Origin of the sequence: Veillonella sp. HPA0037 (assembly GCF_000411535.1) — a bacterium.
GTDB lineage: Bacteria > Bacillota > Negativicutes > Veillonellales > Veillonellaceae > Veillonella > Veillonella atypica.
In genome coordinates this window covers 1,060,007-1,117,677 of the sequence record NZ_KE150483.1, presented here as the reverse complement: position 1 = coordinate 1,117,677, position 57,671 = coordinate 1,060,007, and the positions used below count along the sequence as shown (strand labels likewise).

53 protein-coding genes and 1 tRNA gene (2 of these 54 running past the window's edge) are annotated in these 57,671 nt (G+C 39.6%); 44 read left to right on the top strand and 10 right to left on the bottom strand.

Translation table 11 applies throughout. The features are described from left to right. From HMPREF1477_RS05215 to HMPREF1477_RS05205, 3 genes are all read left to right on the top strand, one after another. Positions 1 to 323, top strand: partial view of a P-II family nitrogen regulator gene (locus HMPREF1477_RS05215; protein ID WP_005375366.1) — the 3' portion only. 40 nt of this gene lie to the left of the window's left edge; 323 of the gene's 363 nt are visible here — the last part of the coding sequence; its start codon lies off the left edge, out of view; it ends in the stop codon at positions 321 to 323. Positions 324 to 435: 112 nt separating this feature from the next. Then, positions 436 to 2,058 (top strand): hypothetical protein, encoded by a 1,623-nt coding sequence (locus HMPREF1477_RS05210; RefSeq protein WP_016476069.1) that lies wholly within the window; start codon positions 436 to 438, stop codon positions 2,056 to 2,058. Between the two features lie 110 nt (positions 2,059 to 2,168). Continuing rightward, positions 2,169 to 2,522: a hypothetical protein gene (locus HMPREF1477_RS05205; protein WP_016476068.1), complete on the top strand. Its 354-nt coding sequence runs from the start codon at positions 2,169 to 2,171 to the stop codon at positions 2,520 to 2,522. A gap of 96 nt (positions 2,523 to 2,618) precedes the next feature. Here HMPREF1477_RS05205 and HMPREF1477_RS05200 read toward each other — a convergent pair whose 3' ends face one another. Together HMPREF1477_RS05200 and HMPREF1477_RS05195 are read right to left on the bottom strand one after the other, a co-directional pair. After that, positions 2,619 to 3,332: a copper amine oxidase N-terminal domain-containing protein gene (locus HMPREF1477_RS05200; protein WP_016476067.1), complete on the bottom strand. Its 714-nt coding sequence runs from the start codon at positions 3,330 to 3,332 to the stop codon at positions 2,619 to 2,621. 288 nt (positions 3,333 to 3,620) lie between these two features. Then, the gene (locus HMPREF1477_RS05195) at positions 3,621 to 4,550 is read right to left on the bottom strand and encodes an IS481 family transposase (RefSeq protein ID WP_016475598.1); all 930 of its coding nucleotides are present in this window, start codon (positions 4,548 to 4,550) and stop codon (positions 3,621 to 3,623) included. Positions 4,551 to 4,664: 114 nt separating this feature from the next. Here HMPREF1477_RS05195 and HMPREF1477_RS05190 point away from each other — a divergent pair, with 114 nt between their 5' ends. From HMPREF1477_RS05190 to HMPREF1477_RS09640, 21 genes are all read left to right on the top strand, one after another. Further along, positions 4,665 to 5,066 carry a hypothetical protein gene (locus HMPREF1477_RS05190; RefSeq protein WP_038148081.1) on the top strand — a complete coding sequence of 134 codons (402 nt, stop codon included), beginning with the start codon at positions 4,665 to 4,667 and terminating at the stop codon, positions 5,064 to 5,066. Between the two features lie 138 nt (positions 5,067 to 5,204). After that, a complete protein-coding gene (queF, locus tag HMPREF1477_RS05185) occupies positions 5,205 to 5,702 on the top strand; it encodes a preQ(1) synthase (protein ID WP_005375471.1) in 498 nt (165 codons plus the stop codon). 1 nt (position 5,703) lies between these two features. Continuing rightward, the gene (locus HMPREF1477_RS05180) at positions 5,704 to 6,507 is read left to right on the top strand and encodes a hypothetical protein (protein WP_016476065.1); all 804 of its coding nucleotides are present in this window, start codon (positions 5,704 to 5,706) and stop codon (positions 6,505 to 6,507) included. Between the two features lie 228 nt (positions 6,508 to 6,735). After that, a complete protein-coding gene (gene epsC / locus HMPREF1477_RS05175; protein ID WP_005381969.1) occupies positions 6,736 to 7,347 on the top strand; it encodes a serine O-acetyltransferase EpsC in 612 nt (203 codons plus the stop codon). A gap of 248 nt (positions 7,348 to 7,595) precedes the next feature. Then, positions 7,596 to 8,030 carry a DNA starvation/stationary phase protection protein gene (locus HMPREF1477_RS05170; RefSeq protein WP_016476064.1) on the top strand — a complete coding sequence of 145 codons (435 nt, stop codon included), beginning with the start codon at positions 7,596 to 7,598 and terminating at the stop codon, positions 8,028 to 8,030. 50 nt (positions 8,031 to 8,080) lie between these two features. Beyond that, positions 8,081 to 8,171 (top strand) — tRNA-Ser (locus HMPREF1477_RS05165). Positions 8,172 to 8,356: 185 nt separating this feature from the next. Then, positions 8,357 to 8,821 carry an IS200/IS605 family transposase gene (gene tnpA / locus HMPREF1477_RS05160; protein ID WP_005375295.1) on the top strand — a complete coding sequence of 155 codons (465 nt, stop codon included), beginning with the start codon at positions 8,357 to 8,359 and terminating at the stop codon, positions 8,819 to 8,821. 238 nt (positions 8,822 to 9,059) lie between these two features. Further along, positions 9,060 to 9,794 carry a hypothetical protein gene (locus HMPREF1477_RS05155; RefSeq protein ID WP_009661818.1) on the top strand — a complete coding sequence of 245 codons (735 nt, stop codon included), beginning with the start codon at positions 9,060 to 9,062 and terminating at the stop codon, positions 9,792 to 9,794. Between the two features lie 18 nt (positions 9,795 to 9,812). Continuing rightward, positions 9,813 to 11,072 carry an Nramp family divalent metal transporter gene (locus HMPREF1477_RS05150; RefSeq protein WP_005380011.1) on the top strand — a complete coding sequence of 420 codons (1,260 nt, stop codon included), beginning with the start codon at positions 9,813 to 9,815 and terminating at the stop codon, positions 11,070 to 11,072. Between the two features lie 187 nt (positions 11,073 to 11,259). Next, on the top strand, positions 11,260 to 11,871 hold the full coding sequence (locus tag HMPREF1477_RS05145) for a hypothetical protein (protein WP_016476063.1): 612 nt from the start codon (positions 11,260 to 11,262) through the stop codon (positions 11,869 to 11,871). Next, complete coding sequence (locus tag HMPREF1477_RS05140; protein ID WP_016476062.1) at positions 11,849 to 12,574, top strand: YaaA family protein; 726 nt, start codon at positions 11,849 to 11,851, stop codon at positions 12,572 to 12,574. Before HMPREF1477_RS05145 ends, HMPREF1477_RS05140 begins: the two co-directional genes overlap by 23 nt. Beyond that, entirely contained in the window at positions 12,561 to 13,697 is a 1,137-nt protein-coding gene (gene hydE / locus HMPREF1477_RS05135; protein ID WP_016476061.1) for a [FeFe] hydrogenase H-cluster radical SAM maturase HydE, read from the top strand. The genes HMPREF1477_RS05140 and hydE overlap by 14 nt, the downstream gene beginning before the upstream one ends. Before the next feature lie 121 nt (positions 13,698 to 13,818). Next, positions 13,819 to 14,484 carry a hypothetical protein gene (locus tag HMPREF1477_RS05130; protein WP_016476060.1) on the top strand — a complete coding sequence of 222 codons (666 nt, stop codon included), beginning with the start codon at positions 13,819 to 13,821 and terminating at the stop codon, positions 14,482 to 14,484. 123 nt (positions 14,485 to 14,607) lie between these two features. After that, the gene (fusA, locus tag HMPREF1477_RS05125) at positions 14,608 to 16,674 is read left to right on the top strand and encodes an elongation factor G (protein WP_016476059.1); all 2,067 of its coding nucleotides are present in this window, start codon (positions 14,608 to 14,610) and stop codon (positions 16,672 to 16,674) included. 291 nt (positions 16,675 to 16,965) lie between these two features. Beyond that, the gene (locus HMPREF1477_RS05120; protein ID WP_016476058.1) at positions 16,966 to 17,442 is read left to right on the top strand and encodes a YhcH/YjgK/YiaL family protein; all 477 of its coding nucleotides are present in this window, start codon (positions 16,966 to 16,968) and stop codon (positions 17,440 to 17,442) included. Position 17,443: 1 nt separating this feature from the next. Then, on the top strand, positions 17,444 to 18,349 hold the full coding sequence (locus HMPREF1477_RS05115) for a DMT family transporter (protein WP_016476057.1): 906 nt from the start codon (positions 17,444 to 17,446) through the stop codon (positions 18,347 to 18,349). 45 nt (positions 18,350 to 18,394) lie between these two features. Further along, positions 18,395 to 19,336, top strand: a complete 942-nt coding sequence (locus HMPREF1477_RS05110) for a DMT family transporter (protein ID WP_016476056.1) — start codon at positions 18,395 to 18,397, stop codon at positions 19,334 to 19,336. A gap of 206 nt (positions 19,337 to 19,542) precedes the next feature. Further along, entirely contained in the window at positions 19,543 to 20,838 is a 1,296-nt protein-coding gene (locus HMPREF1477_RS05105; RefSeq protein WP_005381992.1) for an amidohydrolase, read from the top strand. Between the two features lie 128 nt (positions 20,839 to 20,966). Then, positions 20,967 to 22,211 (top strand): M20 family metallo-hydrolase, encoded by a 1,245-nt coding sequence (locus HMPREF1477_RS05100; protein WP_005381993.1) that lies wholly within the window; start codon positions 20,967 to 20,969, stop codon positions 22,209 to 22,211. 96 nt (positions 22,212 to 22,307) lie between these two features. Next, positions 22,308 to 23,561, top strand: coding sequence for a C4-dicarboxylate transporter DcuC (gene dcuC / locus HMPREF1477_RS05095; protein WP_016476055.1), 1,254 nt, complete (start codon positions 22,308 to 22,310; stop codon positions 23,559 to 23,561). Between the two features lie 145 nt (positions 23,562 to 23,706). After that, positions 23,707 to 25,148, top strand: a protein-coding gene (locus tag HMPREF1477_RS09640) for an IS3 family transposase (protein ID WP_148529038.1) whose coding sequence is annotated in 2 segments (ribosomal slippage) — positions 23,707 to 24,295 and positions 24,295 to 25,148 — 1,443 coding nt in all. Because the reading frame shifts where the segments join, the coding sequence is not laid out codon by codon here. Positions 25,149 to 25,295: 147 nt separating this feature from the next. Here HMPREF1477_RS09640 and HMPREF1477_RS05080 read toward each other — a convergent pair. Further along, a complete protein-coding gene (locus HMPREF1477_RS05080) occupies positions 25,296 to 26,474 on the bottom strand; it encodes an MFS transporter (protein WP_016476052.1) in 1,179 nt (392 codons plus the stop codon). A gap of 12 nt (positions 26,475 to 26,486) precedes the next feature. Further along, on the bottom strand, positions 26,487 to 28,715 hold the full coding sequence (locus HMPREF1477_RS05075; RefSeq protein WP_016476051.1) for an SEL1-like repeat protein: 2,229 nt from the start codon (positions 28,713 to 28,715) through the stop codon (positions 26,487 to 26,489). Positions 28,716 to 29,341: 626 nt separating this feature from the next. Here HMPREF1477_RS05075 and HMPREF1477_RS05065 point away from each other — a divergent pair. The 14 genes from HMPREF1477_RS05065 (at position 29,342) to HMPREF1477_RS05000 (ending at position 45,390) form a co-directional block, all read left to right on the top strand. After that, positions 29,342 to 30,271, top strand: coding sequence for a DUF805 domain-containing protein (locus HMPREF1477_RS05065; RefSeq protein ID WP_016476049.1), 930 nt, complete (start codon positions 29,342 to 29,344; stop codon positions 30,269 to 30,271). A gap of 399 nt (positions 30,272 to 30,670) precedes the next feature. Further along, positions 30,671 to 32,140: an anthranilate synthase component I gene (locus HMPREF1477_RS05060; RefSeq protein ID WP_016476048.1), complete on the top strand. Its 1,470-nt coding sequence runs from the start codon at positions 30,671 to 30,673 to the stop codon at positions 32,138 to 32,140. Next, on the top strand, positions 32,140 to 32,706 hold the full coding sequence (locus HMPREF1477_RS05055) for an aminodeoxychorismate/anthranilate synthase component II (RefSeq protein WP_016476047.1): 567 nt from the start codon (positions 32,140 to 32,142) through the stop codon (positions 32,704 to 32,706). The genes HMPREF1477_RS05060 and HMPREF1477_RS05055 overlap by 1 nt, the downstream gene beginning before the upstream one ends. Before the next feature lie 441 nt (positions 32,707 to 33,147). After that, entirely contained in the window at positions 33,148 to 34,158 is a 1,011-nt protein-coding gene (trpD, locus tag HMPREF1477_RS05050) for an anthranilate phosphoribosyltransferase (RefSeq protein WP_016476046.1), read from the top strand. Between the two features lie 3 nt (positions 34,159 to 34,161). Next, positions 34,162 to 35,592, top strand: a complete 1,431-nt coding sequence (gene trpCF / locus HMPREF1477_RS05045) for a bifunctional indole-3-glycerol-phosphate synthase TrpC/phosphoribosylanthranilate isomerase TrpF (RefSeq protein ID WP_016476045.1) — start codon at positions 34,162 to 34,164, stop codon at positions 35,590 to 35,592. 5 nt (positions 35,593 to 35,597) lie between these two features. Continuing rightward, positions 35,598 to 36,791 (top strand): tryptophan synthase subunit beta, encoded by a 1,194-nt coding sequence (gene trpB / locus HMPREF1477_RS05040; protein ID WP_016476044.1) that lies wholly within the window; start codon positions 35,598 to 35,600, stop codon positions 36,789 to 36,791. After that, complete coding sequence (trpA, locus tag HMPREF1477_RS05035; RefSeq protein ID WP_005382019.1) at positions 36,784 to 37,575, top strand: tryptophan synthase subunit alpha; 792 nt, start codon at positions 36,784 to 36,786, stop codon at positions 37,573 to 37,575. The genes trpB and trpA overlap by 8 nt, the downstream gene beginning before the upstream one ends. A gap of 36 nt (positions 37,576 to 37,611) precedes the next feature. Further along, positions 37,612 to 38,595, top strand: coding sequence for a DUF805 domain-containing protein (locus tag HMPREF1477_RS05030; RefSeq protein WP_016476043.1), 984 nt, complete (start codon positions 37,612 to 37,614; stop codon positions 38,593 to 38,595). Positions 38,596 to 38,604: 9 nt separating this feature from the next. Then, positions 38,605 to 39,180, top strand: coding sequence for a DUF805 domain-containing protein (locus tag HMPREF1477_RS05025; protein WP_005381610.1), 576 nt, complete (start codon positions 38,605 to 38,607; stop codon positions 39,178 to 39,180). 181 nt (positions 39,181 to 39,361) lie between these two features. Beyond that, on the top strand, positions 39,362 to 39,988 hold the full coding sequence (locus HMPREF1477_RS05020; protein WP_016476042.1) for a DUF805 domain-containing protein: 627 nt from the start codon (positions 39,362 to 39,364) through the stop codon (positions 39,986 to 39,988). Between the two features lie 320 nt (positions 39,989 to 40,308). Beyond that, a complete protein-coding gene (locus HMPREF1477_RS05015) occupies positions 40,309 to 41,442 on the top strand; it encodes a PLP-dependent aspartate aminotransferase family protein (RefSeq protein ID WP_016476041.1) in 1,134 nt (377 codons plus the stop codon). A gap of 12 nt (positions 41,443 to 41,454) precedes the next feature. After that, the gene (locus HMPREF1477_RS05010) at positions 41,455 to 42,639 is read left to right on the top strand and encodes a MalY/PatB family protein (protein WP_016476040.1); all 1,185 of its coding nucleotides are present in this window, start codon (positions 41,455 to 41,457) and stop codon (positions 42,637 to 42,639) included. Between the two features lie 11 nt (positions 42,640 to 42,650). Next, on the top strand, positions 42,651 to 43,610 hold the full coding sequence (gene metA / locus HMPREF1477_RS05005; RefSeq protein ID WP_005381637.1) for a homoserine O-succinyltransferase: 960 nt from the start codon (positions 42,651 to 42,653) through the stop codon (positions 43,608 to 43,610). Positions 43,611 to 44,118: 508 nt separating this feature from the next. Then, a complete protein-coding gene (locus HMPREF1477_RS05000) occupies positions 44,119 to 45,390 on the top strand; it encodes an O-acetylhomoserine aminocarboxypropyltransferase/cysteine synthase family protein (RefSeq protein ID WP_038148077.1) in 1,272 nt (423 codons plus the stop codon). A 309-nt stretch (positions 45,391 to 45,699) separates the two neighbouring features. On the opposite strand, the gene HMPREF1477_RS04995 is transcribed toward HMPREF1477_RS05000, so the two are convergent. Beyond that, positions 45,700 to 46,293, bottom strand: a complete 594-nt coding sequence (locus HMPREF1477_RS04995; protein WP_016476038.1) for a PepSY domain-containing protein — start codon at positions 46,291 to 46,293, stop codon at positions 45,700 to 45,702. Between the two features lie 317 nt (positions 46,294 to 46,610). Between HMPREF1477_RS04995 and HMPREF1477_RS04990 the strand changes: the two genes are divergently transcribed. Further along, positions 46,611 to 47,168 carry a biotin transporter BioY gene (locus HMPREF1477_RS04990; RefSeq protein WP_005375383.1) on the top strand — a complete coding sequence of 186 codons (558 nt, stop codon included), beginning with the start codon at positions 46,611 to 46,613 and terminating at the stop codon, positions 47,166 to 47,168. 55 nt (positions 47,169 to 47,223) lie between these two features. Here HMPREF1477_RS04990 and HMPREF1477_RS04985 read toward each other — a convergent pair whose 3' ends face one another. The 4 genes from HMPREF1477_RS04985 to HMPREF1477_RS04970 form a co-directional block, all read right to left on the bottom strand. Further along, positions 47,224 to 47,997 carry a TIGR03943 family protein gene (locus HMPREF1477_RS04985; RefSeq protein WP_016476037.1) on the bottom strand — a complete coding sequence of 258 codons (774 nt, stop codon included), beginning with the start codon at positions 47,995 to 47,997 and terminating at the stop codon, positions 47,224 to 47,226. A 12-nt stretch (positions 47,998 to 48,009) separates the two neighbouring features. Beyond that, positions 48,010 to 49,536, bottom strand: coding sequence for a permease (locus HMPREF1477_RS04980; protein ID WP_016476036.1), 1,527 nt, complete (start codon positions 49,534 to 49,536; stop codon positions 48,010 to 48,012). Next, positions 49,533 to 50,498 carry a GTP-binding protein gene (locus HMPREF1477_RS04975; RefSeq protein ID WP_016476035.1) on the bottom strand — a complete coding sequence of 322 codons (966 nt, stop codon included), beginning with the start codon at positions 50,496 to 50,498 and terminating at the stop codon, positions 49,533 to 49,535. The genes HMPREF1477_RS04980 and HMPREF1477_RS04975 overlap by 4 nt, the downstream gene beginning before the upstream one ends. 265 nt (positions 50,499 to 50,763) lie before the next feature. Next, entirely contained in the window at positions 50,764 to 52,212 is a 1,449-nt protein-coding gene (locus HMPREF1477_RS04970) for an aminoacyl-histidine dipeptidase (RefSeq protein WP_016476034.1), read from the bottom strand. Between the two features lie 231 nt (positions 52,213 to 52,443). Here HMPREF1477_RS04970 and HMPREF1477_RS04965 point away from each other — a divergent pair, with 231 nt between their 5' ends. Genes HMPREF1477_RS04965 through HMPREF1477_RS04955 form a run of 3 tightly spaced genes read left to right on the top strand, consistent with a single transcriptional unit; the run spans position 52,444 to position 55,670 of the window. After that, positions 52,444 to 53,895, top strand: coding sequence for a nicotinate phosphoribosyltransferase (locus HMPREF1477_RS04965; RefSeq protein WP_016476033.1), 1,452 nt, complete (start codon positions 52,444 to 52,446; stop codon positions 53,893 to 53,895). 8 nt (positions 53,896 to 53,903) lie between these two features. Further along, complete coding sequence (gene nadE / locus HMPREF1477_RS04960) at positions 53,904 to 54,674, top strand: NAD(+) synthase (RefSeq protein WP_016476032.1); 771 nt, start codon at positions 53,904 to 53,906, stop codon at positions 54,672 to 54,674. An 18-nt stretch (positions 54,675 to 54,692) separates the two neighbouring features. Next, a complete protein-coding gene (locus HMPREF1477_RS04955) occupies positions 54,693 to 55,670 on the top strand; it encodes an asparaginase (RefSeq protein ID WP_005382081.1) in 978 nt (325 codons plus the stop codon). An 84-nt stretch (positions 55,671 to 55,754) separates the two neighbouring features. Here the strand turns inward: HMPREF1477_RS04955 and HMPREF1477_RS04950 are convergent, their stop codons facing one another. Then, positions 55,755 to 56,531, bottom strand: coding sequence for an adenosylcobinamide amidohydrolase (locus tag HMPREF1477_RS04950; RefSeq protein WP_016476031.1), 777 nt, complete (start codon positions 56,529 to 56,531; stop codon positions 55,755 to 55,757). A 172-nt stretch (positions 56,532 to 56,703) separates the two neighbouring features. On the opposite strand from HMPREF1477_RS04950, the gene HMPREF1477_RS04945 reads away from it, so the two are divergent. Together HMPREF1477_RS04945 and HMPREF1477_RS04940 are read left to right on the top strand one after the other, a co-directional pair. Further along, on the top strand, positions 56,704 to 57,615 hold the full coding sequence (locus HMPREF1477_RS04945; RefSeq protein WP_016476030.1) for a mechanosensitive ion channel family protein: 912 nt from the start codon (positions 56,704 to 56,706) through the stop codon (positions 57,613 to 57,615). Positions 57,616 to 57,660: 45 nt separating this feature from the next. Next, positions 57,661 to 57,671 carry the start of a D-alanyl-D-alanine carboxypeptidase family protein gene (locus HMPREF1477_RS04940; RefSeq protein ID WP_016476029.1) on the top strand. 844 nt of this gene lie beyond the right edge of the window, so only the first 11 of its 855 coding nucleotides appear in the window; its start codon is at positions 57,661 to 57,663; its stop codon lies beyond the right edge, outside the window.

Here is a 57,671-nt window from a genome sequence, read left to right as displayed (position 1 = left end):
AGCAATTAGAAGATTTAAAAGAAGCCTTGAATCGCATTGGCATTCAAGGGATGACGGTCTCCCAAGTATTTGGCTGTGGATTGCAAAAAGGGCATACAGAAGTTTATCGTGGGCAAGAGTATGCGGTCAATCTTGTACCAATGGTGAAGGTTGAAACCGTTGTATGTGACGTGCCTGTTGATCTTGTAATGGATACGGCGCGCGATACTTTGCAAACTGGCGAGGTAGGAGACGGTAAGATTTTCGTGTACGATGTAGAAGATTCTATGCGGATTAGAACCGGTACGCGCGGTACGAAGGCCGTTACTGATGATGAAGCTTAATTAATCATATATGTAATACGCGAGCTGCTACATACCTTGGTGTGTAGCAGCTCTTTGTGTTTATACATTTGTGGGTGATTGGTTTTGTAAAATTTAATGCTATAATAATTGTATGACTAGACGATTACGCTCGTATTGGAGCAAATATATACAACTATATAAGCGAGGTATACTAGGCATTATTGCATTTATTGGAATTACGGTAGTCATTATCTCCATCTTAGCTACTATTGCGAGTAGAGGCATGGGTGTTATTTTTAATGAGGTAATAGCACGTCAGACCATGATGCGAGGGACTATTACCGTCGCTAGCCTGAGCGCCACCCCATGGGGGACCATATCCTTTGAGGATTTGCAATGGGCTGATGACGATGGACATCAGTTGATGACCGTACCTTCCGGTAAGATACGCGTTAATATGTGGGATGTGATTACTCGTAATTTTAAGGCATCTGCCATACGAGGCATAGAATTAAATGATGCGGTCATTGTAGTAGATTTAGATGACGATAATCGGGTCGATTTTGTGCCGGCTTCTCCTGATATTAATAAACCCTTATCTGAAGTAGAACAGCGACCTAAAGCACCTAAAAAAACGACCCTAGAACGTCAAGAAGAGCTAGGGAAAAAGGTGCGTAACTTTAATTGGAATGGTCAACATATCGATGCGATTGTGAAGCTTTCAGACTGCCAATTGGAAATATTCCAAAAGAATCGACATTATGTGATGAAGAATGTGAATGCTCGATTTGATATTGATACGAATCGTGCCATTCGCATGAATCTAACAACTGGTAAATTCGGAGGCACCGCCATTGGGGATGGCCTCACATTGGAAGGCCGTATCGATCTAAAAGATGTGCTTAAGCATCGTATGCCTACGCTGAATATGAATCTAAATATTTATGGTGTAGATCCGGCATCCTTAGGATTTGGTGATAGTATTCACGATAAGATGACCTTGCTGACAGCAGTGACGGGGGATATTAATCGGCCCTTTGCATCGGGACGTGTTACCATGCCAATCCTTAGAATCCCTGCACTAACCTTTGAAAATGTGGTAGGCGATGTGACCTATCAAGATGGCATATTGGATTTTAAAGAGGTATATGCGAATGTATTTGGCGGTAAGTTAAAGGCTAAAGGTGTATATAATCTAGATACGCGGGCCTATGAATTAGTGGGGGTCGCCACAGATCTAGATAGTAGCATGGCCTTAAAAACACCGGATTTTGCTGTTCCTGTATCGGCGAACCTTAACTTCTCAAGTAAGGGACAGCCTAAAGATATGGTGGTGTGGGGCGATTTTACATCTGGTGCAGGTCGTTACATACTCATTCCTATACAATCTATTACGGGACGCTTTCACAATCAAGGACGTCATTTATCGTTCTTTGATGTGAAAGTACATACATCGGTAACAACGATTTCAACGGATGCATTGCATATCGATAATGGCGAATTAACATTGGGGCCATTGAATATTACATCCAATGGGGGGAGTAATTTTGCCATTTATGATGAAAGTATCTTTGGCGAGCTTGGGCGTACAATGGATGGTATAAAAAATGATATGGCACAGGCAAGTCAAAATATGAAACGCGCTCAAGATAATAGTCAATCGATGAAGCACGAAGGTATAAAGCCACCAAGTGATGCAAAAGGCGTTTTAGATGATGCCAAAGAAGCAATCAAAGGATTTTCCGATAGCTTGAAATCGATTAAGATTCGATGAAATTTGAAAATTTTCATGTTCAGCTTATCTCTTAAGTATAAAATGCGAAATGTTATCAAAACATTTGATAACATAGTGGATTATATATGTGTTTTATTAGGAGGTTTCTTATGAGAAAAGCTAAAAAATTATCTATAACACTTATGGCGTCTGTTATGGCTTTAGGCGTTGTAGCATTTACAGCACAACCAGCTAACGCATCTTATGGCTATAAATATACTGATTCCATTCGCCCACCAGTTTTGACACCTACACCATCTACTGGTAGAGCCCCTGTGGAACCTGTAACAACTACAGTTACACCAGCTCCTACTGCAAAAACGACAACAACTGTAGAGCCTACTAAAACAGCTGGTTCTGTAACAACAGCTAACACTACAAATAATACAGATAAAACAGTACAAGATATTCTTAGCTCTTTGCTTTCCTTGTTGCAAAACTTGTTTAACACCCTCTTTAAATAATAGGGGATAACAAAACGGCGGTCCTTGTTAGAACTGCCGTTCTTGCATATACCAAAGCCCTTCGGTTGCATCCGAAGGGCTTTACTATTTGTATTATTATTTTGTGTTGTTGTCAGTTGTTTGTGTATGTTTAACCTTGATAAGAGGTTCGTCCTTTGTAGTGGATTTCGTGTTGGACTCCACTTTGGAACTAGTCTCTACCTTGGCAGACGTATTGTCTGATGGCGGCAAGAATGTACTGATTTCGTTTTTGTGAGGTACATTCGTATTGGTTGTGGATGCTAGCTGAGCCCGTTGTGGAGCGATGAAAATTTCGTTCTTCGTGATTTTTACGTCATTTAATAGTAATTTGAATGCACTAGGGCTCACGAACAATTGACCATCTATCATGCGCGGTGTAGGCAGCATAGATTCGGATGTATCAAGGTTGATGATTTGCAACTTGCCCTTTCTTACGATTTGCGCTTGATCTGGTTGGATGGCTAGTGTAGCAATACTCATATCTACCAATGCTGTTTTTGTTGGTGCGTCCCACGCCACCTTATAGCCTAACGCTTCCGATACTTGGCGCAGTGCTACGAGCGGTTGACCGTCTACATAGGCTACATTTTGATGGTCTTTTACCGGTTCTAATACCTTGCCATCTACATTGATGTGATGTTGTGTCGTTACAGATGCAGGTTTCTCTAAATTTTGTGCTGGCGCAGGTGTTTCCATGCCGATTGCTGCATGTGCTGGTTGCGCCATGCCTACTGTGAAAGCTAACGCACCTAGAGCGATGCTAGATAAAATAAGCTGTTTTAGTTTCATAAGGGACCTCCATAAGGTGTTATATCGTTCTGAATAAACTAATGTTATCAGATGTATATGAATATTTTATTATAAACTTTAATTTCATGCAATTTAAATTAAGCTAGAATAAGTTAATAGTTTGTTTTGTAGGAGTCATAGACATATACTTTGCTAAAAAAATCAACTATGTTATCCTAATGATGTATATAAAATTACTAGTGCATATAGGGTGAAGATTAGAGTCAAGAGAGAAGTAGGAATGTCTGCTAACAATATCTAGAGTAATCAAACATTTGTGACAAATACTTATGCCTTTTGATTCATAAAGTACTCTGTTATAACTTGGTTTGGTGATTTAAAGTTTAAGACTTTTTGTGCAATGTTATTATATCTATTAGCATATCGACTATGTGCTTTTAGAAAACTCTCCATACTATTAAACTTACGAGAATAAAATCTTTCACTATCAATTCGATGACTGCGCTCTACCTTTCCATTCTGCCACGGAGAAAATGGTCTTGTCGTTTTATGCTCTATTCCTAATCTTTTTAATACAATATCAAATAAACACTCTCGATCTTTTACTCCATAGTTTGTAAATTCACGACCATTATCTGTTTGTATTGTATGAATAGGAAATCCCATTTTGGCTTCTAAATTTAATAAGAAGCGACTTGTATTAGTAACACTTTTTTCATCTATAATTTTTAGAATTCTCTTTCTAGAAAACTCATCAATAGCTGTAAGTTGATAGTAAGATTTTCCTTGTGTTGAAAAGGCTAAACTCTCGCGAGGTACGTATTTTATATCAATCTGAACCTTTTCTCCTGGATATGTTATTATATCCGGTTTCCACTTGCTTTTAGGAACAGATTTAACAACCTTTTTCTCTTTAATATGACACCTGATTTGTCGGCACATAGAGCCATATGAGCGTTTATAACCACGCTTTTTTGCCTCAACATATACTTGAGACAGCCCTTCATGTTTAAACTTAGAATGCATACGCTTGATAAGTGCTAGTTCTTCCTCAGTGTGTTGATTAGGATGAGAATGTGGTTTACGACTATACAATCGAAGTGAATCAATAGTCCCGTCGAAACGCTTCACCCAACGTTGTACTTGTTGTCTACTAGTATGATAGCGACGTGCAGCTTCAGCATTATTTCCATACTTTATAGCATATTCACATACTCGTTTACGAAATCTTAATTCTTCAGTTATAATAGAATGCATGAGAAGGAACTCCTTTTGTTGTAATGTTTGGATTAAGCAACTTCATTATAACAGAGTTCCTTCTCATTTTTTATTCACTTGTCACAAATGTATTATACTCTTACAGAAGTAGGAATGTCTGCTAACAATAAAAATTTTTTTAAAGCTATATATATGTTTGTTGTTCTTTTTTTATTGGATGTAGCTCTTGTATACTCACTACTTCAGTTAGGAGATGGACCGTATCGTAAGATAGATGCTATAGCCTGTTTTGGAGCTATTAATGCGATATTTATATATCTAAATATTGGGGAAATAAAAGTCATTCATAGATATATAAAGGAAGGCCGGTTTGTGGAAGGTATAAAAAAGGCTATACGTTTATTGAAATATAGTAAAACAAGTTATTTTGCCCGTATATCAAGTATAATTATAGGTATTTGTTTTATTGGTTGGGGCATACAAGTTGAAAGTGGTATATTGATAAAACTAATCGCGTTTACTATTGGTGGTATTAATCTTTGGAGATCAATATAATCATTATTTTAGAACATCTTAAACAATTAGTTACGTATATAGAAGCGTAAATATAATGAGGTTGAACCTCCTATGATATAATTAAGTATCGTATGAATTACTCCATATATTATATTATTTTATAGAAAGAGGTTCCTTATGGCATCCGGCAGATCTGAAAAAGAGTTACAAGGCGTAACGATGTTAGGTCACAAGACCGATTATCCTACTGATTATGCACCACAGGTGTTAGAGGCATTTGATAACAAACATCCTGATAATGATTATTTCGTTAAGTTTAACTGTCCTGAGTTTACAAGCTTGTGTCCTATGACAGGTCAACCAGACTTTGCGACCATCTATATTTCGTATGTACCAGATAAGAAAATGGTGGAGTCCAAGTCTTTAAAATTATATCTATTTAGTTTCCGCAACCATGGGGATTTTCACGAAGATTGTATCAACATCATCATGAAGGACCTCATTAAGTTGATGGAACCTAAGTACATCGAAGTATGGGGCAAGTTTACACCGCGCGGTGGTTTGTCCATCGATCCATATGCAAATTACGGCAAGCCTGGTACAGAGTGGGAAAAGACGGCGAAAGAGCGCCTTCATTTCCATGATATGCAGCCTGAACGCGTAGCGTACCGTTAAGATGAATTACGAATTTATAGCTGTCATCTCGGCAATCATATTTTGCTTTGTATTTGGCCTATTATTGTCTTTGCATCCAGCAGCGCTCGTCGTTGGTAGTCATAGTTCATTACATACATACAGCCGATGGACACGATGGAGTGCTTATATAGCGTTGATACTATTAGTATTGCGCATCGACATTACTGTAACAGACAGTATGGTGCCGTCTAGCTGGCTGTTTAGTGAATGGTTTCAGCTCGTTACCATTGTTATATTTGCTCTCGTCCTACTACAAACCTTGGCATTCGTAGATTTTACACATGGGGAACGAAATGTACAGTTTCACTATTGGCAAATTGAGCAAAGTTATGGTTCAGAGTCGCGGATGGAACGATATATACACAAGCATCATAATCAAGTAGCAGGGGCGTTGGTAAATTATTGTTATGTTTTATGGATGACATGGCGTTCTATGTGGCCTGCCTTATTGATGTTATTCTGGTATAAACTTTGGGCCGTTGAAGTGAATGGCTTGCTTTCACCAATTATATCTAGAAAAGAGCATATGCCAGATGTGGTTTCTTATTTGATATTAGATCCACATATTTTAACGTATACCTTGGCTGGCTTTTTATGGGGCCATATTGTATTGCATGAACGAAAGAACATCATCTTATATGGCAATAGTAGGGCTTTTCAGTTTGTGCTCTCTAGGCTTATAGTTATCGTGGGCAGTCTTTTGTGGATAGGAATTGCCGTCGCCATTATGACGGTACCTATTACGTGGGATTCGGTGATTAGCACGCTTGGAAACATACGATAAACTCAGTTATTTCCTATAAACTGCGGGCTTTAAAGACCCTCAAAATTCTTGACAGATATATTCCTAGGTGTTAGAGTAGGAATATATTTATAGAGTGTACAAATGATTATACCCAGTGTATAGTTTGGTGATCGTTAAAACCGTGACTTACGCCCTTGGGAGTATCCAAGGGCGTTATATTTTTGATAGACACACTGTTCGTGTAATGAACGTAGATATGGAGTACTTATGATGCAAGGTTTGCGCGAGTTATGGGGCAAAATTCAATATAATATTAAACGCGTCATGGATTCTGACCCAGCGGCCACTAATGTGTGGATGGTTATATGGACGTATCCTCATATTACGGCTTTGTTCTGGCATTTCTTTGCGCATCGCCTTTATAAGGCGGGATGGCCTACATTGGCACGCCGTATAGCACTTCATTCTCGTCATGTAACAGGCATTGAGATTCATCCGGGTGCTACCATAGGTCGAGGCTTATTTATTGACCATGGTATGGGTGTTGTTATCGGTGAAACCGCCGTCGTCGGAGATAATGTGACATTGTTCCACCAAGTAACATTGGGCGGTATGTCCTCTAAGAAAACAAAACGCCATCCCACCATTGAAGATGATGTTCTCATTGGTACAGGTACAAAAATTTTAGGGGATATTACGATTGGAGCGCGCACTAAAATCGGTTGTAATCTAGTTATAAAACACGATATTCCGAAAGATATGGTTATCTTTGAAACAGATCCGGAAAATATGTATGTTCGGAAACCTAGACGAAAGAATAAAAATGGTGCATCGAATGATAGCCCATATCCTGAAAACTACATAGAATACTATATATAAATAGACTGGCTTAGACCTCTTGCTTGTTAGATGCATATCTGATGGTAAGAGGTTTTTTGTTTCATAAAAAAATCATTGAAAAAAATCGATAAAGTTATTGACAAGGAAAATCATTATTGTTAATATAATTATGTAATCAATATTGATTACAAATTACATAAATAAATAACAGGTTTAGAAGCCGACAAGATTTGTCCTATATTAGGATAAATTATAATTGAGAATTAAATGAAAAAGGAGTAATTATTATGAAAAACGTACAACAAGTAAATCAATATTTAGCAGATCTTTCCGTATGGAATGTAAAATTACACAATCTTCATTTCAATGTAACTGGTCCACAATTCAAATCTATCCATGAATACTTGGAATCCATTTATGATGAAGCCTTTGAATATTTTGATGCAGTAGCTGAACATGTAAAAATGCAAGGTGAATTCCCATTGGTAAACTCTGTTGAATATGCTAAATTGGCAAAAATCGGTGAATTAGGTCAAGAAGATATTCCTCAACATAAAGTTATCGAAATTTTACTTCATGACTTCAAATATATGAAGGATCAAGCGGCTGCTATTCGTGAAGCAGCTGGTGAAGAAGATAATTTCTTGCTTTCCAACATGATGGAAGACCACATTGAGTATTATGTAAAACAAATTTGGTTCATTGAATCTATGTTGAAATAATTCAATTGACAACGCCTTACTGGGTATGATATGATTACCCAGTAAAGCATGGAGGATTACTCAAGAGGCTGAAGAGGACGGTTTGCTAAATCGTTAGGGCGGGTTACCGTCGCTAGGGTTCGAATCCCTAATCCTCCGCCATGCTGAGACCTCACATCGTCTGATGTGAGGTCTTTTTTATTGTTGTACGCCGAATAGGCATGACTAAACCCCCAGTTAAACTGGGGGTCGGTAAAAAATTCTTAGAGAAAAGGAAAGAACCTCCTAGTGGTAAAATGAAGTTGGTCTGGCAACCACAACATTTCAACATAGGAGGTTCAATGTCAATGAATGACGTAAAAAGCTTATCACATAGTAAATGGAGATGTAAATATCATATTGTTTTTGCACCAAAGTATAGAAGGCAAATAATTTATGGACGGATAAAAGCTGATGTAGGTAAAATTTTAAGAGATTTATGTAATAGAAAAAATGTAGAGATTATAGAGGCAGAATGCTGTCCGGATCATATTCATATGTTAGTAACTATTCCACCACATTTAAGTGTATCAAGTTTTATGGGATATTTAAAAAGCAAAAGTAGCCTCATGATATTCGATAAACACGCAAATTTAAAATATAAGTATGGAAATAGACATTTCTGGTGTAGAGGATATTATGTGGATACAGTGGGAAGATACGAAGGAGCGATAAAAGAGTATATTCGCAATCAATTACAAGAAGATATAGCACAAGATACATTAAACTTTAAAGAATATACCGACCCGTTTACGGGTGAGCCGGTAAAATAGGCAAAATAAAAGCCCCCGAGTAGGGGGCAGCCAGTGGTAATAGAGTGGTTGTCAGATCATTCAAAGCCCTCTTTAGAGGGCCACCACTAGAGAAAGACCCTTATAGGGTCAGAGCAAACCACCCGTTCTACGGGTGGTTATGATTAACTATACAGTGTAAGGAAAGGGGATAGAGTTGACGTATTCATATCTAATTGCTTATAATAAATTGTATAAAATTTAATTTAAGGAGACATTTATGAATACACAATATACACGTCGATTAACAATGATTCGTCGCGCTCTTGGTGTGGGTGCTCTTTGTTTAGTGGCATCTTTTGGGGTGGCACATGCGGAAGACTTTGCAATTCCTAGTGCCCGTCCCGTGGTAGATGGTATGAGTACTGATGATGTTAAGGTAGTATCTGCTGCACATCCTGGTAGTGCTAACCTTATTACACCAAATGATTGGACCTATAAGGCGTTGAAGACACTGGTAAAACATGGGGCCATTACGGACACACATGGATTTACATTCGATGATAGCACTAGCTATACAAAGGATGAGTTGATGCCCTTGCTTGACGAAGTCGTAGAAAAACGGGAACAAATGAACGACAATGATCGTCAATTTGCGTTGCGTATTTACCAAGAAAACATGCGTGATGTCATGGATTATCGCATTGAACGAGATAAGAAACTCACCGAAGAACGCCGTCAAAAATTAGATGAAAAACGCGTTAAGAAATCTGGTAAAGATGTAAAGGTATCCGAAAAACAACAGGAATCTCTCGATGCGGCCACTGATGAAGTGGCTAAGCCAAAAGAACGGGCGTTAACAGATGAACAAATTAAGGAAAAAATGAAGAAATTCAAGATTGATGATTCTCGTGTAAAGACTAACGGTGATGTTCGTATTCGCTATACAGGTTCCAAGGATGGTAAATCTAAAGCAGATGCACGTGTGCAAACAGAAATGACGTTCACTCTATAATCCCTATAAGGGAATAACATGATTAATTTTCTTAAAAATAAGTTGTTTACCGTCCATCAGAATGGCAAACAACATGTTAGTGAAGTATTTAAATATATCGGACCGGGTATTATTGTAACCGTCGGATTTATCGACCCCGGTAACTGGGCGGCTAACTTAGCAGCTGGTGCTAGCTATGGTTATGAATTGCTATGGGTTGTAACATTATCTACACTTATGCTTATCTTATTGCAGCATAATGTGGCCCATCTAGGCATTGTACGGGGGCAATGTTTAGCAGAATGTGCTTATGAATTCTTACCGAAATGGTTATCTCGTACGGTGCTCAGTACAGCGGGGATTGCAGCCGTAGCCACGGCGCTGGCGGAATTTATTGGCGCTGCCATTGCATTGAAGATGCTGTTCGGCATCCCTCTCGTTATCGGTAGCGTATTAACGGCTATCGTATGCACAATTATGCTCATTACAAACTCCTATAGTAAATTAGAACGTATCATAGCTGGGTTTGTATCTCTTATCGCATTGGCCTACCTTGTGGAGGTCAATATGGTCGATGTTAATTGGGCTGCAGCGGGTATTGGCTGGGTCAATCCGAGCATACCTAACGAATCGATGCTCGTTATCCTGAGCATTTTAGGGGCCGTCGTTATGCCTCATAATTTGTTTTTGCACTCCGAGGTTATCCAAAGTCGTCAGTTCAATCGACAAGATAAGGAGATTATGCATCGCCAGTTGCGCTATGAATTCGTAGATACATTATTATCTATGGGCATTGGTTGGATGATTAATTCCGCAATGATTTTGTTGGCAGCGGCCGTATTTTTTAGTCATGGCATTGCTGTTACCGAATTAGAACAGGCAGAGGAATTATTGAGACCTTTAATTGGACCTGCTGCAGGTACCATCTTTGCTTTGGCCTTGCTATTTGCCGGCCTTGCATCATCGGCGACAGCCGGTATGGCTGGGGCGAGTATATTTGCGGGCATGTTTGGCGAGTCTTATGATATGAAGGATTTTCATAGTCGCTTGGGATTGGGGTTAACATATATTCCTGCACTATTATTGATCTTGTTTATTACGGACTCCTTTCAAGCATTGCTCGTTTCGCAAATGTTCTTGAGTTTACAGTTGCCGATTACCATATTCTTGCAATTATATATGACGAGTAGCCGTCGTGTGATGGGCGCTTATACGAACCGCCGATTTACGGGGATTATTCTTTGGGGCATTGGTATTATCGTAACATTGATGAATATTTACTTATTAGTTATAGGCTAATATATACCGCTTGTTTTTGTGAAAGCTTTCACAGAAATAGGCGGTATTTTATTTTGTCTAGAACTAGAACCAAATAGATTTATGAAATGTAGTTGTAGTAACGTATAAGCCTGTGAAATATGGTACAATAAAGAATAAAATTTAATTTGCTGGTATAGCAGTTTATATATGTTTTTGGGAGGATTTCATGACAACAGAAAAAGATATGAATGAATTAAATGCACCTTTACAATCAGATTATAAAGAGGTCGTTCACGACATTGCAGAAGAATTATTAGCGCGCCTTAACATCGAAGAGGATGGCGCTATTATCGATATGTTCCAAACAGGATCCTTAGATCCTTGGCAATTATTTGTGTTCTTCTCCGCATTAGAACATGCACTCATGGAGTTTAGAACGGATAAACGCAAGAAAACTGTTATCGTTCATGCCCAACCAGAGGCCCTCGTTGGTACAGGCCCTGTTGTAACACCTGTATCCACTATGCTTGAGCATATTTTAATGTCTCGCGTAAATGATATGAGTGAAGGCCGTTTGGAAACCGGTTTGCTTACGGTGTCTGGTGAAAGCATCGATTACGAAGGGGTTAATCTTAAGGGACGCCATGTAGTTATCATTTGCGATATCCACGATAATGAATCTCCTTATTTGGCAGAATGCATTAAATTGTGTAAAGAAATGAAAGCTAGTCACGTTGTGGCCGTGCCTCTCATGTTGTGGAATCCAGATCTTATCGACAATTTGACAGAGGAAAGTATCAAGGCGGAATTATCCCATGAAAATCGTCCTCTCTCCTAGTAAGACAAAAACAATTTCCGATGCAACAGTTGCGGTCCGTGACGGTCAATTTCAGCCTCAGATTACGCAAAAGATTGTAAAACATGTACAATCTCTCGATGTAGCAGCACTTGGCAAGGCCCTAAAACTAAAGGAAGATAAGGCGCAAGCTCTCTTTGATTTTTATCAAGAGTTTGAGGCCCATCCTGTAGGTCTTGCTTGTGAAAGCTATGATGGCATTGCCTTTAAATATTTAGATTGGGCAGGACTATCTGATGAGGCAAAGGCTTTTGGTGAAACTCATCTCGCTATTATGTCTGCATTATACGGCATTGTAGAGCCTACGATGGGCGTTAGAGACTATCGATTAGATATGGTCGATAAGGTAGGGATAAATTTATATGAAACCTGGCGTGAAGCGGTGGATGCATACTTTCACAAGGAGGATTGGATCCTAAGTTTAGCGTCTAAAGAATATGCAAAAATGGTGAACCATCCAAAGGTGGTAACCGTTGAATTTTGGGAATTACGAGGCGACACATTTAAACAGATGAGTACGTCCTCCAAAATGAGTCGTGGTATGATGGCGCATGCATGTTTGATGAACCAAGTAAAGCATGTGAGAGATTTACCACGCGAAATTAATGGATTTGTCTGCGTTACAGATATTGAATCTATTACGATACCAAGCGAATCGATGACGATTCGTTATGAAAGGAAGTGATGATTTGCAAGTGCAAGATATTCTCACAAAAGACCTCGTCGGCGATGAATGGCTGACAGAGGATGAGCTAAGATTTCTTATGTCTGTAACTGATGAAGAACAGTTGCAGCTAATATATAAAAAAGCGTACGAAGTGAAGGCAAAATATGTACAACCTGTAGCGTATTATCGTGGCCTCATCGAATTCTCGAACCGATGCATTAAAAACTGTAATTACTGCGGTATTCGCCGCGAAAATGATAAGACGGAACGCTTTGATATGAATCGTGAAGATATCATCAAGATGGCGCAGTGGGCGTATGACCATGAATATGGTTCTATTACGCTTCAATCTGGAGAACGTTGTGATGATGTATTTGTCGATTATGTAGTCGATCTTATCCGCGACATCAAAGCCATCGGCGATGGTTCCCTTGGTATTACGATGTGCGTAGGGGAGCAAAGTGAAGAGGCGTACCGCCGCATGCGTGAGGCGGGTGCTAGCCGTTACCTATTGCGCATTGAAACGACGAATAAAGAGCTATATCACAAAATTCATCCTCGCGATGAACTACATTCCTTTGAAACTCGAGTTGAATGTCTACGCCGTTTGCGTCGTGTAGGATTTCAAGTGGGTACAGGCGTTATGATTGGTCTGCCTGGGCAAACAGAGGAAGACCTTGTGAACGATATCTTGTTCTACCGTGATATGGATATCGATATGATTGGCATGGGTCCCTATGTGGTGCATCATGATACGCCATTAGGCCAAGAGGCATTAGCAATGGGCATTGATGATGAGGCTGGTAAATTGCGCCGTATTCAACTAGGGCTCAAGATGATTGCCTTAACGCGTCTATTCTTGAAAGACGTAAATATTGCAGCTACTACAGCGTTACAAGCATTAGATCCACTAGGTCGTGAAAAGGGGCTCGCTGCAGGTGCCAATATTTTGATGCCTATCATTACAATCCCAGAACATCGTGCCAAATATTTGTTATATGATAATAAACCATGCGTGGATGATAATGCAGATAAATGTAAAGATTGCTTGACGCGTCGCGTTATGTCCATTGGTGATACTGTTGGATGGAAGAAAAATGGGGATTCCAAGCATTACGGTAAGCGAACTGGGTCGTTTTAAACACATTGATATAGATTATTGATTAAATTGTTTATAATTTTTATATTTATGTAGAAATATAAATAAAACCCAGATATAATAAGAACATAGTTTATTTTGTTTTATTATATGAGGTGATTTTATGGAAACAAAATGGTATTCTGACTTTTGGAATCTATTGACTCAACCATTCAAGGGTGGTATCGATCAAGTCGTACAGTATGGTACATTGAAAAAGGGCTTCTTAGGGACAGCGCTCTTATGGGCGATTCCTTACATTTTACTAGGTTTGTTTGGGGCCTTGTTGTTCCCATTGCTTCCTAGAAACGAATTTTCTGCTATGGGCATGCTCCTTGGGGCTGGCGTAGGCTTCTTCTTTATTCTAGCCTATATTGCTAGTATCATTTGGTCCTTTGTCATGGTGGCTGTTGGGTCCTATGTATTTAACTGGGTGGCTGTAAAAATGGGCGGTACTGACGATGTACAGTCTGTTATGAAGGTCCAATGGTATCTACAAGGTTATGAAGTATTATTATGTACTTGTGTGTATACAATTGTTTTTATTCTCATGGCTATCTTCGGTGGCCTATTTGGTAGCTCTACATTATCCAAGCTTATTTCTAATTTAGGCTCTTTAGTAATTTTTGTCTTATCCGTGTGGGTAGGCCTTGAATTGATGGCAAGACAAACTACGTTGACTAAGATGCAAGTATTCATTGCCGGTATCGTAACATTTGTTATCTTCGTCATTATTTCGCTTATTTTCATGGCTCTTTTTGGTGGCTGTGCAGCCTTGGTAGGCCGATAATTTCATTATTATAAAAAATCCTCTTTTTTCGATAAATATTTTTTCGGAAAAAGAGGATTTTTATAGTATTACGTCGAAATCATATATCAAGAACTCAAAGTTTCACATAAGGAGGCGATTCCGATGAAAGAATATAGTAGTGATCAGATTCGTAATGTAGCTGTGGTGTCCCACGATGGGGCGGGGAAAACGGCTTTAGTAGAATCCTTGTTATTAACCTCTGGTGCTGTTGATTTTGTTGGCCGTGGTCAAGATAATAAACATATTATGGACTTTGAGCCAGAAGAGATTAAACGGAATGTAACGATTCAATTGGGTATGGCCCCTTGTGAATGGCATGACCATAAGGTTAACTTTATTGATACACCGGGTTACAATGAATTCCATGGCGAAGTTCGTGCCGCATTGCGTGCTTGTGATGGCATGTTAATGGTATTATCTGCAACGACTGGCGTTGAAACAGATACGGTGCGCGCGTGGGATTATGCTGTTGAATTACAAATGCCACGTATGGCATTTATCAATAAAATGGACGTTGATGGTGCTGATTTCTTCGGTACTATTGAACGTATGCGTGAACTATTTGGCAAGGCAATTATGCCACTCCAAATTCCAATTGGCGAAGGTGCCAATTTTGAAGGCGTTATAGACGTAGCCAAAATGACTGCGTTTACTTACAAAGACGGCCAACCAACAGAGATTGCTGTACCGGCTCATCTTATCGAAAAGGCCCAAGAAATACGGGAAATGACCGTAGAGGCCGCGGCTGAAGGTAGCGATGAATTGTTGGAAAAATATTTAGAAGGCGAAGAACTTTCATTAGAAGAAATTCGTCAAGGTCTACGCGAAGGGATGATTACAGGCCGTGTGTGTCCAATCATGTGTGGCAGCGCCACATCCCGTATTGGCTTAGATCAAGTATTAGACAGAATGATTCGGTATATGCCAGATGCAGCAAAAAAAGTGATGACTGCTGAATCAGCAGACACTGGTGAACCAGTTGTGGTGCATGTGGATAAACCCCTAACCGCATTCGTGTTTAAAACCTTGCTTGACCCATTCGCAGGCAAACAAAGCTTTGTACGCATCTTCTCTGGTGAACTCAAAGAAGGTGATAAGCTGTTCAACGTTAATCAAGGAACTGAGGAAAAATGGAATAAGATGGTTACCCTTATCGGGAAGCAACAAATTCCAGTGACTGCCGCAAAAGCTGGCGATATCGTAGTGATACCGAAATTAGCTAATGCAAAAACAGGCGATACCTTAACAGCTCCTGATTTTAAGGTGAAGTACGATGCGATTCGTTTCCCTCAACCTTTATATACTATAGCTATGGAAGCTGTGAAAAAAGGTGAAGAGGAAAAATTAGCTAGTGCTGTGTTAAAAGTAGCCGAAGAAGATCCAACTTGTGTAGTTGTGAAAAATCCGGAAGCTCGCCAATTGCAAATTGACTGCATGGGCGAAGTGCACTTAGAACATATCCTTAACAAGATGGACCGTAAATACGGCGTACAAGCGAAACTTGTAACACCATATATTCCATACCGTGAAACAATTAAAGGATCTGCAGAAACAGAATCGAAATATAAAAAACAAAGTGGCGGTCATGGTCAGTATGGACATGTTAAAATTCAAGTTGATCCATTATATGATGGTCAAGAATTTGCCTTTGTAGACAAGATTTTTGGTGGTGCTGTACCAAGACAATATATACCAGCAGTGGAAAAGGGTGCCAGAGAAACCCTAGAAAAAGGCTTAATTGCGGGATATCCTATGATTGGCGTGCAAGTGACACTCTTGGATGGATCTTACCATAGTGTAGACTCCTCAGAGTTAGCATTTAAAGTAGCTACGTCACAGGCTATCAAGGATGTAATTCCAAAGGCGAAACCAGTCCTATTAGAACCAATCTATGAAGTTAACGTGTTTGCACCAGATGCTTTCATGGGTGACATCATGGGCGATTTAAATAGTCGTCGAGGTCGTGTATTAGGCATGGAACAAAGTGAAAGAACTGGTATATCTGTTGTTAAAGCGCAAGTACCGTTGGCAGAAATGTCAGATTATGTTACTGTATTGCGTTCCATGACGCAAGGTCAAGGCGTATTTAATCGTCAGTTCTACAGTTATGAAGAGGTTCCTCACAAACAAGCAGATGAAATAATCGCTGCTTTTAAGGAACAAGAGTAATATAAAATTGGCCATGTAGTTAATTCTAATATGAATTAACATGTAAGTAACAACTGCATATACAATTTCATAGACAACTTCATATGTATAACAGTCTTGACGTAAGTCATAAAACTGAATAGTATTTTACAAACCCTCCATATATGTAGCGTATGGAGGGTTTATATTTATGTAATCCTATGTGGAAGCTAAGCTTTTTATGTGCTACGATAAGAGTATAAAGATCATATTGATATTGTATTTGAATATAGTATGTCTATACAGTATGGTTCTTACAGAAAGGATATAGTTATGTTTTTCTCCAGTATACATGCAGATTATACAAAAATGGGCTACCCAGCAGCCATTGTTCGAGCCCTTGATTTCTTAAAAAACACTGATTTACAAGAATTGCCAGGAGGTCGTCATGCTATCGAAGGCGATATGATGTATGCCAATGTAGATGATGTAGAAACAAAATTATTTGAAACTACAAAACCAGAATCTCATAAAAATTATATAGATATACAGTTTATGGTGAAGGGTCAAGAGAATATGGGCTTTTTTGTGGACCATGGCCGAGTAAAGCCTATCGAATCCTATCCTGAACGAGACTGCTATTTTTATCCTAATGAATCTGTCGATGAAGGTCACATCCACTGTCCAGAAGGGTATTATACGGTATTTTTCCCATCGGATATTCATCGTCCTCTTTTAGCGGTTGACGATAAGCCTATAAAAATTCGTAAGGTTGTTGTAAAGGTGCACGTGTCTCTATTAGGTGAGTAACATGATGAAACGATATGAAATTATCGGTATTATATTAACATTATTAGGCGCCACCTTGTGGGGCGTGTCAGGCACATCCGTTCAATTCGTAGGTAATTTCCGCAATATGAACCTAGAATGGCTCTTGACGATGCGTCTTATTACGGCCGGCCTTTTAACCGTTCTATATGGATGGATTCGTCAAGGCAATACGATTTTTAATGTATTCCGTAATTGGCGAGATACATTAGGACTCGTCATATTCGGCGTATTTGGTATGGCCCTGTGCCAATATACCTATTTCCGTTCCATCGTCATCGCCGGTGCGGGCATTGCGACGGTGCTGCAATATTTGGCGCCGTCTATGATTATCATTTATTTGCTGATGCGTTATGGCAAACGGCCTTCTACAGGAGAAATCATTTCAGTTATCCTTGCTTTAGTAGGTACTATTTGCTTGATGGGCAATAATGGTTTTTCTTTTGAAAGCTTCCGCAGTGATGTATTATTCTGGGGCTTATTATCTGCCGTGGGCGTAGCCGTATATAGTGTTTCCCCAGTACGATTATTAGCTACCTATGGGACAATTCCTATTGTAGGCTTTGGTATGCTCCTCAGTGGTCTTGTGGCAGCGGCGCTTTTCCAGCAACCTCATTCGTATGCGACGTGGGATGTATGGACTGTGGTAGGCTGTTTTAATGTAGTTTTTCTTGGCACCATCGTGTCCTTTAATGCGTACCTTGAAGGGGTTAAACGCATTGGTGCGGTTCCAGGATCGATTTTGTCATCGATTGAGCCGATTTCAGCAGCCTTCTTTGGATGGGCTTTGTTAGGTAATCAATTTAACTGGGTTGGTATCTTAGGGATGGCCATGATTATTGCTACAGTTATCATCATTGCCTTAGAAAAACGAGGTCAATCATCTTAATGATAAACTTTTTGTAATAGTAATCAATCCTTATGCGGAGGTTGTATGGAAGAAAAACAGTGGATAGGCATGGGCCTTGCCATTATGGGGGCACTATTTTGGGGGCTTTCAGGTACATCGGTGCAATTCCTCGAAAATGCAAAGCATTTAAATGTAGAGTGGCTGTTAGAAGTGCGCTTACTTTTAGCAGGTTTATTAACAATTCTACTCTCCTATATACAGGATGGGATACGAATTTTTGATATATTTAAAAATCCAAAAGACTTTGGTAAACTCCTCATATTCGGTTTATTGGGCATTGCGTTAGCACAGTACTCGTACTTTAAAGCTATCGCTATTTCAGGTGTAGGCGTGGCTACTGTATTACAATATGTAGCACCGACGTTGCTCATTATTTATTTATTCTTACGATATTTTAAAAAGCCATCCTTACCAGAATTATACTGTGTGGCCCTCGCTATGATTGGTACGGTGTGTATTATCATGCAAAAGGGGCTAAATCTATCTGCATTTAATGGGGATGCTTTGTTTTGGGGCCTCATTTCTGCGGCGAGTATTTGTGTTTACACATTGGAACCTATTGAACTCTTAAAAAAATACAGTACATCATCCATCGTTGGCTTTGGGATGTTTATATCTGGCATTTTGGCGTGTATCGTATTCCGTCAAGTGGCATCAGAAGCTATTTGGGATGGTATGACTTGGGTTGGTTTGTTTACGATTATTATCCTAGGGACTGTAGTATCCTTTAATGCCTATATTGAAGGTGTGCGTCGTATTGGTGCTATTCAAGGTTCAATCTTGTCTTCTTTAGAGCCGATTTCAGCCGCCTTGTTTGGCTGGGCTTTGTTAGGTAATGAATTTACATTAGTTGGTATATTCGGGATGTTCTGCATCATCGCAACCGTATTTATTATTGCCTGGGATCGCCAACGACAACTTAAACGAGACGTATTGGAAAAACTTAATAAAGAAGAAATTGCGTAGATTCAATGAATCTTAAACATAAATAGATTACTTTTAAAACCTATATAGCTATGATTATCATATTTTGTCATAGTAATATAGGTTTTTGTTATTTTATGTAAGGTGGTATTCGATTTATACTGTATACATAGTTCCGTTTGTTGACTATTCCTACATCTATTCATATAGTAGAAGTAGATAGATTTAGCTTTATTAAGGAGATAATTATGGACATTAAGGAATTTGTACAACAGCGTCGTGATGCGTTTATAGCTATGCGCCGCGATTTTCATATGTATCCAGAGCCAGCGTGGCTTGAGTACCGCTCTGCAGCCAAGGTTGCAGATAAACTCATTTCATTGGGCTATGATGTGGCATTGGGCTCAGAAGTGCTCGATTTAAACTCTCGTATGGGATTACCTAGTGATGAAGTGATGAAAGCCGCTATGGATCGTGCCATCGATGAAGGTGCTGATCCTGAACTAGTAGAAAAGATGGGCTATGGTAAAACAGCTATTGAGGCAACTATGAAGTTTAGTGATGTTGGTCCTGTAGTAGCGTTCCGTGCAGATATGGATTCCAATGATGTAATCGAATCTAAAGCATCTAACCATATTCCTGCTAAGAATGGTTTCCGTTCCCGCCATGAGAAGGCTATGCATGCGTGTGGTCATGATACACATATGACAATGGGGCTTGGTCTTGCTGAATATATTGCTACACATAAGGATGGCTTGAAGGGTACTATTAAACTGATCTTCCAACCAGCAGAGGAAGGCGTACGTGGTGCTAAAGCGATGGTAGAGGCTGGCGTAGTAGATGATGTAGACTTGATGTTCGGCATGCATATCGGATTTAATGAACAGTTATCTAATTGCTTTGCTTGTAGCGATCATGGCTTTTTAGCGACTACAAAACTTGATGCTGTATTCCATGGCTATTCAGCTCATGCAGGTGGCTCTCCGGAGAAAGCACAAAATGCAATGCTAGCAGGCTGTACAGCGGTTCTTAACTTACAAGCCATTGCTCGCCATAGCCAAGGGGCTTCCCGTATGAATGTAGGTGTTTTTGAAAGTGGTACAGGTCGTAATGTTACACCTGATATAGCTGTTCTTAAACTAGAGACTCGCGGTGCTACTACAGACATCAATGATTATATGATTGAACGCACTAAAACGATTATTAAAGGTGCTGCAGAAATGCATGATTGTACCTTTGAGATTACAAAACAAGGTGAAACACCGGCAGGTCGTATTAGTGATGATTTAGCACGTGAAGTACAATCTATCGTTGAACCACTAGGCATTTTCAAAAAAGTACCATTTGATTATAGTGGCGGTGGCAGTGAAGACTGTGCCTATTTCCTAAACCGTGTTATTGATCGTGGTGGACGAGCAACATATATGGTATTAGGCTCTGCTATTAAAGCACCTCATCATAATCCATTATTCGATATTGATGAAGAAGACATGCTAAATGGTATTATTGCATTAGGGACAATTGCTACTCACTATTTAAAATAGACTATATTGATTATGATGTATACATTACATTATAGATGTATAACTATATAGATGTATGCATCAAGAATATGTATAGTGGACCTATATATTATGTGTTGTAATATAGGTATTAGATTGTGAGGTGTTATATGATTCAACGAGAGCGATTAGCTAGTGATTTTGAGGCTATGGCACAGTTAACTGCACCTGGTGAAGGCATTAATCGGATTGCTTTCACCGATGCAGACTGGGCAGGCCGCCAATATATTATAAAACGCATGGTTGACGCAGGCTTAACTGTAGAAACAGACGGTTTTGGGAATGTCATTGGCTATAAGGTAGGTAAGAATCCTGATTTACCGGTTGTCATGGTTGGTTCTCATACGGACAGCGTGCCTAATGGGGGCAATTATGATGGTGTTGTGGGTGTATTATCTGCTATCGAAGCGGTTCGCAGTATGACTGATGATGGTTTTGAACATGACCATACCATTGCAGTAGTAGACTTTATGTGTGAAGAGTCTAGCCGCTTTGGAGCAGCCACATTGGGTAGTAAAGCTATGCGCGATGAATTGACATTGCAAGATTTACATCGCTTAGTAGATAAACAAGGCATTTCCTTGTATGATGCATTGAAAGAGCGTAATTTAAATCCAGATGCTATTGAGCATATGGAATATAAGAGACCTGTAAAGTCTTTCACAGAAATTCATATTGAACAAGGTAAAGTGTTAGAGCACGAAGCTAAACCTATCGGCATTGTAACCGGGATTGCCGCACCAGAACGGTTCTATGTAACCATTCGTGGTAATGCTGATCATAGTGGGGCCACACCGATGAACTTGCGTCATGATGCACTCTGTGGGGCTTCTAAAATCATTCTCGGTATTGAGGAGATTGCATCCATGCAAGAAGAGCCTCCAGTAGTGGGTACAGTCGGAGTAGTAGAGGTTGTGCCAGGAGCGATGAACGTTATTCCTGGGGCAGTAAAACTCGGTGTAGATATTCGTAGCATATCTAAAGTAGCTCGCGATTCTGTGGGCACTCTTATTAAAGAGTTTATTGATGTTACTGCAGAGAAACGAGGCTTATCCTATACGATTGAACCTATTGCACAAGATCATCCGGTGGCAATGCATCCAGCAATGATTCGCGAAATTGAAGAGGCTGTTAAGTCTGTAGGTGTAGACTATATGACTATGCCAAGCGGTGCTGGTCATGATGCCATGCATTGGGCTGATGTAGTTCCTACCGGAATGATTTTTATTCCATGCCGTGAAGGTATTAGCCATAATCCATCTGAATTTACGGACCTGGCTGACATCATAACGGGTGCTAAGGTACTAGATACAGTACTTAGAAAACTTAGTTTAGAAACAACAAAACTTGTGTAAGTTGATATCAATATGTGTAATGGTGTATTTCAGATATACGATTGAATAGAGCGGTTGTAACTATTCTGAACTGAAATTACACGGATTGGAGAGAATATGGTTATAGCTGGTATTGTTATTGTAGTGGCGACGTTCATTGCCATTATTAAACAGTTTGAAACGCGGCTTGTGTTATTATTATCGGGCTTATTAATGTGTTTTATTGGTGGACAGCTTGGTGCTGGTACGACGGCATTTGTGAAAGAGCTTACAAACCCAGGTCTTGTACCAACTATTTGTACAGTGCTTGGTTTTAGTTATGTTATGGAGTATACAAAATGTACAGAGCACATGGTATATTTCATCTCTGCAGGCCTTAAAAAAATGACTAAAATCATCATTCCTGGTGCCGTTATTATTACGTTCTTGATCAATATTGCGTTACCTACAGCGGCAGGCTGTGCAGCTGCAGTAGGTGCTCTATTAATTCCTGCACTTATTCGCTCCGGTGTGCATCCAGCGATGGCAGGTTCCGCTATTTTCTTAGGGACTTGGGGTAGTGCATTGAGTCCTGGTCTTATGTTTAACCCTCAAGTAGCACAACTCGCTGGTGAAGAGGTAATGACCGTTATCGCTAGCTTCTCTATGCAAGCCATTATTGGCATTGTCGTAGCAGCTATCTTGCTCAATATCGTAGCTATCGTTAAGAAAGAGCATATAGGATATGTATTGAAAGAGGCTAACGCGGAAGAAGGTAAAGAATTTAAAGTAAATTATTTATATGCTATCATCCCAATCATTCCGCTTGTATTACTCGTACTTGGTAGTAAACAAGTAGCAGTGATTCCTGAAATTTCTGTTCCTGTATCTATGCTCATTGGTACAGCTATTGGTATTATTGCCGTACGTCCTAATGTAACGGAAGCAGTTAAGAAATTCTTCCGCGGTACTGGCGATGGCATGTGTGATGTAGTCGGTCTTATGGCTGCTGCTGCATGCTTTACAGCTGGTATGCAATATATCGGCCTTACAAGTGCACTCATTGATGGCATGAAGAACTCTCAACAAATCGCTCAAATTGGTGCAGCCTTTGGTCCATTCTTATTAGCTGTTATCTCTGGTTCTGGTAATGCGGCAGCCCTTGCATTTAACGGAGCTGTAACACCGCATGCGGCAGACTTTGGCTATGGCATTATGCAACTCGGCTCCATGGCCCAATTGGGTGCTGGCATCGGTCGTAGTATGAGTCCGGTAGCAGGTGCAGGTATTATCATTGCTGGCCTTGCAGGTATTAACCCTATGGAAATGGCAAAACGCAATGCTGTACCATGTATTATTGCTACAGTAGTGATTATGCTATTGTTACTATAGTTCTATATGGGGTGGCTTAGTAAAAGCCTAATAATTACTATGATTAAAGTAGTTATATAAAAGAAAACCCGTCATGATTCTTAAGTCTGAACCGACCCCTTAATGTTAGACCAAAAATCTTAACGTTAAGGAGGTCGGTTTTTCTATGGCAAAATATAGCCTTATATTTAAATTAAAAGTCGTTACCGCATATCTAAATGGCGAGGGTGGATATGAGTATTTAACTAAGAAATATGGTGTAAAGACTACATCGCAGGTACGTCGTTGGATTAGTGCATTTAAAGAATTTGGTAAAGATGGTTTGTGTCGAAAGCGACATAATACAAGATATACTTCAGAATTTAAGCTAGCTGTGGTAGAGTCATACTTAACTAGTGAATTATCGTATCGGCAAATTGCATTACAATACGGGCTGAATAATCCTTCATTAATAGCTCGCTGGAAATCGGATTTTATGAAATATGGGGCCAATACTTTTGTCGAGCGACCGAAAGGACGAATACCTACCATGAGTCGAACAGATGAAAAAGCAAAGATTAGCACACATACTAAATCTCGTAACCAAAAGAAGAAAAAAGAATTAACACCAGAGCAAGCTCGTATTTTAGAACTGGAAAAACAATTACGCTATGCTCAAATAGAGAATGCCTATTTAAAAGAATTGAGGAGATTGCGCCTCGAGGATGCTCGGAAAATGAAAGAGCAGCAAGAATCATTAGCAGTCTCCGAAGAGAATTCAAACTAACTGAGATTCTTGCTGCCTTATGTTTTCCAAAAGCAACATATATGTACTGGCAACAGCGCTTTGACCGAGTAGATCCAGATCTACAAATACGAATAGCTATTGAAGATATTCGTAAAGACCATCCCAACTATGGATATAGAAGATTGTTACCCTCGTTACAATCACGAGGTATTGTTGTTAATAAGAAACGATTACAACGAATTATGCAAAAGTTCAATTTGCAAGTAATAGCATTTTCTCGTAAGAGCCGAAAATATAACTCGTATAAAGGTGTTAAAGGACGGATTGCACCTAATCGCATTAAGCGTAGATTCCATTATAATCAACCACATCAAAAAATTACTACAGATACAACTGAATTTAAGTATTATGAACTAGATGCAAATGGTGCTTTGAAAGTCAGAAAACTATACTTAGATCCATTTATGGATTTATATAATCTTGAAATTATCAGTTTTAGTATAAGTCCTACACCATCAGCTGAGTCTATACTTTCAGCACAGAAACAGGCGATTGAAAAGACTGCTGATGCTAAGTATAGGCGGACATTTCATTCTGACCGTGGTTGGGGTTACCAAATGAAAGCGTATCAACATAATTTAAAAGTGCATAATATATTCCAAAGTATGTCTAGAAACGGTAATTGTCTCGACAATTCACCAATGGAAAATTTCTTTGCCATCTTAAAACAAGAGCTGTATTATGGCAATACTTTTCATAGCTATGATGAGTTAAAAATGGCGATTGAAAACTATATTATGTATTACAATACTAAACGAATTAAGGAAAGATTGAACTGGCTAAGTCCAATTGACTATCGTTTAGCTACTACTGCAGCATAAAAAATTCCGAGCAACCAGTTTTGGTTACTCGGAATAAAAAGTCTAACTTTTTGGGGTCACTACATATCTGAGTTCTGAGAACAGCTCTTTTTATTTGTTTATATAGTTTCTTTAATGCATTTGCACTGTTTTCGTTGTATTGCGGCGTTACTTTAGTTTTAACGAAACCCACAGGGCGGCGCCAATAAAGGTAAGGCTACATGCCCAGAAAAGGGTTGTGAAGCCAAATTGAGCGGCTACAATGGAACCACCAAAGGAGCCTAGAAAGTAACCCATAGACAAACAAGACTGATTGTACGAGAATATTTGTCCCGTATATTCCTTAGGTGTTTTTGATGCTAAATAGGTATTGAGCGCAGGTAACATACCACCTAGCCCAAAACCTTGCAAGAAACGGATAAACCCAAGTACATACACAGAGTCCACATAGGCTTGCGGTATATTGAGTAGACCTACATAGATCATCGAGTAGATGAGCACCTTTCTAGGGCCTATACGGTCTACTAATTTCCCGAGTGGAGAGCTACTAAAGAATTGGGCGATACCCATGGCAGAGAACACAGCACCAGAAATAAAGGCTATATTTTCCGTATTGCTTGGTAGCATTCCTTTAATGTAAACCGTCATAATGGGGGAGATGGCGGTAACCGAAATGGCATACAGGAAGGAGGTTGCAGATAAAGCGACTAAACTAGAAAACTCAGGTAAGTGAGTTTTTAGATTTCTAAAGGTTTGCTTCTCAACAAGTGGCTTTGGAACATAGTTTTCATGTACCAGCATTGCCGTCAAGCCAAAAGAGATAAGCATAAGGGCCCCGATGATAAAGAAGTCATTTCGAATACCTACTACATCACTGAGATACCCTCCTACAAGCGGACCGGCTAGTGAGCCTGCAAGGCTAAAGGATCCTATAATCCCTAGAGCCCAACCTGTATGGTTTTGCGGTGTTTCTGACGCGATAAGTGTTACCGATGCGGGGTAAAAACCGCTTACTAACCCTTGCAATGTACGAACGAGGAACACACCTTCTGGTGTAGTCTGAAAGCCCAATAATATACTACATATAGCCATACCAAGACTAGAGCGTATGAGGGTAATCTTACGTCCCTTACGGTCTGCTAATCGGCCCCAGAAGGGAGCTGCTAAGCAGACAATGAGGAAGGTGATGCTCATGGAGGCACCGGACCATTGTGCTATCGATCCTGTATCGCTTAAGCCCATTTCATGGAAGTATAGAGGAAGAATAGGGCTTACCTGACTAACCCCGAGGGACATGAAGAATATGCAGAATGCGCAAATGTACACCGTTCGTTTCCACGTTTCCAAAGTATCCCTCCTTTAGTCTTTCTTTTTAACTTCTTCCCAATCGCTTAAGTCCGGCAGTTTATTGCTTGTTATAGATTCTTGAATCCAGTAGTTAATAGAGGTTAAGTTGCTAGAATCCCGTTCAAAGCCATATACGATCTCGTCTCCTATGTCGTCTTCTGTAGTGATATAGAGGCGAATGTGTAAGTTTTTACCTTTTCCGCGCTCGATGAAGTAGCTAATACCCGGATCGTCGAGGTTGGATGGGCGAACCGCAATGATATCGTACGTGCCATTGGCTACGCCTTCTAAGGCATCCTTAATCATTTGATTGGAAAGTTCATATTGATTGAGGTAGAAAATATCGTTGTCGCAAGTTAATACATATTCTCGAGGTGGCGTAGTATTTTTGTACTGTTTCTCCCAGCTTTCATCAATCACAGGCAATGTAGCATTATCATAGAATTCTTTAATTAAACCGAGACCTTCAGAAATAGACATCTCCTTATAGTCTCTTATTTCATATATCATAGGCTCCAAGGTTTCATCACATTCCGCAGGATCCTCGCTGTAGCCGTATAGATAGATAGTACAAGTGTTCTTATCTTCATTGTGGAACATAACGATACTGTACACATCGTAAATTACGTTTTCTATGGATTGGCGATTATCGTAGATGATAAAGCTGAGATATTTTTGTGTATCCCATTCGCGCTCGATAAACGGCCAGTCGTATTTATTCGTGCGCCAACCAGTAGTAGAATTCTCGAAGATTTCTAATACATCAACGGAGTTTTGAGGCCATGCAGGGGGCATAGGATTACATGTTGTAGAAGATTGCGTTATTCCTTCTTTGTACTGATAATGTCCATCAACGAGTTCAAAGGCCTCTAATCGCTCAGAGGCTTCGTCAGGAATTACCAACGGCTCACCAGTACCTAACCAATTATCGTTTCTTGTGTTGAGACGATTGATGCTTTCACGAGCATGCTCGTAAAACGTAACGGCTTGGTCTAAATCAGGTTCTTTTGTAATGGCACCAATTTCGTAGCAATAGCCGGCGGCCAGTTGCCATAGATGGTCCGCATAGTCATAACTACCGTATCTATCGAAACATTTGCTAGCCTGATTGACGCACTCTATGGCGGTTCTTATAGCAGGGGTATTACCTTTTTTGAAAGTAAATACATAAGCGAGATATGGCCAAATAGCGTCGAGAGTGTAAATAGCTGGTTGTTGTAATAAGTGGGCGATGCGAGACCAGTCTTGAGACTGACCATCGATATTCAATGTGCGAAGAATGATGGCTTGCATTGTAACATAAGCGTGGTCATTAAAGTCTAAATAATCTGGGCTTATAGCAGCACGCTCATAGTATTTGAGGGCCTTTTGAATATTCTGAGGGATTCGTTTGTTAGACTCACAAGGTTTTGCATAGTACTCGGCAGCTTCACGCAAACACATGCCATTATTCATGGCGGCACCGCGCTCAAAATATTCGAGCGCTCGTTCATGCTCCCCGCGAGACTTACAAATATCGCCAGCTAAATACATCATGAGTGGCAAACCTGCTGCAGCCCCTTCAAAAATGACTTGTTCTTCCATTACACTATTATTTTGCTCTACATAGGTAATGCGTAAGTTGCGGTATGCAATAACAAGGCCTGCTTCGGCGGATTTACGCAACCATTGCTGAGCAATGGCAGTTATTTTATTTGCGAATCTACGTTGATCTGCTTGGACAAACAAGCCTTTTAAGAAACGGATAAAGGTAGATGGTTCACCTTCATTAGCCACCTTTTGAGCCGATGGTAAGATGTGGTAATCCCCCCATTGGAATACATTGGCAATGGCGTAGGCGCAGTATGAACAACCCTTTTGGGCGCCCTCATAGACGCGCTGGAAGGCTTGGTCCTTTGTCATAGGCAACTCTTTTTCAATCGTTGGTGTAAGGGCACCTGAGGTACGCATAGCTTGTAAAATAGCGATGGCACTGCCTTTGCGAATAGCTGTATGTAAATAACTATACGCCTTTGTGTCATCCTCTGGAAAGCCTGCTTCAATCCAGGTGAACTGAGGGCCAGAATAGACGCGTGCCAAAATAGCGTACACATCGCCAATACCAGGAATCTTTTGGCCTTCCTCGTCAAGTTTCACAAGGGCGTCAAGCTCAGCCTTACCCTCCCAAGCGATATCTTTATTACATTGATGGAATATTTTATTGAAAGACTGCTGTATTTGATCAGTAAAATAAAAACTCATGCTCTCTCCTCCGCATAATAATCAGTAGAAGCTGATAACATATGTAATTTCAGTATACTATTAGTGTTTAGAGGAAAACAATATAAATTATCGATTGCTTGAGGAATAATATATTCAATTTTAATTATTTATATTAGAATAGATAGAAAACTGGGTGTGATATAACAATAAAAGGGATGAATATGAGAAATATAAATTTTGATATGATGATTGCAGCCTTAGTTATGTTGATTCTTAATTGTAGAGGGTATTATAAGTACGTTATGGGCAAGCAACTCTCTGAGCGTGAAGCAGATAGGAGAGAATGTATGCTATTTCCCAATTTATATAAATGGGTCTGTATATGTAGTTCGTTATTGATAGCTGTTGTGCTGTTCTATTATTATATTGAAGGTCTGACAGCAAATTCTTTTAGATTACTGTTAGTTACGGGTATTTCTTTTGGTATTAGTCAAATTTTACAGATTGCTCAAAGGAAAGAATCTAAGTACTACAAGAATAGCTTAGTTGTAATTGTATATTTGAGTCTTATCATTTTACTGTTTATCTATATGTTTTTTAATTGAATTTTATAGTTGTGATGTATAGATATAATTAATCCTGAAAGAGAAGAGAGCTTTATTTTAATGTGGTTACATAATGAAATTTCACTATTTAAACAAAATATAGAAATGTTGCGAGTGAATCAAAGGATAGGCAGACTAGCATATTTGTGGGGTGTACTTGGCTTAATGGTTAGTAAATTTTTAGCCTATCTTATATTTGGTTTATTGGTAGTGCTTATTCAAGGTAGTTCACTGCAAGATAGTCAGTATTTGTCTTATATTTATTTTGGATGTCTACAGATTATACATGTAATTGCATCTATTTTTATCCTCAAACGTAGACTAAATGACTGTGGTTCATCCTTGTGGTATATGATCTTAGTTCCCATAGCATGCCTAAGTTTGTGGGTGTATTGGGGGATGAGTTTCAGTTGGAAATCTATATCTGAAACCTTTATAAATACAAACTTTTATTGGGACGGATTCTTCTGGGAGTATTTTGTCTTGGCTTGTTTTGCGTTGCCTCTTAGTGTGACTGATTCTAATGAGTATGGCTTAGATGAAGGGCGGGATAGCTATAATAACTATATTATTGCCTACGATAGAAGCTCCACCGTTAGTGAAGATAAAGATATTGGTACATTCGACTATGTGTGTGGTTGTATATGGGATGTTTTATTTGTTAAGCCATTTGATATTAAAGGAAGAGCTTCCGTATCAGCTTTTTGGGTTGGTCTTGTAGGATCTCGTCTTTTCATGGATGTTATTATGTATATGGCTATATCCGTAGTGTCGTTAATTGTTCAACGTGGTATCCCTCTTTATATACCACGTTGGGGTTTTATGGTTATCCTAATATGGCCAGCTATAGCAATGATTACATTAAGTATACGTAGACTTCATGATTCCCTATTAAGTGGGTTATGGATTATTGGCCTTTTCGTTCCGTATATTAATATTTTTGTTAGTTATCATCTTTTGTTTAAAAAATCTTGGCATATTGAAAGTTAAGATTTTCCTTGACTTTCATTCTATAGAAACATTATAATCAGATTATAATTTTATACTCGCCTAAAAGAAACCGATGAGGTGGAGATAAAAATAGGAAATGCACTCACAGAGAGCGGGATTAGCTGAGAACCCGTAGTACGCAGCTTATTAAATGGACCACCGAGGGCGCATGGAAAAGAATGAATTTCATTCCTAGTATGGTGCGACGTCACACGAGCGTTAGTCGTGAGGGATATGTTAGTATCCTGCGAAAGGGGAATGCGCTGCATTCAAACAAGGTGGTACCGCGATTTATAGCATAATACAATCATATTGTAATAATAGAACTATAGACTCGTCCTTGACGTTATATTGTCATGGGCGAGTTTTTTTATTGGCAAATGCCAGATGGAGGTTCTCATGATTTTCCCTAGTCTTGACCGTGTGAAAGCTATCGCACCGGGCTACGATATCGTACCTGTATATATGGAAATTTTATCCGACGTACGCACACCGATTAGTGTGTTGAAAGCATTAAAACAAGTGAGCAGTCATACGTACTTGCTTGAAAGTGCGGATAATAGTAATCATTGGGGCCGTTACTCCTTCTTGGGCTATGACCCTAAGATTGAGCTCTTCTGCAAAAATCATACAATGACTATCAAAGACGGTACAACGCGTACCTTTGAATGCTCTGACCCAGCTGCAGAAATTCGCAATATTTTGAGCCAATACAAAAGCCCTCGCTTAGAAGAATTACCCACCTTTACAGGTGGCTTTGTAGGCTACTTCGCATGTGAATACATTCGCTACATCGAGCCAACATTGGATTTCCCAACGCCAGATGATGACTCTGCTATGGTAAACGATGTAGACCTTATGCTCTTCGATAAGGTAATCGCCTTTGACCATTATAAAAATAAAATCTACTTGATTGCTAATATTAGCACTAGCGATTTAGAACGTAACTACAACAAGGCTGAGCTTGAACTTAAAGCATTAGCTGATCTCGTAGTAAACGGCAAAGAGGCAGATGTTCCCAAAGGCATCCTTAAAACAGAGTTTACCTCTGAGTTTACAAAGGACGAGTTTGAGGCAATTGTTAAAAAGACACAGCATTACATCAAGGAAGGGGATATCTTCCAATGTGTTGTATCTAATCGCCGTGAAGCTGAGTTCGATGGTAGCTTGTTAAATGCGTACCGCGTATTGCGTACATTGAACCCATCTCCATATATGTTCTACTTATCTGGTGGCGATGTAGAGCTTACAGGTGCTTCTCCAGAAACATTGGTAAAATTGACGGATGGTAAAATGTACACCTTCCCAATTGCAGGTACTATGCGCCGCGGTAAAACCGAAGCAGAGGACCTCGCTATTGAAGAAAAACTCATTAACGACGAGAAAGAGTTGGCTGAACATAACATGCTCGTTGACCTTGGCCGTAACGATTTAGGTAAAATTGCTAAATTCGGTTCCGTACAAGTAGAGGCGTTACATATGTTGCAACGTTTCTCCCATGTAATTCACATTACATCTACTGTAAGCGGCGACATTCAAGACGGTAAAGATGCTCTCGATGCCATCGGTGCTACATTGCCAGCTGGCACATTGTCCGGAGCTCCTAAAATTCGTGCTATCGAGATTTTACATGAACTTGAAAAAAGCCCGCGCGGTGTATACGGCGGCGCTGTAGGTTACATCGATTTCTCTGGTAATATGGACGTATGTATTGGCATCCGCATGGCTATGAATAAAGGCGGTAAGGTCTATGTTCGCGCCGGCGCTGGTATTGTTCGCGATAGTGTTCCTGCTAGTGAATATAACGAAACCTTGATCAAAGGCCAATCCATGATTTCCGCAATTACAGATGCACAGGAGGTAGAATAATGGTACTCCTTATAGATAATTACGATAGCTTTTCCTTTAATTTATACCAATTAGTAGGCTCTATCGATCCAGATATTAAAGTCATCCGTAGCGATGAATTAACAGTTGAAGAAATCCGCGCGTTGAAACCAGACTATGTGATACTTTCACCAGGACCTGGTAGACCAGCTGATGCAGGTGTATACGAAGACCTATTGCGTGAATGCAAAGGCGAATTCCCAATCCTCGGCGTATGCCTTGGTCACCAAGCCATCGGCGAAGTATTCGGCGGCACCGTTTCCTATGCAAAACAAGTTATGCACGGCAAACAAAGCGTAGCTAAACAAGTATACCCATCCAAAATCCTTAAAGGCGTACCTGAACAATTTGAAGTAGCACGTTACCACTCCTTGGCGATCATTGACGAAACCATGCCAAGCGAACTCATCGTTACATCCGTTACAGACGACGGCGAAGTAATGAGCGTAGAACACAAAGACTACCCAATCTACGGCGTGCAATTCCATCCGGAATCCATTATGACACCAAATGGGGAACAAATGATTCGCAATTTCTTAAGTCGCTGATGTAGCGGACGATAGGGGCACCCAAGCCGACACGCTACTGCGCTTCGCGGAGCCCGAAGTCGTTTGGGCTCCCCTATCGTCCTATCATCATAGGACTTTAGAAATATACGAATCATTTGTTTCCTTAAACGCAAAAGGAAAAGAACGGCAGCGCCGTTCTTCTTCCGAGCGCCGCAGAAACATTTTTAAATATTTAATTGTTGTTCATTTTGATAGCGGTTCTAGCAGGTAGTAGGGCATATAGAGGACTAAATGTCGTAGTGTTATTGTGGATTCACAGGGTTCTAGTCCCGACTTTGGCCCTGCGAAGGCCGCAGGCCGAAGTCAGACCCGGCCGGTGGAGGGAATAGGTCCCTGTGAATCCACAAGCGATATGAATGAGAGTCTATGCCCTATTACCGTTGAACAAAAGCAAAATGAACAACAAGTAAGGAGTTATAAATGATCCAAGAAGCATTATATAAAGTAACCCATGGTCAAGATTTATCTTATGACCTTGCAAAGGATACAATGAACAAGATTATGAGTGGAGATGTAGCCGAAGTCCCTATGGCTGGTTTCTTATGTGCTCTAGCAGCAAAAGGCCCTACTGTAGATGAGGTTACGGCGTTCGCTGAGGTTATGCGCGAGAAAGCAGGTTCTGTACTTCATGAAGGTACTGTTGTGGAAATTGTAGGTACTGGCGGGGACGAAGCGAATACATTCAATATTTCTACTACATCTGGTTTCATTATTTCCGCTGCAGGTATTCCTGTAGCAAAACATGGTAACCGTAGTGTATCCAGTAAATGTGGTGCTGCTGATTTGATCGAAGCATTAGGCGCTAAATTAGAGCTTAATGGTGAACAAAACGAGGCAGTTCTCAATAAAGCCAATATGTGCTTCATGTTTGCTCCTGTATATCACCAAGCTATGAAATATGCAGGCCCTGTACGTAAAGCGTTGGGCGTTCGTACTGTGTTCAACATCCTTGGGCCGTTGGCGAACCCAGCAGGCGCTACGGTTGAGTTGATGGGCGTTTACGATAAATCCTTGGTAGAGCCATTGGCTCATGTATTGGCTAACCTCGGTGTGAAACGCGGTGCTGTGGTACACGGCTTCGATGGCCTTGATGAAATTACGGCTACCAACAAAACGTACGTATGCGAAATTAATAATGGTACTTTCACAAGCTACGAATTCGATCCTAAGGACTATGGCTTCGAATACACTGATAAAACTGAGCTTGAAGGTGGCGACGCAACAGTAAATGCTGAGATTACTCGCCGCGTTCTCAGTGGTGAGCAAGGCGGGAAACGCACCGCAGTTCTTCTTAACGCAGGAATGGCCATTTATCTTGCAAAAGAGGGTATTACTTTAGCAGAGGGCATTGAAGAGGCAAAACATATGATCGATTCTGGCGAGGCTCTTGCTACAATGGAACAATTTGTGAAAGCAACACAAGAGGTATAACCATTGATTTTAGATACAATTGTAGAGGCTACCAAAATTCGGGTAGCCCAAGAAAAACAGGTGGAATCACCTGAGGCTGTAAAAGCAGCGGCGTTGGCGTTACCATCTGATACAGGATTTCCTTTTGAAGCAGCCCTTCGTCAGCAAGACTTTAACTTCATTTGCGAAGTAAAGAAGGCATCTCCATCAAAAGGCATCATAGCAGAGCACTTTCCCTATTTAGACATTGCCAAAGAATATGAAGTGGCTGGTGCTGCGGCTATCTCCGTTTTGACGGAGCCAGACTTCTTTAAAGGTGATAAAAAATATTTGCAAGAAATTGCAAGCACTGTCAAAATCCCTGTACTTCGTAAGGACTTCATCATCGATGAGTACCAAATCTACCAAGCAAAGGTATGGGGCGCTAGTGCAATCCTATTAATCTGTGCATGTTTAGATGTGCCAACATTGACCAAGTTCCGTGAGTTAGCTGACTCTCTTGGTTTGTCCTCCTTGGTTGAGGCTCACGATGAAAACGAAGTACAAATGGCTATCGATTGCGGTGCTCGCATTATTGGCGTTAATAACCGCAATTTGAAAGACTTCACCGTAGATGTACAAAACAGTGTGCGCTTGCGTAATCTCGTTCAAGACGATGTGATCTTTGTATCTGAAAGCGGTCTAGAAACGCCAGAGGATATCCAAGTGTTGCGGGATAACAATATCGGTGTCGCCTTGATGGGTGAAACCTTTATGCGTTCTCCTAACAAGGTGGAAAAATTGGCATATCTGTATGGCCCAACCTATTACACACCAAAGGTTAAGATGTGTGGCATCTCCAAGGTTGAAACAATCCCTGCTGTAGTAGAAGCAAAACCAGACTATATGGGATTGGTATTTGCACCGAGCAAACGACAAGTCACAGTGGAGCAAGCTGAAATATTGGTTGAAGAACTACATAAGCAATGTATAAATCACTATGACACAAAGGTAGTTAAAACAGTAGGCGTTTTTGTTAATGAAACATTAGATAATCTTGTTCGTATTGCCGATACAGCGAATCTTGATGCTGTGCAATTGCATGGCGATGAAGATGAAGCTTTCATCCAATCCTTAAAAGAACGTACTAATGTAGAGGTTTGGAAAGCGATTCAAATCCGAAGTGCGGCAGATGTAGAGAAGTGGATCGATAGCAGTGCAGATATGCTTCTCTTTGATGCATATCATAAAGATGAGAGGGGCGGTACAGGAGAAGTATTCGACTGGTCCTCTTTAGATACGTTTGAACGTCCATTCATGCTAGCTGGAGGTATCGACAGTACAAATGTGGCGCGTGCGATTCGCACCGTTCGCCCATATGGTATTGATATTAGCAGTGGCATTGAAACAAATGGTGTGAAGGACGATGAGAAGATTACAGCTTTCACCAAGATTGTGAAGAGTATAGGAAGGTAAGTTATATGAGTGAACAAAGACATGGCTATTTTGGCGCCTTCGGTGGTCAATTTATGCCAGAAACATTGATGAATGCAGTCATCGAATTGGAAGAAGCGTACAATAAGTACAAAGATGATCCTGATTTCGTGCGCGAACTTGAGGATTTACATAAAAAATATACAGGTCGTCCATCCCTTTTGTATTATGCAGACCGCATGACAAAGGATCTTGGTGGTGCCAAAATTTATCTGAAACGGGAAGATTTAAACCATACTGGTTCTCACAAATTGAATAACGTAATTGGCCAAATGCTATTGGCAAAACGGATGGGTAAAACACGGGTAATCGCTGAAACTGGGGCTGGTCAACACGGTGTAGCAACAGCTACGGTAGCCGCATTGATGGGCATGGAATGTGAAGTATTCATGGGTGCTGAGGACTGTGAACGACAAGCACTCAACGTATATCGCATGGAATTATTGGGCGCAAAGGTACATCCTGTAACAACAGGTACTAGCACATTGAAAGATGCTGTATCCGAAGCGATGCGCGAATGGACAAATCGTATGTCCGATACACACTATGTGTTGGGCTCCGTTATGGGGGCTCATCCATTCCCGATGATCGTTCGTGATTTCCAATCCATCATCAGCCGTGAAGCGCGTGAACAAATTCTCGAAGCGGAAGGTAAGTTGCCAACAGCTGTTATGGCCTGTGTTGGTGGCGGCTCCAATGCGATGGGGATGTTCTATAACTTCATTCCTGATGAAGGTGTACGCCTCATTGGTTGTGAAGCAGCTGGTCACGGCGTAGATACAGATATGAATGCTGCTACGATGGCAAATGGTACAGTAGGTATCTTCCACGGCATGAAATCCTACTTCTGCCAAGATGAAGATGGTCAAATTGCGCCAGTATATTCCATCTCTGCAGGCCTTGATTATCCTGGTATTGGACCTGAACATGCGTACTTACGCGACAGTGGTCGTGCTGAATACGTACCTGTTACAGATGATGAAGCAGTAGATGCGTTTGAATACTTATCTCGCTTAGAAGGGATTATTCCTGCTATTGAAAGTGCTCATGCGGTGGCACATGCACGTAAAATTGCGCCTACAATGAGTAAGGACGATATCATTATTATTTGTTTATCTGGTCGTGGCGATAAGGACGTTGCGGCTATGGCGAAATACAGAGGGGTGGATCTTCATGAGTAAAATTAAAGACGCTTTCACAAAGGGCAAGGCATTCATCCCATTTATTAGTGCTGGTGACCATGGTATTGAGAATACGGAACGGTATATTCGCATCATGGTGAAAGCTGGCGCTGATATGGTGGAAATTGGTATTCCGTTCTCAGACCCGACAGCGGAAGGCCCAGTTATCCAAGAGGCAAGCACGCGTGCATTGTCTACAGGTGTAAAAATTCACGATATCTTCGATATGGTACGCCGTTTGCGTACTGGTGATGATGCGGTGACAGTGCCACTCGTATTCATGACCTATTTGAATCCTATCTATGTATTCGGTCGTGAAAAATTCTTTACCCTCTGTGAAGAGGTTGGCATTTCTGGCGTTATTGTGCCAGATATGCCGTTTGAAGAAAAAGGTGAACTTGGAACAATTGCTCATAAGCATGGTGTTGAAGTAGTATCCTTGATTGCTCCAACATCTGAAAACCGTATCGAAATGATCGCAAAAGAAGCGGAAGGATTCGTGTATTGTGTATCGTCCTTGGGCGTTACCGGTATGCGTAGCGAAATCAAGACGGATATTAAATCCATCGTTGAGACCATTCGCAAATACACAGATATTCCTGTTGCCGTTGGCTTCGGCATTTCCAAGCCTGAACAAGCGGAAGCTATGGCTCGCGTATCCGATGGTGCTATCGTAGGTTCCGCTATTGTTAAAATCATTGCTGAACATGGGGAAAATGCAGATCAAGCATTGTTTGATTATGTACAGTCTATGAAACAAGCCGTTTTAAAGGCTGGTGCATAATATAGTTGCCCTGTCGTTTGAGAAAAAGGATGTTTAATGATACGACAATTAGTAATTGATACAATAAAAGATAATATTATAGATCGGTATTGTGATTTTTCTGGCACCATTTCTCGGGGCGCATTTTGGCGATTTATGCTCGTTGAACATTTGATTGTTGGTGTTTGCTTAGCCGTGCTAGGTTTACTGTCCCTGTATAGTGCCCTATTTATATATACAATAGGCATAGTTTTTGCGCTGTGGTTTATTTCGATTATGGCTCTTACATTGCCTAATTTGGGTGCTATGGTACGTCGCTTACATGATACAAATAATAGCGAATGGCTTTTGCTGTTAGGCTTTATTCCCTATATAGGCATTCTAATCGTTATCGTATTATTGCTGCGAGGTACAAAGAAACATCCTATTATTGAAAGCTCAGTTGAATCCTTTGAAGAAATAGATTTATTTAGCGATAACGCGGTGGATAATCCGCAAAACCTAGGTATATTAAGCAATGCATCTCATACATCATATGGGAAAATAAGTATTATTGCTGCTGTTTTTCTTACTATTGTTAGCTGGGGTATTGGGATATATAGTTTTTCCTCTGCTGCAGATAAGGAAATCGATGCGTATTTACAGATGCAACCTGGTGCGTTTATGATTATGGCACAAAAGACCTTAGGTAGTAGTACAGCTGTTGAATCTGCTAAACAGGTTGTAATAAATTATTATACATATCTTAATAAGGAACAATATCAAGCGGCATATCGTTTATTAGCTCATCGAGAACGTGAAAAATATGGCACCTATGATCAATGGGTTAAATCTGTTAAAGCTACTCATAATCGTCAAATGTCTTCGCTTCGTTTACAAGCTGTGTTGAGAGATGATGACGATGTAGATCATATTTCCTTTGAGCTGACTTTCACAGATAAAGCCTATCCTAATCAAATGTTCGTCAAGATGATATATGAGCATGATACGTGGCGTATTGAGTCGATCGTGCCGTACGATCAAAAATATGAAGAGCGATAAGGAGGGCCTATGAATCAGAATATGATATATGATGTAAGTTATATGGATGCCCTTAAACGTGGATTCAAGCAATATGTTACCTTTTCTGGCCGTGCTAGCCGCAGTGAATTTTGGCGCTTTATGGTGTGCCGAGAAATTATTTTAGACGGGCTAGCTGGTTTCGGTCTTATCGTAGATATGGTGCTCGGCAATACATCGGCTGCTAGTGATTATGCAATGGTGCTGCTCGTCATATTACAGCTCGTATTTTTTCTACCCAGTCTTGCTATTACCTGTCGTCGATTGCATGATGTTGGAAAGAGCGGATTAACATTTCTTTTAGTATTTATTCCTATTGTTGGTATCTTTGTGCTCTTATCTAATCTTGTGAAAAAAGGTGACGTATCCATGAATGTGTATGGGGGAAAAACAGGGTATACCTGTGTTACACCTGTTATGGAGCAACAGTTAGGCCTAGAGCATACGCCTACTGTAAGAGAAGATATTTTGATGGGTGCGGTGGCTATTATTTTATACGTTTGGATTTTTACCCAGCAGTTTGTTGAAAGTGCATGGGTATCCTTTAATGCTAGAGGCATGTTCTAGTCAAACCTCGTTTTACCATTTGGTAAGACGAGGTTCTTTTTATATGAAAATTTTATGAAAGTTTAAATGTGGATTTATTGACTATATTGAAAAATATTGTAAAATGAATAATAGATGAAACTAAATAATTCGAATTAGATACTAAGTATTATGTAAATCATATTGTAGAAAGAGGTTCGGCATGCGTGCTTGTCCAAAGTGTGGACAAAGAATACCTAGTTCAGAGCGTTATTGCCCGTATTGTGGGTATATGAAAAATATTCCATTACCACTTGATGCCTATGAATTGGGTTTTATAGAAAATTTTAAACACTGTGTGGTTCATAAATATGCGGATTTTGAGGGCCGTGCTAGTCGCAGTGAATACTGGCATTTTATGCTTGTATACCAATTAATTATAGCCATTATATTATTTATATGTGCTGCTATTAGTTGTGTAACACCTGTATCGGGGACAACGGGCGTTGGACTAGGTTTGGTAGTCCTTTTTATTTTGTCGATTGGATTTATCATACCAGGTGTAGCCGTTGCTGTTCGACGTTTACATGATCTTGGTTGGTCTGGGTGGCCTGTTCTATTGGGACTCATTCCTTTTGTCGGGATTCCGGCAGTATTAATATTAATGGCCTTGCCTGGAAAGACCGCGGCTAACCGGTTTGGAAATCCAACAGGGGTAGAAGTCATTACAAAGCAAATGGCACATAAATATGGATTTATTGATGCGACGCCATCTACACCATTGACTATAATACTTATAGTGGTGTTAGTTGTATTATGGTTACTAGTGGATTGGATGTTAGCGAATTGAATATATGTATAGAGCATCAGGATTAAAATAGAAGGTCTGTGAAAATGAGCAAAATTGCATTTTCACAGACCTTTATTGTATGTAAACTAAAAGTTATGACAACTCATTCAAAATACATATGACTCAATAGACGTATTCAGCTATATGACAAGCCTTTTTAATTGACTAAGCACAGCGTACTTTTTTATAATAGATATATTATAATACTATAGTTTCGTAGTGGGATTATTATTTCCTAGTTAAATACAGGAATTATATTATCTACAGTTGTAGTTTGCAGATAGAAACATATCTCATCAGATATATAAGGAGACGATACGATGAAGTTTAATACAAAATGTGTTCACGGTAGTGGTAGACCGGATAGTACAGGGGCCATCTCTCCAGCCATTTATATGTCCAGTACATTTACACATCCTGGTTTAGGTGAAACAACAGGATTTCAATATACACGTGAGTCTAACCCAACTCGTGATCGCCTTGAAACATTAATTGCAGGACTTGAAGAAGGTACTGATGCAATCGCTTTTTCTTCGGGGATGGCTGCTGTTGATGCAGTATTCCATTTGTTTTCCCCTGGAGATCATGTTATTTTAGGGGATGATTTGTATGGTGGATCCATTCGATTATTTACTAATATCTACGAAAAGAATGGTGTCGAATTTACCTATGTAGGTACATCTGATCTTGATGCAGTGCAAGCGGCTTTTAAACCAAACACTAAAGCTGTGTACATTGAAACGCCTACAAATCCGATGATGGAAATTACCGATGTACGTGCGTTGAGTAAAATGGCACATGATCGTAATGCACTTGTTATTGTAGATAATACATTTTTAAGCCCTTATTTCCAAAAACCATTACATCTTGGTGCAGATATTGTTGTCCATAGTGGGACTAAATTTATCGGTGGTCATCATGATGTAATTTCTGGATTTACCATTGTAAAAGATAATGAATTGGCAGCTCAATTGCGCCTTATTTATAAGACAGTAGGCGCGTGTTTATCTGCCTTTGATAGCTGGCTTGTCATTCGTGGCATCAAAACTTTGGCGCTCCGTATGGAACAGCATCAAAAGAATGCCATCGCTCTCGCAGAATGGTTGAAACAAGAACCGAAGGTAACAAAGGTATTATTCCCTGGACTTCCAGAACATCCAGGCTATGAAGTGAACAAATCTCAAACTACTGGCTTTGGTGGTATGTTGTCCTTTGAAGTAGATAGTGAAGAGACCGCTAAACAAGTGTTAGAAGGTATTCAATTGATTCAATTTGCTGAAAGTTTAGGCGGCACCGAATCCTTGTTGACATATCCTGTTACACAAACACATCCAGATTTAAAACCTGAAGATGCGGAACGCAAAGGGATTACACGTCGCTTGTTGCGCTTGTCTGTTGGCATTGAAGACACAGATGATTTGATTGCTGATTTAGCACAAGCTTTCAATAAATAAAAGGAGGCTATTATGGGCCGATATAATTTTGACAAAATCGTAGATCGCAAACATACAAAGTCTCTAAAATATGATTTTGCTGTACAACGTGGTAAACCTGCTGATGTATTACCATTTTGGGTAGCGGATATGGACTTTGAAATTCCTAGTGAATTAAAGCAAGTCTTGTTAGATCGCGTTAATCATGGTATTTTCGGATATACGGAATCTGATGATGCATATTTCAATGTACTAAAAGAATGGTTCGCTAGTCGTTTTAATTGGAATATAGATAAAAAATGGCTCGTAAAAACTCCGGGCGTTGTATTTGCTCTTGCTATGGCAGTGCGTGCTTTCACAAAGGAAGGGGAAGGCGTACTCATTAATCAACCTGTATACTATCCATTTAGCATGGTCATCGATGATAATGATCGTAATTTGATTAACGTTCCTTTAATTCAAGGGGCAGATACATATACAATCGATTTTGAAGGCGTAGAACGCGCTATTGTTGAGCATAATGTAACATTATTCTTGCTTTGTAATCCGCATAATCCTGTGGGCCGCGTGTGGAGCGAAGATGAGTTAAAACGTCTTGGTGATATTTGTATTAAACATAATGTTATTATTATTAGCGATGAAATTCACGCGGATTTCGTATGGGATGGTCACAAGCATACTGTTTTTGCTAATCTTGGTGAAAGCTATGCGGAGCATTGCATCGTTTGTACAGCACCTAGTAAGTCCTTTAATATTGCAGGTTTACAAGTATCTAATATTTTCATCCCTAATGATTCCTTGCGTCGTAGATTTGTCAAAGAAATCGACCGTGCAGGCTATAGTCAATTGAACACGATGGGACTTGTAGGTTGCCAAGGTGCTTATGAAGTGGGTGGACCATGGCTTGATGAATTAAAGGGATACATTCAAGGGAATATTCAATATACCCTTGATTATTTTAAGGAACATTTGCCAAAGCTTCACATGTATCGACCTGAGGGTACGTATCTCATGTGGTTTGATTGCTCTGAACTGCCATTGACACCAGAAGAACGTGAACGGTGGCTACTTAATGATGCAAAGCTATGGCTGGATAGTGGCTCCATGTTTGGTAAAGATGGTGAAAAGTTTGAACGCATCAATGTTGCCTGTCCTCGTGCAATATTGACAGAAGGTTTAGAGGCATTGCGTCGCGCTTATGTCGCTAAAGGGTTTTAGGAGGTTTCACAATGCCGATTAAAGTTATTAAGAATTTACCGGCTATAACAAAGTTAGCACAAGAGAATATCTTTGTAATGGATACGGAACGAGCGGAAACACAACAAATTCGTCCGCTTCATATTTTGCTTATCAATTTGATGCCTACAAAAGAGGTTACGGAAACACAAATCCTTCGCGCTCTTAGTAATAGCCCATTGCAAGTAAACTTAACTTTATTACATACAGCATCTCGAAAATCTAAGAATGTAGATGAAGAATATTTAGAGACTTTTTACCGTACCTTTGACGAAGTTAAAGATGAGTGTTTTGATGGCTTGATTATTACCGGTGCTCCTGTAGAGTTGATGCCTTTTGAAGAGGTTGACTATTGGGATGAGCTTGTAGAAATTATGGATTGGAGTGAAGAACACGTATGCTCCACGTTCTATATTTGTTGGGGCGCACAGGCTGGCCTGTACCATCATTTCGGCATTAATAAACAAATTATGGATACTAAATTGTTCGGCGTTTATGAACATGATATCTATAACGACCAACCGGTTCTCTTACGAGGTTTTGATGAAAAGTTCTGGATGCCGCACTCCCGCCATACTACAGTTTCATTAGAGCAAATTAAAGCACATAGGGAATTAGAATTGTTAGCTGGTTCTGAACCAACTGGGGCTGCCATCGTACGAAGCTTAGATAATAAACACATCTTTGTTTTTGGTCACTCCGAGTACGATTGGGATACACTCAATCGCGAATATGTACGAGACCTTGCTAAAGGTGAAGACATTGCGGTACCAGAAAACTATTTCCCTGATGATGATCCAAAACAAAAACCAATCGTAAGATGGCGTTCCGTAAGCACATTGCTATTTACGAATTGGTTGAACTATTACGTATACCAAGAAACACCATATATTATTGAACAAATTCAGAAAATGAAGTTTGAACGAGATAAAAATTTTGGTGCTTATATTTAAATGCAGAGTATGTAAGTGAACCGAATGTGTTCCCAAAGACTCCACCGGCCGGGTCTGACTCCGGCCTACGGCCTACGCAGGGCCAAAGTCGTCTTTGGGAACGCATTCGGTTCTTTCCATATCAGCTATAATTTTAAGATGCACCCAAATTTTAGTAGAGCCCGAAGTCGTTTTGAGAACTGGTAGGTTCTTCTCATCTCGAACTTTAAGTTGAAGGCACCCAAATTTTGGCGCCCTTTGAATATGTTATATATGAAGAAAACCAAATCGGTTTCCAAGGGCGACTTTGGCCCTGCGGAGGCCGCAGGCCGGAGTCAGACCCGGCCGGTGGAGCCATTGGGAATTGATTTGGTTTACCGGTACATAGATAGGCACCAAAATTTTTGCTATAGCTTATAGTTATGGAGAATGTATTATAAAAAGTGGTAGACATATTTTTTAATACATAGTAATATAATAGGTATAAGAAATGAAGTTTATTCCTTTAGATGAATGGGAGTTGAATTTAATGAGCAAACAATATAAATTTGAAACATTACAATTACATGCAGGTCATACCGTGGATCCAACAGGTTCCCGTGCAGTACCTATTTACCAAACGACATCTTTCGTATTTAAAGATGCAGAGGAAGCAGCTGGCCGTTTTGCTTTGACTAATCCTGGTGGTATTTATTCTCGTCTTGGCAATCCTACTACTGACGTATTGGATGCGCGTGTAGCTCAACTTGAAGGTGGTGCTGGTGGTATTGCTGTAGCATCTGGTTCTGCAGCGATTACATACTCCATTTTGAATGTAGCAAGCGCAGGTGATAATATTGTTGCTGCATCTACATTGTATGGTGGTACATATAACTTATTCACTGCTACATTGCCTCGTTTGGGTATCGAAACTAAATTCGTTAATCCTGACAATTTGGAAGAGTTTGAAGCAGCTATTGATGACAACACAAAAGCTGTATATATCGAAACTATCGGTAATCCTGGCATTAACCTTATCGATGTTCAAGCAGTAGCTGATATTGCACATAAACATAATATTATCTTAATCGTAGATAATACATTCGCATCCCCATACTTGTTCCGTCCATTAGAACATGGTGCAGACGTAGTCGTTCACTCTGCTACTAAATATCTTGGTGGTCATGGTACAACATTGGCTGGTGTAGTTGTAGAATCTGGTAAATTCGACTATAAAGCATCTGGTAAATATCCTAGCTTTGCTGAAGGGGACGAACACTACAACGGTCTAGTATATGGTGACTTACCAATTCCTTTCACCGTAAAAATTCGTGCTCAATTGCTTCGCGATACAGGCGCATGCATTACGCCTTTAGCAGCATGGCAAATCTTGCAAGGTATCGAAACATTGTCCTTGCGTGTAGAACGTCACGTAGAAAATGCTCGTAAAGTAGTTGATTTCTTGAGCAAACATCCTAAAGTTGCTTGGGTTAACTATCCAGAACTTGCAGATAGTAAATATAAACCATTAGCTGATAAATACTTCCCTAAAGGAGTTGGTGCAGTATTCACATTCGGCGTAAAAGGCGGCAAAGAGGCAGGCATTAAATTGGTTGATGCATTGCAAATCTTCTCTAACCTTGCTAATGTGGCGGATGCTAAATCTCTTGTTATTCACCCTGCATCTACAACACATGCACAACTTAACGAAGAACAACAAAAATCTGCTGGCGTAACACCAGATATGATCCGCTTGTCTGTTGGTCTTGAAAATATTGATGATATTATCGATGATCTTTCTCAAGCATTGGATAAAGCTTAATCTTAACTTCTAAACTCCTTAAAGCATAATTCCAAAAACCTATAGAACATAAAAAGAAAACCTTGTAATAAGAGGCTGTACCAAGATGTCGTGACATAATTTGGTACAGCCTTTTTGTCCTATAACCCAAAGAAAAAGACCTTGAATTCAACGATTCAAGGTCTTTTAATATGTGTATATGTGTGTTTAAAAGGGTTTGTTTTATGTGTGTATAGTTTTTATGAGTGTTTAGTTTTATGAGTGTGTTAAGAAATTGGAGAGATATATTATATAGTGGTTAGGTGTATCTATATAATATATGGGTTATGCTTAGTATTTTGTAGTTTTTACTTTAGCACTGAGAACTTTACCGGAAATAGCATCGATCTTAACGTCTGCTTTTTTGTCGCCGCCGTTAGTCATGTCTAGTTTGTAGACAAGTTTGTTGCCGTCCATTTCCAATTCCCATTCCATTGTTTGGAAATCGCTGCCTACGCGTTCGATAGCTCTTGTTTCAGCAGATTCTGGTGTGATGGAGTTTTGTGGATTAAAGCTGTGAGATTTCTTTAATTTGTTCCATGCACTAATGGATTTTGCTTGATTGGAAACAACTTGACCTGTTGCTTCATCGATTTTCATTTCCACTTTTTGTGTCTTAGTATATGCTTCTACTTCGTAAGTTGGATGATGTTTTGCATCATAGGAGATAGAAGTTACCATTGCATCTGGATAGTAGCGATGTAATGTAGTAACAGCGCCTACGTAGTCGATTTCGCTACTTTGCATTGGAGATGCTACGCTACCAACACCATTCCAGGAACTAGGAGCTGGGTAAGTAGACGCTGCAGATGCTACGCCTGCAATCAATACAGTACTTACGCCAAGAGCACATAATACTTTAGACAAATTATTTACTTTTTTCATGTTAATTACCTCCATAAAAGGATTTTGCTCAAAAGCAATTGTGCAAGTAGATTTTACTCAATCTACTTATACATAATTTAATATCACAAAATGAATATAAAATGAAAAATAAAACTATATACTTATTTTTAGGTATATACATAATATATTCGACATACATTATGTATATCCTCTTTTTTATTTGCATATTTTGCATAATGTAAACTTAATACTGGCATATACGGTTGACATAAATAAAATGGAATGGTTTAATAACCTTGAATAGATATGTAGTTTGTTTAGATAGGTTTCTTTTATTCTATTAATGGAGGTATACCATGAGTTCCATTTCCAATCGACGTCTCAGCACAAGAGAGTTGACAATGACAGCCTTATTTGTAACATTAATTACAGCCGGTGCATTTATTCGTGTGCCACTTCCAAACTGTCCATTTACACTGCAGATTTTATTTACTACACTGGCTGGTATTATATTAGGCAGCCGCCTCGGTGCCATTAGTGTAGGGATCTATATTATATTGGGACTTATCGGTGTACCTGTGTTTACATCTGGCGGCGGGCCAGGCTATGTATTGCAACCTACATTTGGTTATTTGATTGGATTCATGGTTGGCGCCTATGTGGTGGGGCGCTTCAGTGAGCTTTCACCAACACATTCTGTTAAAACATTGCTCATTGGTGCTATTATCAATCTTCTCATTGTATATGGTTTTGGCATGATCTATTTATATATGATAATGAATGTATATTTAGGGACACCTATTGGTTGGTGGGCTGTTATTTGGTCTTGTTTCTTGATTCCTGTTGGGCCTGACGTATTTTTATGTGCTGTAGCTGCTGTGATGGGGAAACGTATTATAGGCCATTTGCGATAATATATACAAAATAGTAATAGAGGGCTATCACATTTGTGGTAGCCCTTTTACTATGCTATGGATATACATATCCTAAAATTTCTTGTGCATCTTTTGTTTTGTTGATTTCTATGTATGGTTGCTTGCGCCCGTGAAAGTCTCGTGTGGCTACAGTGCCTTCTATGGTTACCCATTGTTTATTGCTATAAGAATCCCCATCATTCTTATGCATTGTTAGACCAATAGGGGCGACGTCTGCAATACAGCAAGCCATGGCCATACGTGAAAGTGTAAACTCATTGGATTTTAATGTATTGTCTTCTCGGTTAACATAACCTGTCATATAGATTTTGTACCCTACATATTCCTCTGGTTTAGAACCGAGTGCAACGATGGTGCGATAATAGTTATCCGAGTTTAATACGATTTCCTTTTTAGATTTTGAAATGCCAGGATCTTTGGCCTCATTATTGATTGTAATAACTTCGCCAATATCGTCTTGAGAAAAATTAAAATCATTAGTATCTTCTGTGGCGGCCGTATTTCCAGTTACTTGTACAGAATTAGGCGATAAAATTGGTGGAACCACAAATAACACAAGAGGAATTATGATTGGTGTAATAGAGCGCCAATTATGTTTATATTGTTTATTTGGGGACCAAAGGATTGAAATAATGCCTCCCAATAACAGTGCTATACCTGCTAAGAGTAAAAATAATTCATATCGAGGAGCCACATATAATTTATATTGGCCCGTAATGAGTAGATATAAAAAACTAATACCTAATGCCGTATATAGCAGACCCTTGATGACACTGAGTATATCTTTGTTTCGTAGTTCTGATAACATAGTCTGTTCTCCTTATACATTAAATAAAAATTGAAATAGCAATGTCATGATATACGTAATAATACTAATAGTAATAACTAAACGAAGTATAAATGATGTTGAGATATACTGACGTAACATATATACGTTTTTGATGTCAATCATAGGACCTAACCATAGGAAACCAAGAACTGCTGATATAGGAAATAAATTGCTTAACGAACGGCCTATAATGGCATCTGATGTAGAACATAGGGAGAAGAGGAAAGCTAAAGCTAGTAATAATGCATTAGCAATAGGTGTGGCTACATCGAGTGAACCAGAAAAGAAGGTAGGTTTTATCCATACTTGGAATAGGGCTAATGTGAAAGCTGCTGCAGAGAAGTAAATAAGTAATTGACTGAATTCACGCTCTACGTGCAATAGAAAGATTTTCTTTTTATTGCCTTCTTGATTTGGTGAACCATACTGATAATCTTTTGGCTGAGGTAAATTGTTAGTGATGGTAGATAATTTGTGTGGTTTCCATTTAAATGTGAGGGCCACCATACATGCGATTAATATACCACCAATTATGCGAGCTAGTATTATTTGTGGCGTCTCTGGAAATGCATAATAGGTTGCTAATAATGCGATGGGGTTCATAATAGGACTTGCGAGCATAAACAATAATCCTATATGTTGAGGGATACCACGCTTTAATAATGCATTAAACATAGGAATAGTAGCACAATCGCAGATAGGTAATACAAGACCGCTACCAATGGCGATGCCATAGCTTTTAATAGAGTCTGCTTTCAGATAACGCATTAGCCAACGATCAGGTACCAATAGTGTGATAGCAGAAGAAATGATGGTTCCTAACAATAAAAACGGTATCCCTTCAAAAATGATGCCTGATGCAATGGCCAAAACTTGATGGATGGAATAGGAAATGCTATGACGGAATACAGTGACCAGTAATATATATAATGTCAATATAGCCACAATACCGTACAACGACCATGGCCATATCGGTTTAGTTAGTTTATTGTGGATGTCTTTTGTAGTGGGATTGACTAATATGGAACATTCCGGATTGTAGGATTGTAAGAGTTTCTTTACTGCTTTGGTTTGTGTCGTATCATTCGCATATAACATAATATAATCGGCGCTGTATAGTTGCGATACAACTCTATCCCCTAGTGCCTGTATCATAGATGTTATACTGTTGCTGTTTGCTGTGTAGATGACGCGTTCTAGATGACAGAATTCTTTTAGAATTGAATTGAAGAAGATGCGTTCTAATTGTTGAAATGAAAACATGCCATTCCATTCAACCCATATTTCTTTCGGCGTTGTCGTAGAGAGATAATCCTGTATCTGTTGTACTACATGATGTAGATTTTCTTCTATATCATCTGGCTCAATCGATAAAGGCTTTTTTATAAACTCTGTATTACCTGTTTCAAAGCTGATAATTTCTGTAGAGCCAAGTTTCTTTCGTTCTCGTAGCTCTACATTGATTAGGGAGGTTTTACCAGAGCCTAATAAGCCCATTACGATATATACAGGAATCATGATGCACTACACACTTTCTCCTGTATGGATGAAATGTCTATATCGGTGCCAATAACAACTAGGTGGTAGTCCTTTAAGTGCGTATCTGTAAGAGAACAGGATTGGAGGGTGTATTGTAATTCCATAGGTCCTGAAGTGGTAGGAACGATACCTTTAACACGTAGTACTGTAGACGGTAATTTATTACAAAAATCAATCCATTGCGTATGAGTGAGGGTTTGTAGATTATGGAATGTATAGCTCACAAAAGGTTGGTGCTCATGATGGTGGCCGTCATGGCCATGATGACTGTGATTGTTGTGGTGAGCACCGTTGTAATCCTCACTGTCGTTACATGTATGGCAACTGCAGGTTTCGGAATCATGTTCATGTGCCTTATGAGTATTAGATTTTAGTTGGTGTATATCCTGTTGAAGTGCATCTACATCGGTATAAATTGGTGTATGTGGTGCTAATTCAACGATGAGTTGTTTTGCTTTTTCAACCTGTTTTTCATCCTCTATGTGAGTAAGTAGAATAGCATAACAGTGTTTTATTTGGTCTTTAAAGAAGGGACCAAAGTTCTTAATTGCCATAGGTGCCTGCATAGCATCTACGATTGTAATAATCATGCTGATATAGGCTTTACTGGTGATATCGTCATCGTCACAAGTATATAAAATTTCACTTAATTTGCTCACCCCAGATGGCTCTATATAGATTTGATCGATATCTTGCGTAGATAGAATATCGATTAGGGCATTTTTAAAGTTGCCTTGGAGACTGCAGCAAATACAACCGGATGTTACTTCACGTACAGTTGCGCCCGATGTGGATAATTGCTTTGCATCAAGACTGGTTTCACCAAAATCATTTTCTATAATTAATATACGTTCATTGGTGTTACGACAGTTTAATATATGTTGTAGATACGTTGTTTTTCCGGCTCCTAAGAATCCGGATATGATCGTAATTGGTATCATAATACGCCTCCCTTGTAAATGTAAACATAGTATACTACTCTTACATAACATATAAAAATACCCATAAGGGTATGAACAATAGTTCACAAAGTTAAGTAATAAGCGATTTATAAGAAAAATTGATAATATTATACTAATATGAGTATATGTGAACATGTTTATATATTTATAACGTTGACTTTACAAAAAAAGCGTATGCCTCATAGGATATATATGAGTACATACGCTTATTTGAATAAATATTATTTTGTAAAACTTTGAAAAATTATTGTAATTTTTCTAGTAATGCTTTAAGGAATACATATACATGTTCTACAGAAGGTAGATGTACGCGTTCCATATTTGTATGTGGGCTGATGATTGTTGGACCAAAGCTGATCATTTCAGTATTTGGTAAAACATTCTTTAATAAGCCACATTCTAGGCCTGCATGGACTGCATTCACGCGGGCAGGGGTGTCGGACATGGTATTGTAAAGTGCGATAACTTGTTCTTCTAGTTTAGAGCCTTTATCGTATTCCCATGCAGGATAACCACCGCTGCGGGTAGCAGAAACACCTAATGTATCAGCAAGGAGTAATAATTTTTTAGTTAAGTATTCTAAGCTGTTTTTATTAGAGCTACGAACTGATACGAGGATGTCTATCGTATGTGTGCCTTCAGAAACGATAGCGAGATTATCTGATGTTTCTACAAGCCCTTCGATGGTTTGACTCATAGAGTGAACACCATCTTCTGCAAGATAGAGGTAGGAAATTAAGGCTTCTGCTGTATCATCAGCATACACTGTTGCCGGTGTAGGAATTTCTTCCACTACGAATGTTAAATCAGGATCTTTGATTGCAAATTCATGTTTGTATTCTTTTTCGTAGAATTTGATAAGGGTCTTAATCGCTTCTATATCATCGTTGCGTACAGACATGGTTGCAACCGCTTTAGATGGAATCGCATTATGTTTAACGCCACCTACGAAAGAAGCTAGATTAAAGGAATATTGTTTTTCTAAATCATAAAGAACGCGAGCAAGTACTTGGTTTGCATTAGCTCGTTGTTCGATGATTTCGATACCGGAATGACCACCCTTTAAACCTTTTACAGTTAGTGAAAGCCCTGCATCATAACCAGGTAGATTATTTTCGCGCAATAGTGGGATGGATACATTAACGTGGCAGCCGCCAGCGCAGCTCACGCAGAACTCATGTTCCACTTCAGTGTCTAAGTTGATTAGATAGTCACCTGTTACTTGACCTTCTTTTACCGCTGCAGCACCATCCATACCTGTTTCTTCGTTAGTTGTGAACAATACTTGTAGTGGACCATGTTGTTGGTTCTTATCTTCTAGGACTGCTAAAATCATAGCGCCGCCCATGCCATTATCTGCACCCAATGTAGTGTCATCGGCGTGCATCCATTCACCTTCGATGATGTTGGCGATTGGATCTTTTGTAAAATCATGGTTGGAATCATGACCTTTTACGCATACCATATCGATATGACCTTGAAGGATGACGGATGGACGATTTTCATAGCCAGGTGTAGCTGGTTTTTTGATGACTACATTCCATTCGCTATCTTGTGTAGCTTCGAGACCTAAATTGTGAGCAAAATTGACAATGTAATCGCTAATGCCCTTTTCGTTGCCAGATCCACGTGGGATTTGGCTCATTTCTTTAAATATTTCTAATACGCGTTTTGCTTGAACGATTGCGTCCATTTGGCACCTCTCATTCTGAAAATATATCCCATATAATTCTAATTATCTTAGTTGCTATGAGATTATTCATGTTTATTCATTAGTTAATAAGTAATTATTATCTATAATATAGTTATATCACATGTACTATGAATAGAAAAGACGATGTATATAGTTTATAATAGTATCATGCGTAATGTATAACGAACGCGCTGTATTATATACCTTTTATTTATATAGGATGGTGAAAGTATGCAACATGAACGTCGCAACATTAGTATGCTTATGGATCTCTATGAGATGACCATGGCTCATGGGTACTTTACGAAACAAGACAATACAGACCGCGTTGCCTTCGACGTATTTTACCGTCGCAATCCGGACAAAGGTGGATTTGCTATCTTTGGCGGATTGGAACAAGTTTTAGAATACATTTTGAATCTTCATTTCGATGAGGAGGATATGGCGTATTTTAAATCATTGCATTTATTTAGTGATGAATTTTTAGAGTATTTGCGCAACTTCAAATTTACCGGTGATGTATATGCCTTCAAAGAAGGTACCATTATATATCCTAATGAGCCGATTATGACCATCGTAGCACCTCTTATCGACGCACAAATTGTGGAAACAGCAGTGCTTACCATGATTAATCATCAATCGCTTATTGCTACAAAGGCGAACCGCATCGTGCGCGCCGCTGATGGGCGCATTGTATCCGATTTTGGGGCTCGTCGCGCTCACAATGTAGATGCTGCTGTATATGGTGCGCGGGCGGCTTTCATAGGCGGTGTCAATGGGACTGCCACAGTTCTAGCGGGACAACAATTTGGGATTCCTGTAAATGGTACCATGGCACATAGTTGGGTTATGTACCACGATTCTGAATATGAAGCATTCAAGTCCTATGCTGAAGTGTATCCGGACAGCGCTGTGTTCTTGGTGGATACCTATAATGTATTAGAATCGGGTGTACCAAATGCCATTAAGGTTGCCAAGGATATTTTGGAACCGAATGGTCATCGATTAAAAGGTATCCGCCTCGATTCTGGTGACTTAGCATATTTAGCTAAGCAAGCGCGTCGTATGCTCGATGATGCGGGGATGAATGATTGCAAGATCATGGCATCTAATAGCCTTGATGAATATACGATTTCATCCTTATTAAATCAAGGTGGCCCTATTGATATCTTTGGCGTGGGGGAACGATTGATTACGTCGAAAACGGATCCTGTATTCGGCGCTGTATACAAGATTGCAGGCGTTGAAAAAGGCGGCGTATGGGAACCGCGCATTAAGATTTCTGAGTCTGTGGAAAAGATTACCAATCCTGGATTGAAACAGGTATATCGCGTTTATAATGAAGATGGTCGCGCTATTGCTGAATTATTGACATTACCTGGCGAAGTGCCATCCACAGACAAACCATATCGTTATATCGATCCAGAAAAACCGTGGAGAGAATTGTATTATGAAAACTGTACATTTAAAAATATGCAGGAACTCATGATTAAAGGGGGCGAGCAAATCGTACCATCCCCAACATTGGAATCGATACGCGCCTATGTACAAGAACAATTAACTCATGAGATTTGGCCGGAAGAACAGCGCTTTGAAAATCCACATCGTCACTATCTAGATATGAGCCCTGACTATTACCATATGAAGATGGACTTATTGAATCGTATTGGTCGTAAAAAATAGGAGGGCCTATGCTTACACATCCAGAACGAACAAAAGAGGAATTAGTGGCGTGGATTCGGGACTATTTTGAACAAAATGGACCTGCATGCTCCGCTGTAGTCGGCATTTCGGGCGGTAAGGATTCTAGTGTAGTAGCCGCTCTTTGTAAGGAGGCGCTTGGTGCAGAACGCGTTGTAGGCGTCCTTATGCCAAATGATGTACAATCCGATATAGATGATGCAAAAGAGGTGGTGGCGCATCTTGGTATCCCCTATATGATTGTGAATATTGGTAATGCCTATCGTGCATTAACGAAGGCCATTGTACAAGGAGAGGGCTTTTCCAATGTAACGGGCCGTACAGCTTTAGCGCGAGATGCAGAAATCAATACGCCACCTCGTTTGCGGATGGCCACATTATATGCGGTAGGTCAAAATTTGCCACATGGTGCACGTGTTGCTAATACATGTAATGGCTCTGAAGACTATGTGGGCTACTCTACCAAGTTTGGCGATGCAGCGGGTGACTTTAGTCCATTGGCGAATCTCGTGGTTGAAGAGGTGCGTCAAATTGGACGCCTTTTGGATATTCCGCGTCATTTAGTAGACAAAACGCCTAGTGATGGGCTCAGTGGTCAATCTGATGAGGATAAACTAGGATTTACCTATGCCGTTCTCGATCGATATATTCGAACCGGCGAAATTGAAGATATACAAACGAAGGAGCGCATTGATTATCTACAACGAATTAATCGGCATAAACTCGAATTAATGCCTTCCTTTAAACCTTCTACATTATGATACCTATAGGAGGATAAGATGACTAAGAAAATTGCAATCATTGGTACTGGTGGTACCATTGCGGGACAAGGTGCTTCGGATACTGATTTGACGGGGTATACAGCAGGTGTATTGCCCTTAGAAGAAATTATATCCTCTGTACCTGGCGTTAGAGATTATGGACCTTTTGTGTGCAATCAATTTTGTAATATTGAAAGTTCAGATATAACGCTATTTCAATGGGTCCGTCTATCAAAATTAGTACAAAAATGTGTGGATAATGATGATATTGCGGGTGTTGTTATTACACATGGCACGGATAGTATGGAGGAAACTGCGTACTTTTTGCATCTTACTGTCCATACTGATAAGCCTATCGTTATAACTGGTTCGATGCGTCCAGCAGGAGCTATCAGTGCCGATGGCCCTATTAATTTGTTGCAAGCTATACAAGTGGCTCGAACACCAGAATCATATAATAAGGGCGTACTGGTAGTTATGAATGGCTATATTGATGGTGCTCGTGATGTAACGAAAATGAATACAACTAACGTGGCAACCTTTGGTAGTCCTAATGCAGGTCATCTTGGTATTGTACAAGATGGTATAGCCCAATACTATATGTGTCCGTTGCGTAAGCATACGATGGAATCTGAGTTTGGCTTGCCAGAGGACGATGACTTACCACGTGTTGAAATCTTAACCTGTTATGCAGGTATCGAAGAAATTATGGGGCTTGCCATAGTGGCAACGAACCCATCGGGTTTGATCTTAGCTGGCTTAGGCCATGGTACGATACCAGAACCTATCCGCAAGGTAACATCCAATTTACCAATACCTGTTGTACGCGCATCCAGAACGGGAAGTGGTATAGTATCTAAGGTTCCCCAAGATGTGGAGGCAGGCTATTTTGTATGTGATAGCTTGTCACCTCAAAAGGCTCGTATCTTGTTGATGTTGGCCTTACAAAAGGAACGCACTTGCAAGGATTTGGAACGAATCTTTAAAGAATACTAACCTTTACAAGCGATTGTATGCGGATGAGACAGATATAAAAAGACCCTTTGTGATTATTCACAAAGGGCCTTTTGCTTGTATAAATCATTCGGTACCGATGGCATTTTCTAATGCTCGTTGTACACCTAGGTATACAGCTTTGGCTAATGTGTCGCCGAATAGGGAATAGGATCCTGCATCAGTTAATACATCGCCATTTGCATTGATGGTTAAGATGATGCCATCTGTAGCAGTTCCAGTAGCGGAGGTATTCGTTTCTTTTGCTAAACTGTGAACTATATGTGTATTGTATTTGTGGAAGTCCTTGGTACTTTCTACCTTCCAATCTTGTAATGCTGCTGTTTTAGCCTCGGTAATCGTCATGATGGCTTTCACCATCGCACTATCTGTTAAGGCCTTGTTGGTAAATACGAGGATATTAATTGTGCCAGGGGTGTGGAATTCACCATCTTTTTCTTCATAACAATAACCTGTACCTGCACGATGGGCCGTTTTCTTATAACCACCAGTGACAATGGTTTCAACGATTGTATCACTTTCTTGTACCATTGTGTACGCATGAAGGGATGGTGTAGCAGAGGTTAACAGTGCAGTGCTGAAATGTACAGGCACATCGATATGCTCAAATTCTTGAGCTAAATAGTTTGCTACAGAGCCACCTGGTAAATCCTTTTCTGTTTCAATATGGTAGGTTAATTGTTGATTGCGTACACCTAATGTATGGTGAAAGCCTCCATTTAGTTGACCGCTGCTTAAGGAATAGTGAATGTCGTCAAAGAGTACGGTTACAGAGTTGCATTCTTTAGTGACATGACCGCCTGTTATTAATTCATCTGGCGCTGTATATGGATTATTAGACATATAGGACTCCCTAGTTTATCATTGTTAGATATAGAATATAAAGCTATAATAAAAGATAATATTTTATTATCTTCATATAAGTTGTTTATAATACATAATATTTACATGTGAAATTATATCATATGTTTACCATAGATTTGAGTAAGTCACCTTAAGCATTGTGGGGGTATACATGTACGAATTCTTAGCAACCGCATCAGAGCTGTTATTTAAAGATGCCAATGTATTGTTAAAATTAAGAGAATGGTTTTTTAGCCAAGCCGGCAATATTTTGCTTGCTCTTATTATATTTTTGGTAGGCCGCTATATTATTCGGTGGATTAAAACTCTTGCTGTTCGTGTTATGACACGGGCCAACTATGATACTGCCGCAATGGGCTTTGTATCTCAAATTATTAATTATGTATTGCTTGTAGGTTTATTATTAATCTGTCTTAATCAAATTGGTGTTCCTACTACATCCTTTGTGGCTGCCTTTGGTGCCTTTGGTTTAGGTATCGGCTTGGCATTACAAAATAATATGTCAAACTTGGCATCTGGATTATTGATTTTAATATTTAAACCATTTCGCGCTGGACACTATATTGAGGTTGGGGACATTACAGGTAGCGTTACATCCATACAGTTTATGAATACCATTATCACTACAAAGGATCAGAAACGGGTGTACATACCAAATTCGATTCTTACATCTCAATCAGTAACGAATTATTCCTATATGACTGAACGAATGATTCCGTTTGTTTTTGATATTGGCTATAACAATGATCATCATGAAGCAATCAGAATTTTAAAGGACGTTTTTGCCAAGGATAAACGTATTCTAAATGCTAAATATATGGAGATTGGTATTTCTGAATTTGGTGATAACTCTGTGCGTATTTCTGCGTTTGCAGAAGTTAAAACTAGTCAGTTTCTTGAGGTTCGATATAGTATTATGTCCGATGTAAAAGATGCTTTTGATAAGCATGGTATAGATATTCCATATCCACAACGTGTTGTATATATACAAAATGCAGATACTGCTACAGATGAAATTAAAGAAACTAAGAAAAAAGTAACTACCACGAATCAAGAAATCTGATAAATCATGAATTTACAAGTTAATAATATGTAGAAAGAGATTGATATGAGAGATTT

Bases quoted from the DNA above. Each gene is read 5' to 3' on its own strand.
- HMPREF1477_RS05210 (WP_016476069.1), top strand. From the start codon at position 436: ATGACTAGACGATTACGCTCGTATTGGAGCAAATATATACAACTATAT.
- HMPREF1477_RS05205 (WP_016476068.1), top strand. From the start codon at position 2,169: ATGAGAAAAGCTAAAAAATTATCTATAACACTTATGGCGTCTGTTATG.
- HMPREF1477_RS05200 (WP_016476067.1), bottom strand. From the start codon at position 3,332: ATGAAACTAAAACAGCTTATTTTATCTAGCATCGCTCTAGGTGCGTTA.
- HMPREF1477_RS05195 (WP_016475598.1), bottom strand. From the start codon at position 4,550: ATGCATTCTATTATAACTGAAGAATTAAGATTTCGTAAACGAGTATGT.
- HMPREF1477_RS05190 (WP_038148081.1), top strand. From the start codon at position 4,665: ATGTCTGCTAACAATAAAAATTTTTTTAAAGCTATATATATGTTTGTT.
- queF (WP_005375471.1), top strand. From the start codon at position 5,205: ATGGCATCCGGCAGATCTGAAAAAGAGTTACAAGGCGTAACGATGTTA.
- HMPREF1477_RS05180 (WP_016476065.1), top strand. From the start codon at position 5,704: ATGAATTACGAATTTATAGCTGTCATCTCGGCAATCATATTTTGCTTT.
- epsC (WP_005381969.1), top strand. From the start codon at position 6,736: ATGATGCAAGGTTTGCGCGAGTTATGGGGCAAAATTCAATATAATATT.
- HMPREF1477_RS05170 (WP_016476064.1), top strand. From the start codon at position 7,596: ATGAAAAACGTACAACAAGTAAATCAATATTTAGCAGATCTTTCCGTA.
- tnpA (WP_005375295.1), top strand. From the start codon at position 8,357: ATGAATGACGTAAAAAGCTTATCACATAGTAAATGGAGATGTAAATAT.
- HMPREF1477_RS05155 (WP_009661818.1), top strand. From the start codon at position 9,060: ATGAATACACAATATACACGTCGATTAACAATGATTCGTCGCGCTCTT.
- HMPREF1477_RS05150 (WP_005380011.1), top strand. From the start codon at position 9,813: ATGATTAATTTTCTTAAAAATAAGTTGTTTACCGTCCATCAGAATGGC.
- HMPREF1477_RS05145 (WP_016476063.1), top strand. From the start codon at position 11,260: ATGACAACAGAAAAAGATATGAATGAATTAAATGCACCTTTACAATCA.
- HMPREF1477_RS05140 (WP_016476062.1), top strand. From the start codon at position 11,849: ATGAAAATCGTCCTCTCTCCTAGTAAGACAAAAACAATTTCCGATGCA.
- hydE (WP_016476061.1), top strand. From the start codon at position 12,561: ATGAAAGGAAGTGATGATTTGCAAGTGCAAGATATTCTCACAAAAGAC.
- HMPREF1477_RS05130 (WP_016476060.1), top strand. From the start codon at position 13,819: ATGGAAACAAAATGGTATTCTGACTTTTGGAATCTATTGACTCAACCA.
- fusA (WP_016476059.1), top strand. From the start codon at position 14,608: ATGAAAGAATATAGTAGTGATCAGATTCGTAATGTAGCTGTGGTGTCC.
- HMPREF1477_RS05120 (WP_016476058.1), top strand. From the start codon at position 16,966: ATGTTTTTCTCCAGTATACATGCAGATTATACAAAAATGGGCTACCCA.
- HMPREF1477_RS05115 (WP_016476057.1), top strand. From the start codon at position 17,444: ATGATGAAACGATATGAAATTATCGGTATTATATTAACATTATTAGGC.
- HMPREF1477_RS05110 (WP_016476056.1), top strand. From the start codon at position 18,395: ATGGAAGAAAAACAGTGGATAGGCATGGGCCTTGCCATTATGGGGGCA.
- HMPREF1477_RS05105 (WP_005381992.1), top strand. From the start codon at position 19,543: ATGGACATTAAGGAATTTGTACAACAGCGTCGTGATGCGTTTATAGCT.
- HMPREF1477_RS05100 (WP_005381993.1), top strand. From the start codon at position 20,967: ATGATTCAACGAGAGCGATTAGCTAGTGATTTTGAGGCTATGGCACAG.
- dcuC (WP_016476055.1), top strand. From the start codon at position 22,308: ATGGTTATAGCTGGTATTGTTATTGTAGTGGCGACGTTCATTGCCATT.
- HMPREF1477_RS05075 (WP_016476051.1), bottom strand. From the start codon at position 28,715: ATGAGTTTTTATTTTACTGATCAAATACAGCAGTCTTTCAATAAAATA.
- HMPREF1477_RS05065 (WP_016476049.1), top strand. From the start codon at position 29,342: ATGTGGTTACATAATGAAATTTCACTATTTAAACAAAATATAGAAATG.
- HMPREF1477_RS05060 (WP_016476048.1), top strand. From the start codon at position 30,671: ATGATTTTCCCTAGTCTTGACCGTGTGAAAGCTATCGCACCGGGCTAC.
- HMPREF1477_RS05055 (WP_016476047.1), top strand. From the start codon at position 32,140: ATGGTACTCCTTATAGATAATTACGATAGCTTTTCCTTTAATTTATAC.
- trpD (WP_016476046.1), top strand. From the start codon at position 33,148: ATGATCCAAGAAGCATTATATAAAGTAACCCATGGTCAAGATTTATCT.
- trpB (WP_016476044.1), top strand. From the start codon at position 35,598: ATGAGTGAACAAAGACATGGCTATTTTGGCGCCTTCGGTGGTCAATTT.
- trpA (WP_005382019.1), top strand. From the start codon at position 36,784: ATGAGTAAAATTAAAGACGCTTTCACAAAGGGCAAGGCATTCATCCCA.
- HMPREF1477_RS05030 (WP_016476043.1), top strand. From the start codon at position 37,612: ATGATACGACAATTAGTAATTGATACAATAAAAGATAATATTATAGAT.
- HMPREF1477_RS05025 (WP_005381610.1), top strand. From the start codon at position 38,605: ATGAATCAGAATATGATATATGATGTAAGTTATATGGATGCCCTTAAA.
- HMPREF1477_RS05020 (WP_016476042.1), top strand. From the start codon at position 39,362: ATGCGTGCTTGTCCAAAGTGTGGACAAAGAATACCTAGTTCAGAGCGT.
- HMPREF1477_RS05015 (WP_016476041.1), top strand. From the start codon at position 40,309: ATGAAGTTTAATACAAAATGTGTTCACGGTAGTGGTAGACCGGATAGT.
- HMPREF1477_RS05010 (WP_016476040.1), top strand. From the start codon at position 41,455: ATGGGCCGATATAATTTTGACAAAATCGTAGATCGCAAACATACAAAG.
- metA (WP_005381637.1), top strand. From the start codon at position 42,651: ATGCCGATTAAAGTTATTAAGAATTTACCGGCTATAACAAAGTTAGCA.
- HMPREF1477_RS05000 (WP_038148077.1), top strand. From the start codon at position 44,119: ATGAGCAAACAATATAAATTTGAAACATTACAATTACATGCAGGTCAT.
- HMPREF1477_RS04995 (WP_016476038.1), bottom strand. From the start codon at position 46,293: ATGAAAAAAGTAAATAATTTGTCTAAAGTATTATGTGCTCTTGGCGTA.
- HMPREF1477_RS04990 (WP_005375383.1), top strand. From the start codon at position 46,611: ATGAGTTCCATTTCCAATCGACGTCTCAGCACAAGAGAGTTGACAATG.
- HMPREF1477_RS04985 (WP_016476037.1), bottom strand. From the start codon at position 47,997: ATGTTATCAGAACTACGAAACAAAGATATACTCAGTGTCATCAAGGGT.
- HMPREF1477_RS04980 (WP_016476036.1), bottom strand. From the start codon at position 49,536: ATGATTCCTGTATATATCGTAATGGGCTTATTAGGCTCTGGTAAAACC.
- HMPREF1477_RS04975 (WP_016476035.1), bottom strand. From the start codon at position 50,498: ATGATACCAATTACGATCATATCCGGATTCTTAGGAGCCGGAAAAACA.
- HMPREF1477_RS04970 (WP_016476034.1), bottom strand. From the start codon at position 52,212: ATGGACGCAATCGTTCAAGCAAAACGCGTATTAGAAATATTTAAAGAA.
- HMPREF1477_RS04965 (WP_016476033.1), top strand. From the start codon at position 52,444: ATGCAACATGAACGTCGCAACATTAGTATGCTTATGGATCTCTATGAG.
- nadE (WP_016476032.1), top strand. From the start codon at position 53,904: ATGCTTACACATCCAGAACGAACAAAAGAGGAATTAGTGGCGTGGATT.
- HMPREF1477_RS04955 (WP_005382081.1), top strand. From the start codon at position 54,693: ATGACTAAGAAAATTGCAATCATTGGTACTGGTGGTACCATTGCGGGA.
- HMPREF1477_RS04950 (WP_016476031.1), bottom strand. From the start codon at position 56,531: ATGTCTAATAATCCATATACAGCGCCAGATGAATTAATAACAGGCGGT.
- HMPREF1477_RS04945 (WP_016476030.1), top strand. From the start codon at position 56,704: ATGTACGAATTCTTAGCAACCGCATCAGAGCTGTTATTTAAAGATGCC.